Source organism: Geobacillus sp. Manikaran-105 (genome assembly GCF_002809955.1).
Taxonomy (GTDB): Bacteria; Bacillota; Bacilli; order Bacillales; family Anoxybacillaceae; genus Geobacillus; species Geobacillus thermophilus.
On sequence record NZ_PIJG01000013.1, the window covers coordinates 1 to 56,217 of the forward strand.

At 52.2% G+C, this 56,217-nt stretch carries 48 protein-coding genes and 1 pseudogene; 9 read left to right on the forward strand and 40 right to left on the reverse strand.

Annotated elements, in window-relative coordinates:
- Positions 1 to 492 precede the first annotated feature (492 nt).
- Positions 493 to 1,338, forward strand: coding sequence for a DNA endonuclease (locus tag CV945_RS05785; RefSeq protein WP_100659337.1), 846 nt, complete (start codon positions 493 to 495; stop codon positions 1,336 to 1,338).
- Between the two features lie 446 nt (positions 1,339 to 1,784).
- Here CV945_RS05785 and CV945_RS05790 read toward each other — a convergent pair.
- The 18 genes and pseudogenes from CV945_RS05790 to CV945_RS05875 form a co-directional block, all read right to left on the reverse strand.
- Positions 1,785 to 1,898: pseudogene (locus CV945_RS05790) on the reverse strand (flagellin); the annotation flags it as partial.
- 348 nt (positions 1,899 to 2,246) lie between these two features.
- Positions 2,247 to 3,533: a flagellin N-terminal helical domain-containing protein gene (locus CV945_RS05795; protein WP_100659338.1), complete on the reverse strand. Its 1,287-nt coding sequence runs from the start codon at positions 3,531 to 3,533 to the stop codon at positions 2,247 to 2,249.
- A 153-nt stretch (positions 3,534 to 3,686) separates the two neighbouring features.
- Positions 3,687 to 3,872, reverse strand: a complete 186-nt coding sequence (locus tag CV945_RS05800; RefSeq protein ID WP_100659339.1) for a hypothetical protein — start codon at positions 3,870 to 3,872, stop codon at positions 3,687 to 3,689.
- Between the two features lie 2 nt (positions 3,873 to 3,874).
- Entirely contained in the window at positions 3,875 to 4,117 is a 243-nt protein-coding gene (csrA, locus tag CV945_RS05805; protein ID WP_100659340.1) for a carbon storage regulator CsrA, read from the reverse strand.
- A gap of 12 nt (positions 4,118 to 4,129) precedes the next feature.
- On the reverse strand, positions 4,130 to 4,564 hold the full coding sequence (gene fliW, locus CV945_RS05810; RefSeq protein ID WP_100659341.1) for a flagellar assembly protein FliW: 435 nt from the start codon (positions 4,562 to 4,564) through the stop codon (positions 4,130 to 4,132).
- 22 nt (positions 4,565 to 4,586) lie between these two features.
- Positions 4,587 to 5,141: a DUF6470 family protein gene (locus tag CV945_RS05815; RefSeq protein WP_100659342.1), complete on the reverse strand. Its 555-nt coding sequence runs from the start codon at positions 5,139 to 5,141 to the stop codon at positions 4,587 to 4,589.
- Between the two features lie 34 nt (positions 5,142 to 5,175).
- Positions 5,176 to 6,069 (reverse strand): flagellar hook-associated protein FlgL, encoded by an 894-nt coding sequence (flgL, locus tag CV945_RS05820; RefSeq protein WP_100659343.1) that lies wholly within the window; start codon positions 6,067 to 6,069, stop codon positions 5,176 to 5,178.
- A gap of 10 nt (positions 6,070 to 6,079) precedes the next feature.
- A complete protein-coding gene (gene flgK, locus CV945_RS05825; protein WP_100659344.1) occupies positions 6,080 to 7,675 on the reverse strand; it encodes a flagellar hook-associated protein FlgK in 1,596 nt (531 codons plus the stop codon).
- 12 nt (positions 7,676 to 7,687) lie between these two features.
- On the reverse strand, positions 7,688 to 8,155 hold the full coding sequence (locus tag CV945_RS05830) for a flagellar protein FlgN (RefSeq protein ID WP_100659345.1): 468 nt from the start codon (positions 8,153 to 8,155) through the stop codon (positions 7,688 to 7,690).
- 15 nt (positions 8,156 to 8,170) lie between these two features.
- Complete coding sequence (gene flgM, locus CV945_RS05835) at positions 8,171 to 8,437, reverse strand: flagellar biosynthesis anti-sigma factor FlgM (protein ID WP_063210690.1); 267 nt, start codon at positions 8,435 to 8,437, stop codon at positions 8,171 to 8,173.
- Between the two features lie 71 nt (positions 8,438 to 8,508).
- Complete coding sequence (locus CV945_RS05840) at positions 8,509 to 8,919, reverse strand: TIGR03826 family flagellar region protein (protein ID WP_100659346.1); 411 nt, start codon at positions 8,917 to 8,919, stop codon at positions 8,509 to 8,511.
- A 206-nt stretch (positions 8,920 to 9,125) separates the two neighbouring features.
- On the reverse strand, positions 9,126 to 9,563 hold the full coding sequence (locus CV945_RS05845) for a YaaR family protein (protein WP_100659347.1): 438 nt from the start codon (positions 9,561 to 9,563) through the stop codon (positions 9,126 to 9,128).
- Positions 9,564 to 9,646: 83 nt separating this feature from the next.
- A complete protein-coding gene (locus CV945_RS05850; RefSeq protein ID WP_100659348.1) occupies positions 9,647 to 12,040 on the reverse strand; it encodes a flagellin N-terminal helical domain-containing protein in 2,394 nt (797 codons plus the stop codon).
- A gap of 21 nt (positions 12,041 to 12,061) precedes the next feature.
- On the reverse strand, positions 12,062 to 12,484 hold the full coding sequence (gene fliS, locus CV945_RS05855) for a flagellar export chaperone FliS (protein WP_100659349.1): 423 nt from the start codon (positions 12,482 to 12,484) through the stop codon (positions 12,062 to 12,064).
- Between the two features lie 56 nt (positions 12,485 to 12,540).
- Positions 12,541 to 12,837 carry an EscU/YscU/HrcU family type III secretion system export apparatus switch protein gene (locus CV945_RS05860; RefSeq protein ID WP_100659350.1) on the reverse strand — a complete coding sequence of 99 codons (297 nt, stop codon included), beginning with the start codon at positions 12,835 to 12,837 and terminating at the stop codon, positions 12,541 to 12,543.
- Positions 12,834 to 16,148: a hypothetical protein gene (locus CV945_RS17470; protein ID WP_232722030.1), complete on the reverse strand. Its 3,315-nt coding sequence runs from the start codon at positions 16,146 to 16,148 to the stop codon at positions 12,834 to 12,836. Before CV945_RS17470 ends, CV945_RS05860 begins: the two co-directional genes overlap by 4 nt.
- 72 nt (positions 16,149 to 16,220) lie before the next feature.
- Positions 16,221 to 16,913 carry a ComFC family protein gene (locus CV945_RS05870; protein ID WP_100659351.1) on the reverse strand — a complete coding sequence of 231 codons (693 nt, stop codon included), beginning with the start codon at positions 16,911 to 16,913 and terminating at the stop codon, positions 16,221 to 16,223.
- Positions 16,910 to 18,301, reverse strand: coding sequence for an ATP-dependent helicase ComFA (locus CV945_RS05875; RefSeq protein ID WP_100659352.1), 1,392 nt, complete (start codon positions 18,299 to 18,301; stop codon positions 16,910 to 16,912). The genes CV945_RS05870 and CV945_RS05875 overlap by 4 nt, the downstream gene beginning before the upstream one ends.
- Here CV945_RS05875 and CV945_RS17030 point away from each other — a divergent pair.
- A complete protein-coding gene (locus tag CV945_RS17030; RefSeq protein WP_155266788.1) occupies positions 18,301 to 18,474 on the forward strand; it encodes a hypothetical protein in 174 nt (57 codons plus the stop codon). The genes CV945_RS05875 and CV945_RS17030 overlap by 1 nt on opposite strands.
- A gap of 548 nt (positions 18,475 to 19,022) precedes the next feature.
- Here the strand turns inward: CV945_RS17030 and CV945_RS05885 are convergent.
- The 3 genes from CV945_RS05885 to CV945_RS05895 all read right to left on the reverse strand — a co-directional run bounded on the left by CV945_RS05885 (position 19,023) and on the right by CV945_RS05895 (position 21,964).
- Positions 19,023 to 19,868, reverse strand: coding sequence for a DegV family protein (locus CV945_RS05885; protein ID WP_100659353.1), 846 nt, complete (start codon positions 19,866 to 19,868; stop codon positions 19,023 to 19,025).
- Between the two features lie 243 nt (positions 19,869 to 20,111).
- Positions 20,112 to 20,786: a response regulator gene (locus CV945_RS05890; RefSeq protein ID WP_100659354.1), complete on the reverse strand. Its 675-nt coding sequence runs from the start codon at positions 20,784 to 20,786 to the stop codon at positions 20,112 to 20,114.
- On the reverse strand, positions 20,783 to 21,964 hold the full coding sequence (locus tag CV945_RS05895) for a sensor histidine kinase (protein WP_100659355.1): 1,182 nt from the start codon (positions 21,962 to 21,964) through the stop codon (positions 20,783 to 20,785). The genes CV945_RS05890 and CV945_RS05895 overlap by 4 nt, the downstream gene beginning before the upstream one ends.
- Positions 21,965 to 22,180: 216 nt before the next feature.
- Between CV945_RS05895 and CV945_RS05900 the strand changes: the two genes are divergently transcribed.
- The 5 genes from CV945_RS05900 (at position 22,181) to CV945_RS05925 (ending at position 28,785) form a co-directional block, all read left to right on the forward strand.
- Entirely contained in the window at positions 22,181 to 22,822 is a 642-nt protein-coding gene (locus tag CV945_RS05900) for a YigZ family protein (protein WP_100659356.1), read from the forward strand.
- Positions 22,823 to 22,854: 32 nt separating this feature from the next.
- Positions 22,855 to 23,862: an LCP family protein gene (locus tag CV945_RS05905; RefSeq protein ID WP_011232623.1), complete on the forward strand. Its 1,008-nt coding sequence runs from the start codon at positions 22,855 to 22,857 to the stop codon at positions 23,860 to 23,862.
- A 242-nt stretch (positions 23,863 to 24,104) separates the two neighbouring features.
- On the forward strand, positions 24,105 to 26,552 hold the full coding sequence (locus CV945_RS05910) for an SH3 domain-containing protein (protein ID WP_100659357.1): 2,448 nt from the start codon (positions 24,105 to 24,107) through the stop codon (positions 26,550 to 26,552).
- A gap of 217 nt (positions 26,553 to 26,769) precedes the next feature.
- Positions 26,770 to 27,447 carry an SH3 domain-containing protein gene (locus tag CV945_RS05920; RefSeq protein ID WP_014196792.1) on the forward strand — a complete coding sequence of 226 codons (678 nt, stop codon included), beginning with the start codon at positions 26,770 to 26,772 and terminating at the stop codon, positions 27,445 to 27,447.
- Between the two features lie 3 nt (positions 27,448 to 27,450).
- Positions 27,451 to 28,785 carry a SpoIID/LytB domain-containing protein gene (locus tag CV945_RS05925; protein ID WP_011232626.1) on the forward strand — a complete coding sequence of 445 codons (1,335 nt, stop codon included), beginning with the start codon at positions 27,451 to 27,453 and terminating at the stop codon, positions 28,783 to 28,785.
- 144 nt (positions 28,786 to 28,929) lie between these two features.
- On the opposite strand, the gene CV945_RS05930 is transcribed toward CV945_RS05925, so the two are convergent.
- The 13 genes from CV945_RS05930 to CV945_RS05990 all read right to left on the reverse strand — a co-directional run bounded on the left by CV945_RS05930 (position 28,930) and on the right by CV945_RS05990 (position 42,963).
- The gene (locus CV945_RS05930; protein WP_011232627.1) at positions 28,930 to 30,186 is read right to left on the reverse strand and encodes a glycosyltransferase family 4 protein; all 1,257 of its coding nucleotides are present in this window, start codon (positions 30,184 to 30,186) and stop codon (positions 28,930 to 28,932) included.
- Positions 30,183 to 30,449, reverse strand: coding sequence for a hypothetical protein (locus CV945_RS05935; RefSeq protein ID WP_020278882.1), 267 nt, complete (start codon positions 30,447 to 30,449; stop codon positions 30,183 to 30,185). Before CV945_RS05935 ends, CV945_RS05930 begins: the two co-directional genes overlap by 4 nt.
- Positions 30,446 to 31,528, reverse strand: a complete 1,083-nt coding sequence (locus CV945_RS05940; RefSeq protein ID WP_096226139.1) for a glycosyltransferase — start codon at positions 31,526 to 31,528, stop codon at positions 30,446 to 30,448. The genes CV945_RS05935 and CV945_RS05940 overlap by 4 nt, the downstream gene beginning before the upstream one ends.
- Positions 31,525 to 32,640 carry a glycosyltransferase gene (locus tag CV945_RS05945; protein ID WP_100659359.1) on the reverse strand — a complete coding sequence of 372 codons (1,116 nt, stop codon included), beginning with the start codon at positions 32,638 to 32,640 and terminating at the stop codon, positions 31,525 to 31,527. Before CV945_RS05945 ends, CV945_RS05940 begins: the two co-directional genes overlap by 4 nt.
- Entirely contained in the window at positions 32,641 to 34,029 is a 1,389-nt protein-coding gene (locus tag CV945_RS05950) for an O-antigen polymerase (protein WP_100659360.1), read from the reverse strand. It lies immediately after the preceding gene.
- A gap of 12 nt (positions 34,030 to 34,041) precedes the next feature.
- Entirely contained in the window at positions 34,042 to 35,100 is a 1,059-nt protein-coding gene (gene wecB, locus CV945_RS05955; protein WP_011232632.1) for a non-hydrolyzing UDP-N-acetylglucosamine 2-epimerase, read from the reverse strand.
- Between the two features lie 32 nt (positions 35,101 to 35,132).
- Positions 35,133 to 36,581, reverse strand: a complete 1,449-nt coding sequence (locus tag CV945_RS05960) for a lipopolysaccharide biosynthesis protein (protein ID WP_100659361.1) — start codon at positions 36,579 to 36,581, stop codon at positions 35,133 to 35,135.
- A gap of 1 nt (position 36,582) precedes the next feature.
- Positions 36,583 to 37,314 (reverse strand): N-acetyltransferase, encoded by a 732-nt coding sequence (locus tag CV945_RS05965; protein ID WP_011232634.1) that lies wholly within the window; start codon positions 37,312 to 37,314, stop codon positions 36,583 to 36,585.
- 17 nt (positions 37,315 to 37,331) lie between these two features.
- The gene (locus CV945_RS05970; RefSeq protein WP_011232635.1) at positions 37,332 to 38,645 is read right to left on the reverse strand and encodes a nucleotide sugar dehydrogenase; all 1,314 of its coding nucleotides are present in this window, start codon (positions 38,643 to 38,645) and stop codon (positions 37,332 to 37,334) included.
- A gap of 15 nt (positions 38,646 to 38,660) precedes the next feature.
- Positions 38,661 to 39,674, reverse strand: a complete 1,014-nt coding sequence (locus CV945_RS05975; RefSeq protein ID WP_011232636.1) for a Gfo/Idh/MocA family protein — start codon at positions 39,672 to 39,674, stop codon at positions 38,661 to 38,663.
- Positions 39,671 to 40,408, reverse strand: coding sequence for a GumC domain-containing protein (locus tag CV945_RS05980; RefSeq protein WP_011232637.1), 738 nt, complete (start codon positions 40,406 to 40,408; stop codon positions 39,671 to 39,673). Before CV945_RS05980 ends, CV945_RS05975 begins: the two co-directional genes overlap by 4 nt.
- Before the next feature lie 118 nt (positions 40,409 to 40,526).
- Positions 40,527 to 41,645: a DegT/DnrJ/EryC1/StrS family aminotransferase gene (locus tag CV945_RS05985; RefSeq protein ID WP_021321960.1), complete on the reverse strand. Its 1,119-nt coding sequence runs from the start codon at positions 41,643 to 41,645 to the stop codon at positions 40,527 to 40,529.
- A 235-nt stretch (positions 41,646 to 41,880) separates the two neighbouring features.
- Entirely contained in the window at positions 41,881 to 42,963 is a 1,083-nt protein-coding gene (locus tag CV945_RS05990; protein WP_011232639.1) for a glycosyltransferase family 4 protein, read from the reverse strand.
- Between the two features lie 266 nt (positions 42,964 to 43,229).
- Between CV945_RS05990 and secA2 the strand changes: the two genes are divergently transcribed.
- The gene (gene secA2 / locus CV945_RS05995) at positions 43,230 to 45,623 is read left to right on the forward strand and encodes an accessory Sec system translocase SecA2 (RefSeq protein WP_100659362.1); all 2,394 of its coding nucleotides are present in this window, start codon (positions 43,230 to 43,232) and stop codon (positions 45,621 to 45,623) included.
- 38 nt (positions 45,624 to 45,661) lie between these two features.
- The gene (locus tag CV945_RS06000; RefSeq protein WP_100659363.1) at positions 45,662 to 46,555 is read left to right on the forward strand and encodes an accessory Sec system S-layer assembly protein; all 894 of its coding nucleotides are present in this window, start codon (positions 45,662 to 45,664) and stop codon (positions 46,553 to 46,555) included.
- Positions 46,556 to 46,728: 173 nt separating this feature from the next.
- Here CV945_RS06000 and CV945_RS06005 read toward each other — a convergent pair whose 3' ends face one another.
- The 6 genes from CV945_RS06005 to CV945_RS06030 all read right to left on the reverse strand — a co-directional run bounded on the left by CV945_RS06005 (position 46,729) and on the right by CV945_RS06030 (position 55,978).
- Complete coding sequence (locus tag CV945_RS06005) at positions 46,729 to 48,141, reverse strand: S41 family peptidase (RefSeq protein WP_100659364.1); 1,413 nt, start codon at positions 48,139 to 48,141, stop codon at positions 46,729 to 46,731.
- 31 nt (positions 48,142 to 48,172) lie between these two features.
- Entirely contained in the window at positions 48,173 to 48,913 is a 741-nt protein-coding gene (locus CV945_RS06010) for a hypothetical protein (RefSeq protein WP_100659365.1), read from the reverse strand.
- Between the two features lie 163 nt (positions 48,914 to 49,076).
- Entirely contained in the window at positions 49,077 to 49,478 is a 402-nt protein-coding gene (locus CV945_RS06015; protein ID WP_100659366.1) for a hypothetical protein, read from the reverse strand.
- Between the two features lie 156 nt (positions 49,479 to 49,634).
- Positions 49,635 to 51,593, reverse strand: a complete 1,959-nt coding sequence (locus CV945_RS06020; RefSeq protein ID WP_100659367.1) for a phosphodiester glycosidase family protein — start codon at positions 51,591 to 51,593, stop codon at positions 49,635 to 49,637.
- A 162-nt stretch (positions 51,594 to 51,755) separates the two neighbouring features.
- Positions 51,756 to 52,988, reverse strand: a complete 1,233-nt coding sequence (locus CV945_RS06025; protein ID WP_100659368.1) for a CAP domain-containing protein — start codon at positions 52,986 to 52,988, stop codon at positions 51,756 to 51,758.
- Positions 52,989 to 53,599: 611 nt separating this feature from the next.
- On the reverse strand, positions 53,600 to 55,978 hold the full coding sequence (locus tag CV945_RS06030) for a chitobiase/beta-hexosaminidase C-terminal domain-containing protein (protein ID WP_232722036.1): 2,379 nt from the start codon (positions 55,976 to 55,978) through the stop codon (positions 53,600 to 53,602).
- Positions 55,979 to 56,217: the final 239 nt, after the last annotated feature.

The window sequence follows — 56,217 nt, forward strand, 5'->3', positions numbered from 1 at the left end:
TCCTTGGCATGATGGTAGGTATTGTTTGACACCCCTGCATCATACCAAGAGGGCTTTTTTTGATCAAGTCCCCGGAAAAGCTCCTAACGGGAATGCTCCATTGACGAAAATTATAACTTATGTTTCTATAGTGCTAACAATTCCAATACGATGAATGTTAATTACTTCCTAAGGTAACCATCTATTACGTACCTCCCCCATAATTGATTTATTTTACTCATATTGTAATAATCATCATCTGTAAAATATCGCTATTTTTTGTTATTAGTAAGCAATACCTCTCCTCATTAATATTCTAAAACTGTCTCATCCCTTTTGAAAAATTCCTAGAAATTCCTCCATTTTTCTTAAAAAATCTATCATTCCGTTGGCACATAGCTTATAACGACAAAACACTACTCCATAAAATTAGTCAAAAGCCTTTCCAAAACATGAGGGATACATTTATAATAAATTTATATAGAACATATGTTCTGTTAAGAGGTGAAATAAATGCACGATTTCTTACAGTTAACTCCTATACAACAAAACATTTTAATCGCCAGCATTATTGGTGATGGAGAAATTACAAAGCTTTATAATAGCCGAAGGAAAAACCATAGTTATCGGGAACATTTCGGTATCGATCAAGAAGAATATCGAAGATGGAAAGTTTCATTTTTTAACGACCTTTTATATATTACACGTAAAAGTCAATGCGTCCGTTCACCATCACTGCCATTGTTTACAAAGTTATATCCTCATTTTTATCACGATGACGGTTCGAAGCACATACCGCTTTCCTTGTTACCATATTGTACATTGCCGCATTTTCTTTCTGTTTTGTATATGGACGATGGCTCGCTCTGCGTTTCTTCCCAAGTAAATCGGCGAAAGAAACGTATTTATTTAACGCCACATATTTATCTCTACTTGCAATGTTACCCGTCCCATGAACTGCAACAATTACAGCACCACATTTTTACGCATTTTGGCATCACGTTGCGCTTAAGCAAACGCCCCGATGGTCAAGGTAATATTTTAAAAACGACATCAGTCAAAGATACATTTCTTTTCTTAGACGCTATCGCCCCTGTCACTTATACCTGTCCGTCAATGTATTATAAAACTAACTGGAACGAGCGATTCAACATAGAAAAGCAGAAATGGAAAAATAGATTTCCTGATTTTGAATTGTTGACAAGCAGCTCCGAGCGCGTGAAACCGTATTCCACTGAAGAAATACAGCTACTGAAAGAAATGAAGCAAGAAGGAGCTACGATTCAAGAAATCGCCGATGCGCTGCAAAGAAGCTATTGGTCCGTTGTATATAAATGGAGAGAGATAAAAGATAAATAAGATGTTCATGAAAAAAGAGACCCTAGATAACCTAAGGTCTCTTTGCGTTTCGTTATGATTAACGAAGCAATTGCAATATTGCTTGTGGTTGTTGGTTGGCTTGCCATGCCTCAACGTCTTTCGAACGTTGTGTAGACTACATCTTCACCTTTCCAGCTTGCCGCTGGCGAAGGGCTGGGCGCTTCGGTTCGGCTATCTTGCCTCCCCTACGGACTTCATCACCATAGCATTTTGCCTTAGGTGGTATGTCCTAGTCGTTGAACCTTCTCCACCCTTTCGGGACAGGAGCTTGGCTGCTGATTGCCCATTGTTACATCTTTCCTTTTTTCAAGCCGTCACGCCTGCCGTTTCCAGCTACGTTGTGGCAAGGAAAGCTTTAGGGCTTCCCAGCAATTCACCCAGTGATCCTCTTAGCCGTTTCCAGCTAAGACGCCCTTCCAATCAAATTACCGAAGCAGTTGCAACACCGCTTGCGGAATTTGACTAGATTGAGCCAACATTGCTTGTGCTGCTTGAGTAAGGATATTGTTCTTTGTGAACTCCATCATTTCTTTGGCCATCGTGCCACCCTCACTTTCGTGACGGGACCAGACTACATCTTCACCCTCAGCTTTACCTGTTAGGGGCCGGGCGCTTCGGATGATGCAGGACGATGGAGGAATCCTGTTCACCCTACGGACTTCATCGCCATAGCAATTGCCTTAGGCGGTATGTCCTAGTCGTTGAACCTTCTCCACCCTTTCGGGACAGGAGCTTGGCTGCTGGTTGCCCAATCCTTTGACTTTTCCAACCATCACGCTTGCCGTTTCCAGCTACGTTGTGGCGTCAAAGGCTCTAAGGGGTTCCCAGCAATTCACCCGGTGATACTCCTAGCCGTTTCCAGCTAGGACGACTGTGCCTGTCACTGCCTAAGCAGCTAAGGCATAATCTACGTCACGGATACGAGATTCAGCAGCTGTTAAGTTTTCAGATGCAGTTCCTAAGTTGTTAATAGTATGCTCTAGGCGGTTTTGGTTAGCACCTAATTTTGCACGTTCATCAGATACCTTTTTAATTGCAGCATCAATTGTTGTGATTGCAGATTGCGCACTAGCTTGATCATCTACATCTAAGTTGTCAATACCAAGTGCCGCTGCTCTCATATCACTAATAGACAAAGAGGTTGTTTGATTTTCATTTGCACCAATTTGGAACTTCAATGCTGTACCGTTAACAGTAACAGAGTTTGTGGCGTTAGCCGTAAGAGTTTTGTCTACAGTTGCTCTAAAATCACCTAATCTAAGATTTCCATCTGTGGTTTGGACATTTGCTTGGTTATATAATGTTGCAGCACCTTTGGTGATTGTGTAATCTGCTTCAATTGCGAAATCAGCTTGTACAGTACCATTTCCACTACCTACAGCAGCATTAAATGAGTTCGCCGCAATTGTTAATGCGTAACCACCACCACTGTCAAAAGTTGCAGCAGTAGTAACGTCATGATCAGAAATTGTGTCAATTGCAACACCATTCACTTTCAGTGTTAGATCCTTATAACCTGCACCTGATGCCCCATCACTAACTACAATTTCAATTTTCGCTCCTACATCCCAGTTGCCGCCAGTGAAAGTAAAATCAGAAGTTTGAAGACCAGTATTTCCGGCTGCATTCAGGTTTGTGGCTACTTTCTCAACGTTATTAACTGCAATATTATAATCAGTTCCCTCAGCCACAGCATTGAATGCAGTAAATGATTTAATATTTGAGTTATTTGTTGTAATTGTAACATTTTGAGTTTGGGAACCATTTATTAGCTTCATTGTGTTAAACTCAGTAGTTTCCCCTATTCTATCGATTTCAGAAACTAATTGATTAATTTCATCTTGGATAGCATTACGGTCATCATCTGTAGCTGTACCATTAGATGCTTGTACCGCTAATTCGCGCATACGCTGTAAAATAGCGTGTGTTTCATTTAAAGCCCCTTCAGCCGTTTGGATTAGCGAGATTGCATCTTGTGAGTTACGAGACGCTTGCTCTAACCCACGGATCTGCCCTCTCATTTTTTCCGAAATCGCAAGACCTGCCGCATCGTCACCAGCACGGTTAATGCGAAGACCTGAAGATAATTTTTCCATGTTTTTTTGGGCATTTGTACCATTAATTGATAACTGACGATACGTATTCAACGCCGCAATATTGTGGTTGATTCTCATCTTCTTTTCCTCCTTGAAATTTTTTCTTCCACGTCCTTGTGGAATGATCAATTCGCGGATAGGAAGAAAGTCGGCCGCCTTTCTTCGCTATGCCGCGTTCACTTTTTATATCGGTTTGTTTTTTAGAAGTTTAATAGGTTAGCACAAATTTTTTTAGATTTTGATGTCGAGAAATTGGGAAAATGGCGAAGGCTGCTGGATTTCTTTGATGATGCGCGCTGGGTCGTCTTTATGTTTGTTGATCATTTCGTTTAGAGCTTGTTCAGCAATTTGCTTATTGTCTTGGACAATGCGGGCGACGACGCCTTGGACTGGCACTCCGCCGATGCTGACGCTCATCACTATTTCCCCCCTTTCAAATGTTTCAATTGCTCGTTCAGCTGCTCGAGCGATGTTTTGGAGGCGAAGGAGGCGGCGTTGTTTTCCGCCTGAATGGCGAGGTACACTTCTTTGCGGTGAATGTCGATGTGTTTGGGCGCGTTGATGCCAAGCTTCACTTGGTCGCCTTGGATGGCGAGGACAGTGATTTCGATGTCGTCGCCGATTTGGATCGCTTCTTTGATTTTGCGCGTTAGAACAAGCATGGTCCGCCTCCTTTACGTCGCCGCTTTTTCGGGGAAAAGGCGATGTTTCGTTTTGTACGGGGTGTTCGATAAGATCACTTGCTTGCCGATTCGGTTTCGGGCGTTGATGACCACGGGCGCCTGCAAGTTCGCCGTCGTGTTGTCGAACGGGTCAGCGACCGTCAAGATGACGTACACGGCGACGTCGCGTTCGCTTTCGATGTCAAGCTGTTCGACCATCGCTTCATCCAGTTCAAATTCGTACGCCGGAAAGTACGAAAACGGCTCAATCAAGATAAAACCGAGCGCGGGGGTCTTGACCGACTGCAAGATGACAAACGGCGTGTCGGCGAGCGGCAAAAGGACGAACCGCTTCTCGTCCGCAAATCCAGGGAGGCCGTGGGGGAAGCGGATGATGTCTTCTTCCTTCACCGCCACTGTTCCGTGGTATTTCGTGTCGATGTTCAATGCTTGCTCCTCCTCATTTTCCTCAAATGATGACGTCAATGTGAAGCGACGGGCGCTGGGCGAGATCGATCTTGACCGCCCCTTGCTGGCAGCGGATGATCGGCGCATGCGGTTTCACATCGATGCGGGGCGCGTAGGTGTTCCAGTCGATCGCCAGCCGTCCCGGTTCATAGTCGACCTTGACGCTAAACGGCGGCGGGACGAGGGCGATGCCCAACTCAAGCGGCGGGCCTTCGCTGTTGGCCTCCGCCTGTTCCACGAGGGGATCACCGCCGTGTTCAATGCGCATCAATTCATCGCCTTGAATGGCGGCGCGCTCGATGAAGTCGAGCACCGCTTGCCGTCCGTCAGCGGCCGCGTCTTCGATCAGCCGAAACACGTGCTTGTTGTTGACCGCCGCCCACGCCTCGGTCTGGTCGATCGTCAGGCGGGCGGGAATGGCGGCGATGCGCATGTCAGCGGGCGGTTGCTCGATCGTCATCTCCGCGGGCGGCTGGGTGATGTCAAGCCGCGCCCGTTCGCTTGAGATCGCCAGCTTGGCGTACGTCGCTTCCATTCTAAGCTGCGGAATGCGCATGGCCATCGCTCCTTTCGGCGGGCGTTACGCTAGTTTAACGCAAAAAGTCAACGAGCGTCGGCTGAATGACGCGCGCGCCGACGGCCAACGCCGCACGGTGGACGCTTTCTTGCGTTTTCAAATCGGTGATGACTTTTTCCAGATCAACGTCTTCGTTGTCCGACAACATTTTTTCCGCAATCACCTGCTGGCTGTCGATGCGGTCTTCCATCAGCTCGATCCGGTTCATGCGCGCGCCGAGTTCGGCGCGGACGCCGAGCAAATTCGTCAAGTGGCTGTCGAGTTTGTCTAAATAGCCCGCTACATCATCGCCGGTCGTGCTTGGATTTTCGAGGGAAGCGGCCAAGTTTTGCAAGTCGGAAAACAATCCGCCGCCCGCGCCAAACGCTGTGCTCGGCGGAATGTTGACCGGAATGTAAATGCCTTTGGCGAGCTCAATGTTCAGCTGTTGGCTGTTTGCCGACACGGAAATCGTGCCGTCCGGGTTCACCGTCACAGGCGGCTCCGTCGTTTTCGCGCCGTTGAAAATGTATTTGTCGCCGACTTTCGTATTGGCGATCGTGACCAAATGTTCCGTCAACTGGCGCACTTCTTTGGCGATCGCCTGGCGCTGCGTTTCTTCATATGTGTCATTGCTCGCCTGCACGGTGAGCTCGCGGATGCGCTGGAGCGCCTGCGTCGCCTTGTCAAGCGCCGAGTCGGAGTTTTCCACCCAGTTGTACGCTTCCGAGAAATTGCGTTTGAACTGCTCGACTTCGGCCAAATTCGAGCGATAGGCGATTCCTTTCATCGCCACGACAGGATCGTCCGACGGGCGGGTGATTTTCTTCCCTGTCGAGAGCTGGGTCTGGTATTTGTCCAAATTGGCGTAGCTTCGGGCAATCTGCTTAAGCGTATTGTTCGCCAACATGCTTTGCGTAATGCGCATCACCGTTCACCTACCTTCCGACGACGCCCATGCCGTTGATGAGTTTATCGAGCATTTCGTCAATCACCGTAATTTGCCTTGCCGCGGCGTTGTAGGCGTGCTGGAATTTGATCATGTTCATCATCTCTTCATCGAGCGAAACGGAGCTCACTGACTGCCGCTTTTCCTCCACCGACTGGCGCAGCGTTTCGCTGTTCGTTTTCATCCGGTTCGCCTGCTCGCCGTCGACGCCAAGCTGGCCGATCCAGCCTTGGTAATTCGTTTCGACCGTTCCTGAGGAAAGCGGCAAATTCAGGGACGCCAAGTTGACGGCGATGCCGTCTTGCAGCGAAACGACCGCATTGGACAAAAGCAGGCTGCGGACGTTGGCGAGGTTGATGGCGTTGTTGCCGTTCCCTGTTTCCCCGCTTTTGGTGGACGCCGCGATGTTCGCCAAGTCGTCGGTGTCGGCAGCGAGCTTGATCGTGTTCGCCGCGCCGCTCACCGCGCCGATCCCGTCAAAAAACGGGTGATTCGTGCTTCCATTTAGCCCGTAGCCTTGTTGATGAACGTCGTTGAACACCTTGCCGAACGTATAGGCGAGCTTGTCCAAGTTGGCGAGCATGTCGGGGTACAGTCCTTTGACGATCGGCTGGCCGCTGGCGTCGGTTCCTGTTTGATAGCCGTATCCTTCGATCAGCCCGCGCAGCTTGCCGTTGGAAAGAGCCGTGAAGGAAATGGTCGTCCCGCTGATATCAAGCGCATTGACGCCTGAAGCAGGGGGCATTTCCTTCACCCCGTCGCCGTCGACATCGCTGCCGTCGGGAAACGATACGGCAGACGCCGTGCGCCCTTGAACGAGATACACTTTCGCACTCCCGTTCATCACGTAAACATCGTACGTTCCCTCCGCCATGGGCAAGGCGTTGCCGCCAGTTGGATGCTTTTCCACACCGATCTCCATATATTGCGACAGTTGGTCGACCAACCGATCGCGCTCGTCGTACAAGTCGTTCGGCAAATAGCCGTTCGGTTCGATTTCGGCGATCCGTTCGTTTAAGGCTCGGATTTGGTTGAGAAGGGAATTGATTTCCGTCACCGTCGTGCCAATTTGCGTGCCGATGTCCGTGCGGATTTGCGTCAGTGAATTCGATAAATAGTGGAACGTCTCGACAACCGCCAACCCGCGCTGGCGGACGACGGAGCGCGCCCCTTCGTTCTCCGGCTGGGTGCTCAAATCTTGCAGCGCCTGCCAAAACTGGTCCATCGTTTTCGCCAGCCCGCTGTCGGACGGCTCGTTCATAATATCTTCCATCTTCGCCACCGCATCCGCGCGTGCTTCCCAATAGCCGAGCTTGCTGTTTTCGCCGCGGTATTGGATGTCGAGGAAATATTCGCGCACCCGTTCAACCGACGACGCTTCCACTCCTGTCCCCATCTGCCCCGGGATGTTCGGGCGGTTGAGTCCGGGCGTCGGGAACGGCGGCGTCGGCTGCAGTTGAACGCGCTGCCTTGTATACCCTTCTGTATTGGCGTTGGCGATGTTATGGCTTGTCGTGTACAAGGCGGCTTGTTGGGCCATCATGCCGCGTCGGGCGGCTTCAAGGCCATGGAATGTCGAGAGCATCGTTCTTCCTCCTTACGCTTTCGATTCAAACAGCGGGCGCTCGGGCGAAGGGGCATATTGTTGCGTGCGGCTGTAAGTGGACAGCGTCGGGGCGAACGTCTCGATCATCGCGGTGACAAACTGGAGCGACTGTTCAATGAGCTGGCGGTTCAACTCATTCGCTTCCGCCACCGCGTTCACCGCCTGTTTCAGCCGCTCACGGCATTCACGCAATTCCTCGCGCTCCTTGCCTTTCGCCATCGCCTCGCATTGGGCGATTGTCACCGTTTCATCGCCGAGCGTCTCCTTCAGCCAGCGCCGCCGCCGTTCCTCGAGCTGGCGGATGGCCAAAATATGCTTCTGTTCATCGGCAAGCAAAGCCGACAGCGCCTCGATGTCGTTTTTCTTCAGCGCTTCCGTCTTTCTCCTCGACAGCGCCAACAAGCTTTCATAAAGCTCACTGTGCGCCCGCAATAGATGAATGAGTGGGGCAAATGTCATCACGATCCGCTTCCTTTATCGGTGATTTCGGTAATAGTCGATCATCCGTTTGGCGACCGCCCGCGGGTCGACTTGGTAGGCGCCGGTTTCAATTTGTTGGCGCAGCTCCTCCAGCTTCGCCTGCCGCGCCCGTTCCCAGCTTGCCGCTTCTTGCAGCTCTTTCGCCTCTTTGGAAATCTCCACTTGATCGCCCTTCGTCTTCCCTGCCGCTAGACGCTCCGTTTTGGCGAACTGACGTTGATATGGGTTGACGTTCATCGAACCGATATGGTGGATTTTCATCGCGTTCACCTCGCTTGAGAGACACAGTTCACATCGCGCTACTGTTTATATCGGAATGTTAGGGAAAATGTTTAGCGTTCTTGATCGTCCTGAATGTAATAAGTGGCGCGGCGGGAACGAGCTTCTTTTTCCTTTCCCCCCTCCGCCCGCCGCAAATCGGCTTGCAGTTGGCCGAGGCACTTGGCGCACAACCGCCCTTCACGGATCAGCGCGCCGCACGAGTCGCACGGATAGCCGAGATTCGGGAAATGGACAAGCTGCAGCCGCCCCGCGCGAATCCATTTGATGATCAGCTTCTCCTCCACGCCTGTCGCCTCAACGACTTGCGCCATCGTCGCCATGCGGTTTTCCCGTCTGCGCAAAAACGCGTAAACGCGTTCAAATTGCCGCTCTTCTTCTTGATAGCACGATTCGCACACGTCACGTGTCGATAATCTCACAAACAACCGCCCGCACTTTGAACAATTGACTAGTTCCGCCATCGTGCATCCCTCCCGGTCATGGCCTATGAAGCCGCCTTATAAAAGCGATTAGGTTGAATAACGGCGTCTTCTCGTGATCACCCGCTCGGGGCCGACATCATCCCCCTGTCAGCGCCGCATCTCTGCATGCGGCGCCGTTAGCCATCTTCTACAGCCGCAAGCAGGTCGACCACAGGTCTATGTTGATGCCCACATAAACGGAGCGGTTATGTGTAAATATTGATGATCAGCCCTTGAATCTCGCCGACAAGCCGCAAAATCTCGAGTCCACGCTGTTCTTTTTGCAACACTTCATTCGTCAGTTCAACGAGCTTTTGATCGACTTCCTTCACGAGCTTATAAATGCGCGCGCGCCCGCCGCGGCTGAAGCCGCGTTGTTCCTCGAGCTGGAGGCCGTTTTTCACCGCGTCGTCCAAAAACGACTTGACGAGCTGCTTGTATTTGCGCAAATCTTCCACCGTCCGCGACTCGGCAAGCTTCTTCCCTTGCTCCTCGATTTGCCGGACTTGTTCGTTGATTCGCTCCCATACAACATCGCGGCGCGTTTTCGCCATGACTTCGGTGAACGACACCGATTCCATCGGGACGTCATCCTTGCGGCCCACGTTCGCCAGCCCTGTACGCGTCACTTTTTGCACTTCCATCGCCATCACCTCTCGCTACCCCCATTATCGCACAACCATAGCAAAAGGGCGAGGCGTTTATGCCCCGCCCGATGCGGATTCAATCAGCTTTTCAGCAACTGCAAAATCCCTTGCGGCAGCTGGTTCGATTGCGCGAGCATCGCCTGCGCCGCCTGCGTCAAGATGTTGTTTTTCGTAAACTCCGCCATCTCCATCGCCATATCCGTATCGCGGATGCGGGATTCGGAGGAGGTTAAGTTTTCCTCTGCTGTCTTTAGGTTGTTGATCGTATGTTCAAGACGGTTTTGAATAGCCCCTAAACTCGACCGTTGTTCCGATACCCGGGCGATGGCATAGTCATAGACTTTTACCGCCGCTGTCGCCTTTTCATGCGTTGTCACGTCAAGAGCGTATTCTGTCGCGTCGCCATTATTGACACCAGCAGCATTCGTATAGTAGGCAGTGACCGTTTCTCCTAAATGATTGGTGAATGAAACAGCGCTGCTGGCACTGTTGCCGGAAAGTTTTAACGCGAGCGCACGCATATCGTCAATACCAACACTGAGCATTTGTCCTTCATTCGCGCCGATTTGAATTTTCAGCGACTGGTCATTCGTTCCGCCTGTGATCGTAAAGGAAGCTTCGCCATTTGTCAGCGCGCCAATGTTCATCGTGAGATCGCCGTTATGGAAGCGCAATGTCGTATTCGGGGCAATGTTGTTTAATGTTTCCACATCGACACCGTTCGTGCTCAACGTTGCTTTCGTTGTGACCGTCGCCCCTACCGTAAACATCCGTGTTCCTGCTGACAATGTGTCAGTCGTAAACGAAACGCCTGTGCCGCTGCCAAACGAATACACGCCGTTATTGTCAACGACGAGCATCGGTACGCCGGACAGTGCGTTTCCCACGTCATCAACCAGCGTGGCTGTATACGATGACGTCGTGCCAACGTCAATCTGCACGGTCGTATCCCCTGTCGTATAATCAGTGATATTGTCGGCTGTATCAACGAAAATGCCGCCATTTAAGGTCAGATTGTCACCTGCATTAAACGTCGTGAACGTCGCTCCATCGGTCGAGTATGAAAGCATACTCTGTATGCCGAACGTTGCTGTTCGATTGATGTTCGTGCTGGCATATCCGTTATGATTGATTGTGTAGCTAATCCCATCCGAACCGTTAATGGTCACATTGCCAGCCGTCCCATCTGTCGGAGTGATGACAGCCGTTCCGATTTGCGTGCCATTTTTCTTTAAAGACAGCGCAATATCAATATCAAATTCATTGTATTTTCCGTTTTCACTTGCTGCCGCTAGTGTTCTGTTAATACCGGAAATCGTCGTAAAGGAAACACCAAGTTTGTTGCCAGATAAATCATAAAACTCGTAGTTTTGTTGGTTATTATCTAAGATGACCGCTTGGGATAAATCATTCCCGTTTTTATCTTGTAACGTTACGGTAAACTGGCCAGACGATGGTGACGTTTCTGCATAGACGAGACGGAAATCTTCACCATTTAGTGAAAATTTGCTAGAGTCAATATTGACATTCGTAATATATAGACCATTGGCCATCCCGTTTTGCACACCAGAAGCTTGGGACTTTGTTTCTATCACAAACGTATTATTTGGATCTAGATCTGCAGAGGCCGAAACTTGCACTCCTGTCAGACCCGTGCCACCTGATTGGAAGTTGTTCACAGCATTCGTGCGACGGATCACGAGATTCACTGTTCCATCGCTTAACGGGGAGTTCGGCGCGATCGATACCGTATCAATGGCCGGCGACGACCCCGGATTGTTTGTAATAACTTTCACATCTTGCTGTTCGATTTTCACCCCGTATGTATTACCGATCGTCAAGTTTGATGTTGCATCCAGTGTGATTTGTTGCACGCCCCCGGCAATCGGTCCTGTGCTTTGAAGGGATTTCGTCGCAACGTCCTCAATTTTCACTTTATAGTTCCCGGCTACGATCGTGCTTTCTGGGTCTAGCTGCAGACTTGTGCCATCGATGGCTGTGCTGCCTGCTGAGAAGCTGCCCGCGGCAATTTGCACACTTCTCGCTTGGCTGGAAACGGACTCATTGAGCAATTTTTTCGTATTGTATTCGGTGGAGTTGGCAATCCGGTTAATTTCAGATGTCAACTGATTGATTTCCTTTTGAATCGCTTCTCGGTCTTCGGCCGTGTTCGTATCATTCGCCGCCTGCACAGCCAGCTCGCGCATCCGCTGCAAGATGCTGTGAACTTCGTTTAACGCCCCTTCCGCCGTTTGGATCATCGAAATCGCATCGAGCGCGTTCCGTTCTGCCATTTGCAGGCCACGAATTTGCGAGCGCATTTTTTCCGAAATGGCAAGCCCCGCCGCGTCATCAGCGGCGCGGTTGATGCGCAAGCCGGAGGAGAGGCGCTCCAAGTTTTTCGAAATGCTCGATTGGTTGGCCGCCAAATTGCGGTAGGCGTTGAGCGCTTGAATGTTATGGTTGATTCGCATGGACATTCGCTCCTTTGTTTTTTATTTCTCATAGGTAATGAATTGTTCGTAGGCCGCTGCTTTTTGTTTGTGCGCTGGCTGCACTGGCGAAACGCCGCTTTTTAGCGCTTCGTTCCACGCCGTGGCGATCGTGGTTGTCAGCTGCAGCACTTCTTGGACGGCTGCAGCGTCTTTTTTCATATTGGCCTCAATAAGACGCTCCGCCATATAGTTATAGAGTGCATCCAATTGATGGGCGATAATGCCGACATCATAGCGCAATCCAACGCCGAGGCGGCGAAGGATGTCGTTTCCTTTTTGCAGCTGTTTGTTCGCTTTCCAATGGTCTTTTTGTTTCATGGCCGCGATGGCCTCTTCCAAACATTCCATCAATCCCTCATATAACAACCCCGTCAACTGTTGCGAGTTTTTTTGGTAAATCCATTCCTCGGTTAAAAAGTCCAACGCCGTGCACCCCCATTTGCCCTCTGTTTTTTATATCGGCGATGAGTCGACAATGTTTAAGCATTTTTTTCAATTTCTTCAATCAAAATCAAAATTTCGGCAATCACCGCGTACAACTGCGGCGGGATGCGGTCGCCCAGATCCAGTTGCAGCAAGTTTTGCACGAGCAATGGGTCTTCTTGAATCGGGATGTGATGCTGTTTCGCCAGTTCAATGATTTTCTGCGCCACATGCCCGCTCCCTTGGGCAACGACGGTCGGCGACCGACCCGATGATTCATCATAGCGGATGACGGCCGCCGTCGGGCCGTTCATGTGTCTCTGCTTTTTTTGGTTGAAATAGTTCGCTATCATATCGTGAAATTGTACCCTCTTTCCGTAAACGATCCATACGGGCGAATGGATGGCGCCCGTTTTTCTTCTTCCTCCCGCTTCGTTTCATTCGTCAGCTTGTCGACGTTGATCGCTTTGACGTGATAGCCGATCTCCTCCAATCGCTTTTTCGCCATCTCGATGAACGGCGCGGCTTTTTGGGCAAAATCATCGCGGTCGTTGCGAAGGGTAATCGATAAGTTTCGCTCATTCGCCTGAAGCAAAATGCCGAGGTCTCCCAATTTTTTTGTCTCCAGCAAGAAATAGAGCTGACAGTTTTCCCAATCGATTCGCTCGCCATCTTGGCGGGCGTTGACATAGACGTTGACGTTGCGCACCTCATGTTGCCATAACAGCGGCAGTGTGAAGAAAAAGCTTTGCCACCCCATCATGCCATCCCACTTGTTTAACAGCTGCTGGCCGGTCAAGTTCGTCAACGCTTGTTCCGCTTGCCGCGCAACCGATTCATTTCCGCTTTGCGCCAGCCGCAAAAGCACTTCCTTTATATTTGGCAGTGCCGACTCCTCTTCATTTCCTTTCAATACAAGCCGCTCGGCGGCCTCATACTCGTGCATCAAGCCGAGACGGCGAATCGTGTCAAACACGTGCCTTGCTGATGGACCATCCACTGGCGGTTGCATCACCTGGTTCACTTGCTCAAGAAACGCTTTGGATGAATCGGCTGTTGTTTCACCTTGCATCCTCACAAAATGTTTCACCTTCGCCTCGGACGGTTTGAACACGATATTCGCTAACATGTTCTTCACTTCGTTCACGATGTTCCGTGCCCCAGCCGCGTCACCTTGGCGAAGCCGTTTTTTTGCCTCAGCGAGCGCGGAGCTGGCTTTCATCAACTGTTTTTCCATCACCATATCGGTAAACAGCATGATGTCGCTTTTTAAAATGGCGTTGTCCAATTGTTTGATCGCCATTTCCAACATCGATGTAGCTTGCAAGCGGGCGGCGGGGCTTTTGTTTTCCGCCACCTGCGCCACCGTCTCTAACTGGCGCATCACATCGCGCTTCACCGTTTTAAAATCAAGTGCAGCCTGCGCCATTTTTTTCGTGACCGTTTGCACGAAAAATTGTTTGGATTCAAGCGACAAAGCCGCTTGCCATGCCCCATCAAATAGGCTGTCAACATCCAGCGAGCGATCAGTTGGCACAGACGGGAGTGACGCTTCGATCTCATTTAACGTTTTCAACACCGTCTGCCTTGCAGCGAGCTCCCGCCCTTTTTCCATCAGCGTTCGCGCACTGGCAGACGAGTCGGCCCATGCCTGTTCCCAGTGAGGGTGGGTGCGGAGCGCTTCCGCGATATCCGCTCCAACGGCGTCCAACGCTTTTTCCAAGTGGGGCTCTTGCTGCAACGATTTGATTGCTCGGCGCATGGCCTCACGCAGCTGTTCGATCGGTTGAGTGTCGTTCGCCGCATCAGCTGTCACTTCGTTTTGGCTGCCCGCCGAAGAGATAGCCTGCCGCGCCCCGTTTCCAATCGCGTCATCACCTGACTGCTCGACCACTGGAGCGGTGGAACGCTGTGAAATTCCTCCCTGTCCTGCTCCCTCTGCCATCTCCGATAAAACCGATATATGGTCCACCGCTGGCATCTTGAATGGAGCTGTCGTCTTATTAACAGGAGACGGCGGTTGGACAACTGACGATCGTGTATTAGCCGTTATCGACTCGATTTGATCGAGTTGACGGACAAGATGAGTTCTCGCTGCCGCATGTTGGCCAGCTTGTTGCAGCCACATTGTTTCTTTTAACACCGCTTCTATTTTTTGTCGGACATCCCCTGGCAACTCGCTGTGTTCAGCGAGCAGCTTTTGAACTCGGGACAGCGTATTCGACAAATTTAGCGCACGAACGGCTTCCGTTCGAATGGCTCGAATTTGCTTCGGTAGCTCTGGAGACGGTTGAGAGGCGTCACTCACGGATTGAACGGTCGCTTCCAAAGCACGGGCCGCTTGTTCCGCCTTCACCAACACCTCACTCAACCGCGCTCGGGCTTCCCCTTCCCGCCCTTGCCGCTGCAGCTGAACAACCTCACGCAACGCACGATCCACTTGTTCTGCCACATCCCGGTCTACATTGGGCGCATCAACGACTTGTTGACGGACGTATTCCACTGCTTTCGACAAGTTCGGCTCTCGGACAACTTGTTCACGTACTTGTTGGAGACGGGTGGATGTTTCGATTGATGGCATCTTTTCTGTTTGAACTGTCTGTTCTAACCGCGTCGATACCTCATTCAACCGCGCCCGGGCTTCGCTTTCCCGCCCTTGACGCTGCAGTTGAGCAACCTCGCGCAACGCACGATCCACTTGTTCCACCACATCCCGGTCTACATTGGGCGCATCAACGACCTGTTGACGGACGTATTCCACTGCCTTCGACAAGCTCGGCTCTCGGACAACTTGTTCACGTACTTGTTGGAGGAGGGTGGATGTTTCGGTAGTTGATGCCGTTTCCATCTGAACCGTGCGTTCTAGATGATCCCATGTCGGTACGAGGGGACGGTGCCCCAATGCTTTACGTCCGCTGATTTCTGAGGACTTCGTTCCTTCTGTTGATCCCGCTTTGGCGGACTGGTCGGCTGCCAATGAAGGAGGCGCGCTGGACAATTCTCCCGTTTTTCCCGTCCGCCACGCTTGGCGCTCGAACTGATCGGCCGCAACGGCCAAATGGTGCGGCGTTTCTTTCATCGCGCTTTGTTCTTCTCGCTGAGCCAGTGTAAAGGCTGGATCGAGTTTGTTGGCAATCTCCGCGAATTGCTCCCCTAACGGCTTCCCATGCAGCGCCTCATGGACAGCTGCAAGATGAACGTCTGTCAGTTCTAAATGCTTATTGATGACCGCGCGAACGGTATCAAGTTTTTGCTCTACGGTGCCTGGGGCTTCGGTGAAAAACGTTCGCAAGGTGGAAACAATCTCTTTTGTGAGCGATTGACCATGTTTTTGCAGCCAGTCCCCAACCTGTCTCAGCTCAGACGATAACGGTTCCGAAGCAGAAAAATAAACCGGTTGTTTGTCCGTCTCTTGAGGAGGGCGGGGAACGATTCGCGCCACCGGGACGCCGTCTTGTTCCCCAACGATCTTGATGGCCACACGCCCTTCCTGCGGCCATTCCCCTTCCGTTCGCACCTGCACTTCGATCCCTTTGATCACGACAACGGCAGCGCCGCCTTGGCTTTCCTTGATGACCGCATCGTATGTTTCTCCTTTTTGCACTATCAGCGTTTGATTTGGCGACGTTATCGATTGTCTAGTCAAAACGTTGCGAATTTCCATCCCCGTTCACCTTCCGCTCCATTCGGTTGCTACTGTTTATATCGGCATCCTGCAGACAAATGTTTAGCCTGCTCACGCCCGCACCAACGTCAACGCCCCCACCTCTGCCGCCCCCGCTTCAAGCAAAACAAGGGCCGCGTGGCGGACGGTGATGCCCGTCGTGTAAATGTCATCGATGAGAACGATTCGTTTTCCGTCAATCGGCGGATGTCCGGAGAGAAAAAACGGGTTGTCGGTCTTCAGCCGCTCGCGGCGCGATTTTTTCGATTGTTTTTCGGAATGCTTGCGAGAAAGCCAAGGGAAACATGGAAACGGAAGCAGGCGGGCGAGCGCTTCCGCTTGGTTGAAGCCGCGCTCATCGAGGCGCTCGCGGCTCAGCGGGATCGGAACGATGCACCAATCGCGGCCGAAATGGCGGAAAAACGCGTGGACAAACGGACGGCGGAACGCCTCGACAACGATATAGTCGCCGCGGAATTTCCATAAGGCGACGACGTCTTTCATCCAGTCGTTGTATAGATAGACGGATCGGTTTTTCACGAGCACCCTCCCCCATTGTTCATCATCCTGCCACCGAAGGCAGTCGGCGCACAGCGATGGCTTGGCTTCCTCGAGCGGGCGGCCGCACATCTCGCAAAGGCGGCCGTCAATGAGTTTGAACGACCCGCGGCAGCGTGGGCAAAGGACGTCTGGGTCTTCAAGAAGAATCAGTTGGCGCCAGCTCGCGATCGGGTTGTACGGAGAATGGCAAAGGAGGCAGTTCATCGATGCAGCAACCCCCTTTTCTTTGCTGTCTCATTCATGCGGACAATGTGGCGGCGCGCCCGCACCATCTCGTTCGTTTTCCCGTGATGGAAAAAGCGGACGTCGCCATCCGGAAACGCCGCGTGGCGGCCGACGCGGCCGGCGATTTGCACGAGAGCGCTTTCCGTAAAGATGCGGTCTTCGGCGCCAAGGACGGCGACATCGATGTTCGGTACCGTCACGCCGCGCTCAAGAATCGTCGTCGTCACAAGCAGCGGAACGCGCCCGTCGCGAAACGCCTGCACATGTTCGGCGCGATCCGGGGCTTCGGCGTGAACGCCGACGATGCGGGCATCGACTCGTTGCAACAGGCGGACGACCGCCTCAAGCTCATCGATATGAGGAACGAACAAAAACGCCTGCTTTCTCTGTTCCAAACGATGGCGAACCCACGCAAGGACGTTTTCGGGCAAGCGGCCGCGCTCGAGCCGCTTGCGCCAATTGCCGCACCATTCGAACACGGGGACGGGGAGCGGATGGCCGTGATAGCGGGCGGGGATGACGACGGCGTTCCGTTTGCCACGCGCAATGTCACGCTGCCAAGCGCGGGAGGGAGTGGCGGTGAGATAGATGAGGCTTGATCGTTCTTTCCGCGCTTGACTGACGGCGTATTCAAGCATCGGTTCAACCGAATACGGGAAGGCGTCGACTTCATCGATGATCATGACATCAAACGCGCGGTACGCGCGCAACAGTTGGTGGGTAGTGGAAAGAACGAGCGGGGCGATTCGCCCGCGCTCCTCGCTTCCTCCGTACCAAACCGCGAGCGAAACGCGCGGGAACGCTTGGCGGAAGCGCGGAGCCAGTTCGCGGACAACGTCCACTCTAGGCGTGGCGAGGCCAACGCGCCAACCTTCCTCCAAGGCGGCAGCGATGGCGGGAAACAACATCTCGGTTTTCCCTGCCCCGCATACGGCCCAAACGATCAGCTCGCTTCGGTCCAGCACCGCCTGTCGGACAGCCTGCGCGGCCTCCGCTTGGGCGGCGGACAGTTCCCCGTCCCAAGCGAGCGGCGCTTCGTGCGGCTCGGACGGAAGCGGCATCGTCACGTGCACAAGGTGAGTGCAGGAGCTGATGCGCCCCATCACGAGACACTTGCGGCAATACGCACAATCTGCCCCGCAGCGGGCGCACGGAAACGCGGCAAAAAGATGAGGATCGTTATTTCCGCAACGGACGCAGCGCCAGGCGCGCGCTGTTTTGATGAGCCCGGGCTGTTCGTGAAGCAAACCGGTCTGGATGGCGGCAGCGACTTCTCCATCGGGAAACGGCAGCTGCTCCCGCGGGAGACGCTGACCGTTCAGCCAGGAAACGAGCGGCGAAGCAACAGAAGATGGGAGAATGTACAATGAGCATCACTCCTTTTGAAATTCAAGAAAAGCATGTTCCCGAGCTGGGAGCCAAAAAGAGCGGGTGGCGCAGTGATGCGGTAAAAACGCGCTCCCCCAGGTTGAAAGGCTTTGAGCGCATCAATGAGCCAGTGTTATGGAGAAAGAGCAGAGCTGACGATGTTTTTCCCTAAAAGGCGGGTGGAAAACCGCTGTTCCCCTTGATCGATGAGTTGAATGTGTGAAAAGAAGGAACGACGCTACAAGGTTTTTCTAGTTGAGAAACGAAGCGAGAAAGCGGTTGTGCTAGCAAATCACCGCCCTTCTAACAAAATGATGAAAAGATGGGGAGGAAGCAAAAAACGGCAGCCTTCGATCGGCAAAGAAAGTGGAGGCAAAAAGGGCTTCCCAATGGAGTCAAGATGTGGTTTGACCCTCTTTTTCACGACATATCGACCTTCGAAAGAAAAGGATAAAGCGAAATCCGACAACATCAAAGATCCACAGAGAGTCATCGAGTCGATCGACAACGTGTTTCGACAACATTCCCGGGGAAATAGCGACAAATTTTTCAGGAAAGGAAAACGGTTCGACAAGTTCGGCCAGCCCCACATCTCCGGTCCGTTTCATAAGGAGGTGAGAAAACGAATGTAAAACAAATTCGCCGCCGCACAAGGCGGAGCACACCGTTCCGCCTTGTGCTCGGCTGCAGCGCCTCGAGGCGGCGCTTTGCGGCCTCGACTTATGGCTGATACCACGTCAGCCCGAGCGCCCCTTCGCCGACGTGCGTGGCGATGACGGGGCCGAAATAGCTGATAAGAAACTCAACGTGCGGATAGCGGGCGGCCAGCTCATCGCGCCAACGGCTCGCTTCATCGGGCTGGTTGGCATGGATGATAGCGGCTTTGAGCGGAACGCCTTTGTCCGCATCTTCGTCAAACAGCTCCTCGATGCGTTGCACCGCCTTTTTGCGCGTGCGGATTTTTTCAAACGGCACGATCACTTTGTTTTCAAAGCGAAGGAGCGGCTTGATTTGCAACAGGCCGCCGATGAACGCCTGCGCGCCAGTGAGCCGTCCGCCGCGCTGCAGGTGGGACAAGTCGTCGACCATAAAATAGGCGCGCAACGTCCGCTTCATCTCATCAAGACGGGCGAGAATCTCCTCCGGCGTTTTCCCCGCCTTCGCCATCTCGGCGGCTTCGATGGCGTAAAACCCTTGCGCCATGCAGCTGATTTCCGAATCATAGGCGTAAACGCGCAGACCATCGACCATCGTTCCCGCCGTCACCGCGCCTTGATACGTGCCGCTGATGCCGCTTGAAAGGTGGATGCTGATGACAGCGTCGTACCCTTCCTCACGAATGGCAGTGAACAAGTCGACAAATTCGCCGACTGAGGGCTGCGATGTCGTCGGCAGCTTAGGATTCTGCTTGATTTTGACAAAAAATTCATCCGCCGTCATATCGATCTCTTCGCGATATGTTTCGTCCCCAAAAATGACGCTGAGCGGAATCATCCGGATGCCGAGCCGCTCGCGCACGTCTTTCGGCAAATAAGCCGTGCTATCGGTGACAATCGCAATTTTCACAGGCGCCATTCCTTCCTGATTCATCCTTTTCTGCCATTATACCAAAAAGACTCGTTGTCGACCACCGCTCGATGCATGAGGAGGCAAAGAACGCGGGCAGGCCGTGAAGCGGAACATCGTTGATCCTCATGCAACGCTTTGCCCAAGCCGCTCCTTCGCCGCCAAACGGCGCATCGATGCCACAGGAAGCCGCTTCGATCGTCAACGCACCGCTGCAAAGACTGGCGAGAGCCCCCGTTCCGTTCAGCGTACCTCCACCCAGCCGTTTTTGATCGCGACCACAACGGCTTGCGTCCGGTCGTTGACGTTTAATTTTTGCAAGATGCTGCTAACGTGGTTTTTCACCGTTTTTTCGCTAATGTACAGCGCTTCGCCGATGGCGCGGTTGCTTTTGCCGTCAGCCAACAGCTGCAGCACTTCGCACTCGCGCCGCGTCAATAAATGCAGCGGACGGCGCACTTCTTGTTTGACCGCCACGCCGCCTTTTTCCGACGTCAAGCGGCGGTATTCGCGAATTAAGTTGTGCGTCACTTTCGGATGCAAATACGATCCGCCTTCCGCGACGATTCTCACCGCCTCAATGAGTGTATCGGCGTCCATCTCCTTCAACAAATACCCGGTCGCTCCCGTCTGCAAGGCGCGCATCACATAGTGTTCATCGTCATGGATCGACAGGACGACGACTTTCGTATCAGGGTAAGCTTCAATCAGCTGTTTCGTCGCCTCAACGCCGTTGATGTCCGGCATATTGATGTCCATCAGCACCAAATCCGGGCGGTATGTTTCGACGATCGACAGCGCTTCGCTTCCGTCGCTTCCTTCCGCCACGACTTCAAAATCGCCCTCAAATTCCAAAATGCGCTTGATGCCCTCGCGAAACAGCTGGTGATCGTCGATAATCGCGATGCGTGTTTTCATCGTTTCCTCTCCTCCTTGGTCATGTCTGCGGCTGAACGGTCAATCGGAACGCGAATGAACACGGTCGTGCCGCTGCCAGGTTTCGAACGAATCGTCAACGTGCCGCCGAGCAGCTCCACCCGCTCCCGCATTCCAATCAAGCCGAACGCATTTTCTTTTTTGACCGATGGATCAAATCCTTTGCCATCGTCTTTGACACTGACAAGCAGATGGTGGCACGTCACTTCCATTTTGACGTCGATATGGCGCGCTTCGGCATGCTTCAAGGCGTTTTGCACCGACTCTTGGACAAGGCGAAACACGGCCGCCTCCATCCGCGACGGCAGCCGAATTTCTTCGCCGATATGTACAAAGGAAATGTGGACTCCGTTATTATATTCTTCGGTCGTTTGCAAGTATTTTTTTAGCGTCGGAACTAATCCTAAATCGTCGAGCGCCATCGGCCGCAAATCGTAAATGATGCGGCGCACTTCGGACAAAGCCGAACGCACCATTTTGCGAAAATCACGAATCTCGGCGATCGCCGCTTCCGTCCCCCGCTCTTTGATCACCTTTTCGACCAAATCAGACCGAAGAAGGACGTGAGCGAGCAGCTGCGCCGGTCCGTCATGGATTTCCCGCGACAGCCGCCGCCGCTCTTCTTCCTGGGCTTCGATGATTTTCAGCCCGAATTCTTGCTTTTGCTTCGCCCCTTCAACGAGCTCGCTGACATGGCGGAAATCGCTGTTTAAGTAGTGGAGCACGACCGTAATTTGTCCAACTAAATAATCGGCGCGTTCGATAATTTGCGCAAGGCTCGCCAATCTCCGCTCGAGCTCGTCGCGGCGCAGCCGCAGCTGTTTCTCCCGCTCGCGCACCATCGTCAGCTTCATATGCAACTCATGCGCCGCTTCATACGCCTCGCGAATATCTTGCTCCGAGTGGGTGGAAAAGTTTTGACTCACTTCCGACAGGCGGCGGCGCGCCTGACGCGCCTTCATTTCCAGCTGATCCGCTTCTTCGATCGCCTGCACGGTCAGCCGCTTCACCTCCTCAAGTTCGCGAAGCAAATGGTCGTGCTCTTGACGCGACTGCTCCCCGATGCGGAAAATTTCGTCTTTGCTGTGTTGAACGGTGTCGATCATTTTTTCGACAATCCGATCTAACTGCTTTACGTCCCACTGTTTTGCCTTAGCCATTTGCCAACCTCCAACAGCGCTGCCAAGCGGTGCGCATGGGCGCCAGCAAAATTTGTTTGAAGGAAAAAAGTTGTCGATTTATAATAATAAAAGCATGCTCTATCTATTGCTCTTTTATTTTTAGTTTACCATAATGAGAGTAGAGCGCTAGCCGTTCTTGCAAAAAAATAAACAAATAAACCGTTTGCACGATGTTGATCGTTGAGGTGTTTCGTTTTGTTGCAAAAATATTACACGGTTAAAGGATACGGTGAACACGAAATCGTAATTGAAAAATCACGGTTTATCTGCTATGTCAACCGCGCGGAAACGGAAGAAGAGGCTATCGCCTTTATTCAACAAATCAAGAAGAAGCATTGGGATGCCACCCACAACTGCTCCGCCTATTTGATCGGCGAGCATGACCAAATCCAAAAAGCGAACGATGACGGCGAGCCGAGCGGCACCGCAGGGGTGCCGATGCTTGAAGTGCTGAAGAAAAAAGGATTGAAAGACACCGTCGCCGTCGTCACCCGCTACTTCGGCGGCATCAAGCTCGGTGCGGGCGGGTTGGTGCGTGCATACAGCCGCGCCGTCTCAGAAGGCCTGAACGCCGCAGGCATCGTCGAGCGTCGGCTCATGCGCGTCATACACGTGACGGTCGACTACACATGGCTTGGAAAAGTGGAAAATGAACTACGGTCCTCAGTATATACTATTAAAAATATCCATTATGCCGATCGTGTCACCTTTGACATCCTCGTTCCCGAGGACGGCCAGCTACCGTTTGGCGATTGGATGACCGAACTGACAAACGGAAGGGCGGACATTCAGGCGGGAGCGATGGAGTATGCCGAACGGTTGCTTCCGTCTTCCTAAAACGACACCGTAAAGGAAAGAAGGGTTAAACGATGAATCATACAAGAAAAACGGTGAAAAAGCGAAAGAAAAAAAAGCGGCTCCGCCGATTATTTTTGCTCGTGTTTCTTCTTTTGCTCGGGGGTGTCGGCGCCTTTGGCTACAATATTTACTCCGAGACGAAACAGGCGTCAAGCAAAATTTATCAAGCGCTTGATCCATCAAGCAAGCCTGCAAAAAATATTGAAATGCGCAAAGATCCGTTTACCGTGCTGTTAGTCGGAGTGGAAAACCAGTACCACGACGAGGAGGGGCGGTCTGATGTCGTCATGCTTTTGACCGTCAATCCGAAGACGAACAAAGTGTATTTGTTGAGCATTCCGCGCGACACGCGCGTTTACATCCCGAGCGAAGGGCGGAAAGACAAAATCACCCATTCCTACAGCTACGGCGGCATTCAATCGACGATTGCAGCCGTCAATGAGCTGATCGATGTACCGATTGACTATTACGTGACGACTGATTTTGAAGGGTTCGAAAAAATTGTCGATTCCCTCGGCGGCGTCACGGTAGATGTTCCGTTTACATTCAAAGCTCAGCTGACAGGTTCGCTCAAATGGCATACGTTCCATAAAGGCAAACAAGAGTTGAACGGCAATGAAGCGCTCGCCTATGTGCGCATGAGAAAATCGGACCCCCGCGGCGACTTTGGCCGAAACGAGCGGCAAAAACAAGTCATTCGCGCCATTATTGACAAAAGCACGTCCATCACCTCGCTGCCGAAGCTGGATGACATCATCGCCGATTTAGGGGATCACGTGCGGACGAACATCCCTCCGGCCGATTTGTTGTCGTTCATCTATGTCTATCAAAAAATGAAAAACGTGGACGTACAAAATCTGCATCTAGAAGGATACGATGAAACGATCAACGGCGTGTACTACTACATCCCCGACGAGCAATCGGTCAGCTCCATCAATGAAACGCTGCGGCAAGCGCTCGAGACGTCCAACGCCTCCCTCACGCGCAGCGATTCACCATCCACACAAAGCCAAAATTAACGATCACAAAGAAGGTGCTCCCAAAAGCAATGGGGCGCCTTTTTCCATTTACAGCGTATATCATGCCGCAATGATGATGAAAGAACACAACTTTTCATGTCCTCTGCTTTTTTTCTCTCTTTTTCAACAAAACTTTTCATTTTTTCTCATAATAGGACTGAATTCGGGTTGGATAAAACGGCAAAATTCGCTATGATAGTATAGAAAACGCAAACTTGAGAAAAAAGGGGGGGATCGAATCCTTGAAAAAAACGCTTCTTTCCGTCTTGTTGGCGACTTGCCCGCTGTGGCCGTCGGCCGCCTTGGCCGCCGATGGAAGTCCGTCCTCATCCTCACCGACACTCATGGTCGCTGAGCATAACGCTTTGCTGAGGAGAGGAGCGACGGATTCCTATCAAATCGTCGAATCCATTTCCGCTGGCCAACAAGTAAAGGTCATCGACAAGTTCCAAAACGCTGCTGGCGAAACGTGGTATCGCATCGAATATAAGGGCATCACGGGCTGGGCGCGGGCAGACGACTTTTCTGAAGCGCATGTCTCTTCCGCCTTCCCTAACGTGATGTTCGCCAAGCAAGACTCGTTGCTGAGAAGAGGGGCAACCGATTCATATCGGTCCGTTGGTTCGATTCCCGCTGGCCAACAAGTGAAAGTCATAGACGAGTTTCAAAATGCCTATGGTGAAACGTGGTACCGCATCGAGTACGGAGGCGTCACCGGCTGGACGCGTGCGGACAGCTTTTCCAACCAACCGCCTTCCATGCTCGTCGGAAAGCGTGCGGTGATCGCCGCCAACGACATCACGATGCGCAAGGGGGCATCCCCTTACTATCCGGTCGTCAAAACACTGTCTAACGGCGATGTCGTCTCCATCATTGCCGAGTTCACCAATTCGCTCGGGGAACAGTATGTGCGTGTGGAGTGGGCGGGAGTCAAAGGATGGGTGAAAACGGAACAGATCTACATACCCAAACAGCTTCCGACACTTTTGCCGACATTCATGAACGTTGTGCAGTCCTCCCCGGTTCGCCACGGGGCGAGCGTCCATTACCGCGCCGTCGCCACAGTGTCACGCGGTCAATCTGTCAAAGTGATCGATTTGTTCGTCACAAATGGTCAGGAACTTTGGTGCCGCGTTGATCTCGGACATGTCCGGGGATGGGTGTCGGAAAAAGTGTTGACGATGTCATCAACCATGTCGGTTCCAAGCGGTGTCTCGGATACGTCCAGCGTCTCAGGCCAGCCGCTGACGGTCAGCGTTTCGGTCGCCAATGTGCGGCAAGCTCCATCTTTAAAAGCAAAAGTCGTCACCCAACTGAAAAAAGGAACCAAACTGAACAGCCTGTCAAGCGCCAAAGATGCGTCGGGAGCGCTTTGGTACAAAGTGTCCCTCAATGGAAAAACGCTCGGCTGGGTGCACGGGACGGTCGTAACCAAATCCTACCTTTCCCCACCAGCCAGCCAGGGGATGCAAAAGCAGGTGACAACCGCTAATGCGGCGCTGTTTGCCGAACCTTCGTTGAGCGCCGCCGTCATCGAGCGGATTGCGAAAAACCGAACGGTCACGGTTTTGAAGACGACAGAAGCATCTCCGTTCGACTGGGTGCAAGTCACCTCTGCATCGGGGAAAACGGGATGGATGCCGGTGTTTGAAGTAAAAGCCCCATCCTACGTATACGTCAAACAGGCGGGCACTCCGCTGCGCCGAGGTGCCTCTTCGAACTATCAATCGTTGAAGGCGTTGGCAGCGAATGAGCGGCTTGCTGTCCTTTACGAATATCATGGATGGCTGAATGTCGAAACATCCAATGGCGTCCGCGGATGGGTGGAGGAATCAAGCACCTCTACCGTCGCCTTAAATAGTCTCGTTGAACCGACGTTTTCGACCATCAACGAAGATGCCTATTTGACGTGGAAAAAAACTTCTAATTTCCGCGTCTCCTATTCGTTGTTGCCGGGCAATCGTCTGAAAATCACCGGCTCGTTTTCCTACGCTGAAGTCCCGTCGACCGACATTCCAGGCATACAAACGGTGGAGTGGAACGGCAGCAGCCTGCTCATCACCTTTGAACCGGGGTACACGTTCACCCTGCGCCATTACAGCGACCGATTGGCGCTGAAAATTCTCGAGACCGGACTCAAGGGCAAAAAAATCATCATTGACGCAGGGCATGGGGCGCACGACACCGGGGCGATCGGCCCTGGCGGCACGCGGGAAAAAGATATTACTCTCGACACCGCCTTATTGCTAAAAGAAGAATTGGAGCGGGCCGGAGCGATCGTGAAATTGACGCGAAGCACCGACATCTTTTTGGAGCTGTCTGAACGGACATGGATCGCCAACAGTTCCGACTACGACGCCTTTATCAGCATTCACGCCGACTCGTACTCGCGGACATCTCGCGGAACGACAACGTACTACAACGTATCGAGCAACTTCAATGGGCCAAAAAGCGAGCAGTTGGCCGCCATCGTGCAAAAACATCTTGTCCAACAGCTCGGAACATATGACCGCGGCCATAAAACGCAAGACTTTTACGTCAACCGGAAAAACGAGCTGCCGAGCATTCTCGTTGAGCTCGCCTTCCTCTCCAATCCAAATGAAGAGGCGCTGCTCAAAACGAAAGCGTTCCGCCAAAAAGCGGCCGTCGGCATTCGCGAAGGACTGGAAGAGTATTTCAGCCAATTCTAGTTTGTTCGCGTTCGGAGAATAATAGCATGAGAAGGCTGGTAATGCAACGGATTGCAAAGCTTTACGACGGAGTTCGTCAAACTGAGAAACATGGCAGCATCGCGTTTTCATTCCTTGCGATTCCTCATGAACCGAGCGAATCCGTTGTTTTTCACCGGCCTTTTAGGAAAGCTATTATTCTCCTTTCTTTCCATATCCAAAAACGGGGGAGATGAACATGATGAAACGAAAAGCCAAATGGGCCGTTGCTGCCAGCCTGGCGGTCGGAATGACGGCAGGCGCCCTCTTGTTTACGCCATCGGCGATGAAAGCATCGGAAGAAGTCGTGTTAGCGAGCGTCGACTGGGTGACTTCCCAGCTCAACCCGATGAAAAACGACATTGCCAACCTGAAAGCACAACTGGCCGCCCAGCAACAACAAATTCAACAACTTCAACAACAACTTGCCAGCAAACCCGCTTCGCCTTCTTTGCCTTCTGTCGTCTATGTAGTGAAAAACAATGCGGCCGTCCGCAGCGGAGCGTCAACGAGCTACCGCGTCATCACTTATAAACAGGCAGGGGCTTCACTGCAAGTGGTCGGGGCGCACCTTACTTCCCAAGGATTGTGGTACAACATCATCCTCTCCTCATCGTTGAAAGGTTGGATTTATTCCGGCGATGTCTCGACATCCGCCGTCAGCAGCGACAGCACCAAGCACGTCATCGCCACGGCCGCGGTCAATATTCGAAAAGGAGCGACGACTTCTTATCCGATTATTGCGACCGTTCCAAAAGGGACAGAGATGGTCTATATTCAGCCGTTTACCAACAGCAAAGGGGAGAAATGGTACAACGTGCAACTGTCTGATGGGCGTCGGGGTTGGATGGCCGCTGAATTTGGTGAGGTGAAGTAGACGGTGAAAAAATTGGCGTGGTTGGCCGTCGGCCTGTTTTTGCTCATCGTCTCTCCTTCCGCGTCGAACGCCGCTGGGGTGAAAACGTACAACAATCCCGTGCAAGTCCTTTTATATAAAGGGACATCGGTGACAGTCGCCGTCGAAGGAAACTATCAAATCGTCAATAAAGAGACGTTGACGATCACCCCGCTGCCAAGCGGGACAAATCTGACATTTCAGTCTTCCTCTTCGACCGTGTTTGTCACGTACAATGGAAAGACGGATTTTTCAAGCACCGGATTTACCATTCAAGAAACGATCGGCGCTGCGCCGTTGTCGCTTGTGAAAGTGAATCAAACCCGTTATCGCGGCAGCGTCGACATTCGCCGGCAAAGCAACGTCTTGTATGCTGTCAATATTTTAGATATGGAAGATTATTTAAAAGGAGTCGTGCCGAGCGAGATGCCCGCCTCTTGGCCGCTCGAAGCGCTGAAGGCGCAAGCCATTGCGGCCCGAAACTATGCCTATAAACATAAAACAAGTTTGACGACCAATCCAAACACACAGACGTATAAAGGATATGATGGAGAATCTCCACGATCGAACGCGGCAGTGGATGCAACAAGAGGATTGTATCTGAAATATAATGGCAATATCATTGAAACGTATTACCACTCGACAAGCGGCGGCAGAACCGCCAATGTAAGCGACGTCTGGAACTCGTCGCAAACCGCCTACCCATATTTGGCGAGCGTCGATGACCCGTATGAATCATCGCCGTACAGCCGATGGTCATTCACCTTCTCCCCAGCTGTGCTGCTGCGTTCGTTCGGGTTCACCGATCCATCGGTTGTTTTATACGACGTCTCGATCGCCAAAACCGGCGCGAACGGAGAAGTGGGTGCCGTCACGATTGAAACCTCGGCAGGCGAAAAAACGGTGAAAGGCAATGAGACGACCATCCGCAAACTGTTCCCGCTAGACGGCAATCAATTTTACGGCATCTTGCCGTCCAACTGGTTTGACATTCAAGTGCAAAAAAGCGGTCCATCCGTGTCGATTCAAACGGCCAGCGGCAACATCGCCGCCTCTTCCTTGTCATCTTACTCCGTCCAAACAGGGAGCGGAACCGTTTCGCTCGCCGGCGTCGAAGGAATCAAGGTGCAAACAACGGATGGCATCGTGCCGCTTTCCGCCTCGCCGTCAGGGGTTAGCTCGATCACTGTCACTGGAAAAGGATGGGGGCACCGGATCGGCATGAGCCAATACGGAGCAAAAGCATTTGCCGAGCGTGGATGGACGGCGGAGCAAATTTTAGAGCATTACTTCCGCGGGGCGGAAGTCTCGTTCGAGTGAAAGCATGACGATTGTGAAGGAAAACATCACTCGCATTCCAACACTCCCGACGCGGTCGGAAAATATCTTTCCAAATGGAAACATAGCCGCTTTTCACATAAAGGAAAGGGCATCCTGCTTATGAGCGGGACACCCTTTTCTTTTTTATTGTTCCGTCGGCCAAACGGATTCGCGTTTTGTTTCATCGCCAAGGGCGTGAAGCAAATCGTCGACAATGCGAATCCATGAGTATTGCTCCACCGCCAACTTGCGCCCATTTTCCGCCATCTTTTCGTATTCCTCGCTCGGAAGGCAAAGCAACTCGAGAACCGCTGCAGCGATCTGTTCAGGATTTTCTGGAGGAGCGATTTTTCCGCAATGGTATGTTTCTAAAATCTCGGCGCTCTCCCCTTCGCCGCAATACAGCACCGGGGTTCCGGTGGCGATCGCCGGGAAAATTTTCGACGGCCTTGCCCCTTTAAACAAATCGATGTTGCGCAGCGAAACGATGCTGTAATCGGTGATGGAGAAAATCTCCGGCATCTTCTCAACCGGAACGGATCCGTAAAACGTCACATTGTCAAGGCCGAGCTCTTCTTTTAACGCCATCAGCTTTTCTCGCTCTTGGCCGTCGCCGACAAACAGGAAATGCGCCCGTTCATCTTTTGCTTTGACGATGGCCGCCGCCCGCAGCACCGAATCGAGCCCTTGGGCGTATCCCATCGTTCCGGCGTACGTAAACACCACTTTTCCTTCGAGCCCTAATTCCGCAAGCAGCTTCTTGTTTTTCGGCAGCGGGCGAAACACATCCGTGTTGACGCCGTTCGGCAATAAAAAGACATCCTCGGGCGCCTTCCCTTGCTCAATCATATAATCGCGAATGCCTTCCGTCGCGGCGGCGATTTTCCACGCCTTCCGGTATAAAAACAGCTCGAGCCATCTCGCCATTCGGATGAACAGCCGATTTTTCAAAATGCCGAGCTCAACGGCCGATTCCGGCCAAATGTCGGCGACGTTGAAAACAAACTTCGCCCGTTTCAACTTCGCGCCCACGTACCCGGTGATCCCTAAAAACAACGGCGGGGAATTGCAAATGATCACATCCGTCGGCTTCGCTTTCACAAGCAGCGAATAAAACGAGCTGAACGTAAACGAAAAATACGAAGCGAGCCGTTTCCAAAAGCTCCCCTTTGGCGACGGATAAATCCATGTCCGATGAACGGGAATGCCGTCCCATTGTTCGAACAAATAAAACAGGCCGCGGTATGGCTTGGGGATGACGCCGTGCGGGTGATGCGGGAACGCCGTGAGCACTTCCACTTGATGCCCCCGTTTGATCAGCTCCTTGCTCACCTCATACACACGAATTTGCGGTGCGCCTGTTTCCGGCGGGAAGTGTTGGCATAGGTAAATGATCCTCATGGCCCGCTCCACACCACTTTCCCAAAAAATCGCAAACGAACGTTCCATTTCGAGCGCCAAGAGGCGAGCGCAAACGAGGCGTGGAAAAGGGGAAACGCCCCCCTGGCATCGTCCCGCTGTCCTTGGATGTATAATCGTTGCCGCGAACCGACGGTCATCATGAGCTTGCCAACGGAAAGCCGCCGGCTTCGCGACTTAGCCTCCGCTTTCGGCAACAAACGAGCACCAACCGCGGCGGCTGATATGACGGCTTTGTTCCTCATCGACTCCCTCCACCGCCTTTCAACGTTTGCTCATACAATCGGATCATGCGCATCGCATTTTCCGTCCAATCGTAATGTTCATGGACATGGTTGACGCCGTTTTCCCCCATTCGTTGCCGCAGCCTCTCATCAAGCAGCAGCCGTTCGAACGCCTCCGCCAGCTTTTCCGGACTGTTTTTCGGCACGATCAACCCCGTTGTTCCCTCACGGACGACTTCCGGCAGCCCGCCGACGTTGGAGACGACAACGGGAACGCCGCACGCCATCGCCTCGACGGCGGCAACGCCAAAACTTTCGCTGTCTTCCGTCGAAGGCACGGCGAAAATATCCATTTGATTGATATACAGCGGCACTTGTTCGTTCGGAACTTTGCCGGCAAACGTCGTCACGGATTGGATGCCGAGGCGGGCGCACAGCTCCTCGTATTCACTCCGCTGCGGCCCGTCGCCGACGATCAACAGCTCCGTTCGCGGATGCCGCTCGTGCACAATGGCAAACGCCCGAATCAAATCGGCGATCCCGTACTTGTCGGAAAGAGCTTTCACCGTGCCGATCGTCACGGTCCGTTTCGGCTGTTTCGGCAACGGTTTGAAGCGGGCGACATCAACACCAAACGGCGTCACTTCGATCGGTTTGTCCGTATACTTTCCGGTTTCTTTCGCCATCACACGGCTTGTCGAACAAATGACATCCGCACGCTGGAATGTATATTCAAGCATCCGTCGGTTCCAACGATTGGCATTCGGAAACTGATACACGTCGCGCCCCCAGACGGAGACGTAAAACGGATGATACCCCGCAAGCGCCCCGATCAACCCGTAGCTGGAGGCATAATGGGCGTGCAAAATATCTGGTCGAAACGAAGCGAGCAGCCGCTTTAATGAAAAGACAGTGGAAAAATACGACAACTTCCCCGGCAGCCATTTCGGCAGCACGACTGTCTCGACTTCTTTCGCTTGCTCCGGCCCGTAATGGTCTTTAAACGTCACGACTTTCACATCAATGCCTTGCGTTTGGTAAAAGCGGGCCCACTTATGCGTATGGATCGATTTGCTTGGAGCCAATAAGGCGACTTTCATCGGAGGCCCCCCACCAACGTTTCTTTCACCTTTTCCACTCTCGCTTCCCACGAATGTTTCGCCATAAACGTCTGCTCAATGCGCAAGCGGCACTCCTCGAGCATGTCCGCCATCTTGGCGATCGCTTCTGCCATCGACGACGGGTTGTCGTCGCAAATGACGCCGTACCCATCCGCTTCAATCAGCCGCTTTTGCGCTGAGCAAGCGGTGGCGACAATCGGCAGGCCGCTCGACAGATAGTCAACCAGCTTGACGGGAACGGAAAAATCATTGTACTCGCTCCGCCGCCGCGGGATGAAGGCGAAATCCATCTCCGCATACAAACGGTCGAGCGCTTCGCCGCTGACGTGCTCGACGCGCACTTGCAAGGCGGCAAGCTCTTCTTTCACCGCAAGCGGCTGCCGCTCGTACTCGTCTTTTCGGCAGACGACGGTGAGCGAAACAAGCGGCTTGCGGCGGTTTGCCAAGCGAATCGCCTCGAGCAGGAGCAAAAGCCCATAGTCGGCATTGTTGATGCCGCCAACATAAATGGCATTCAGCGGCTGTTTCGCCGTCCCGAACCGCTGAAACGGCTTTTGCTTCCCACCCGGCGGCAAATCAACCATCGGGCGGCGGATCGCGACATATGTTCCCATTTCGAGGCTCGGCAAAAAGATGACATCGCAGTACCGCTCGTAAAACCGTTCTTCCCAACGGTACATCATTTGCATGGCCGCTTTTTTCCAACCACGGAGCGGATACAAATCAGGAAACTTCCAATAGACGTCGCGGTAAAAGACGCCGATCGGAACGTTGCGGGCTTTCAAGTAGCGGAGAACGTCCCGGTCGACGAACGGACGTTGCGGCCGGTGTCCTGGGTCCGTGAGCCAAAGCGGAATCGTCTGGTTTTCCATATAGCAAAACCAGACATCATCGAGCTTGCCTTGGCTGCGGAGCTCTTGAAATTGCTTCTCCCGCTCGGCTGACGTGCCGGCGATCAGAAGAACGTCCACTCCCTCTTTCGCTCCCCAGCGCAAAAACGCCTGATGCATTTCATACGGCCGCAGCTTTGACCCGCTGTTTCGTTCCGCGACGAGTGAAAACGGGTAATAAATCAATACGGTTTTCATCATTCATCCCTCATCCGTGATTCGCCTTTTCGCTGCAAACCATGCCCGTAAATCCCCCTGCACCCGCAGCCACAACGCCATTCCGCCAAACAATGCCACGAGCAGCACCCAGGTCGGATTGAACAAAAAATCGGTGAACCCACCGACAAGCGTGCGGGGGATGTTAATGGAAAAATAAACGAACAAACTTAAAAACAAAGGATTTTTTGGCAGCCGTAGAAACCCAATATACAACAGCTGCGTCACGACACCGACATACAGCGTGCCGATGACGATCCCCACATAACCGAAATTGGCATACGCCTCAGCGACAAAAAGGGTGTTCAACACTCCCCCTGTCCCGTCTTCAATGCGCTCTGGGAACACGTGCGCCATCACGAGGCGGGCGGAGCGGACATTCTCGACGTCAAACAACCCTGTTAAAATCGAGGGCAAGCTTTTTCCATAAAGAAATGGCAGCGCTTCGCCGAACAAATTCAAATGAAGAAACGTCGGCGCGATTTGCGCCAAAATCATGCGGCCGATCGGGCCTTTGTTGTAAGACAAAAAGGTCGCAACATCTTGCACCCCTTGAATGACGATGTACATGCCGACGAGCACCGCCGCCCCCACTCCCCCATACAACGCCAATTTCGCCGCCGACAGCCTTGTTTTTCCAATGTAGATGCGAATCAGCAAAAACATCATCACGTAAAAGAAAATCGGCGATTTGGCCAAATCATACACATTGACGAACACCGCCCCGACAAACAGACAGATAAACAGCAGCTTCCACCGCCACTCGTGCGTCAGCTCGGCAAACAAATAAGCGATAAACGACAAAAGCGGCGTGAGCGTAATGGCAAAAATATTGCGAACGAGCACGTTTCCGGCAAAATGGCGCGACGCCTCAATGCGCAACGCAGCCAAGCTCTCATCCGTCCCTGTCAAGAGCGCAAACACCGGAATCGTCGGCGTTTTCCAAATCATATACGCAATGGCGGCAAAACTGAGCAGCGACAGCGCCAAAAACGCATAAAACACTTGGCTGCCCGTCGCTCCGGCCAACGGGGAAAGCGGCTTTTGCAAATAGGCGCGAAACTCCTGCCTGGCTTCAAATCCGCACAGCCTTGAAACGACCACCATCGACAGCGGGAACACGATCATAACGAAGCTGACGACGAAAAACCCGATCTGCCGGTATTCCTCGGGCCGAAACAACTTGCGAATCATGTAGTAATCATCCATTCCCAATGCGATCAGCAGCGCGCCGATGAAGCTCGACAGAAGGAACGAGTAATAGTACACAATCGACACGAGATTCGGTGCCTTCCATGAAAGCGTCCCCGCTGCATAGCGAAACATCAAGGTGGAGGCGACAAGAACAATCAACCAGATCAACACGTCCAACATGCCGACGCACCCTTATCGCTGTCCGATCGCCGCCACGATTTTCTCCGCCGCATGCCCATCGCCAAAGACGTCCGCATAAACAGGGGCGACTTCCTTGTGGACCGCCGCGACGATCTTCTCGCGGTCCGTGCCGGTTAAGATGTTCGCCCCGCCTTTGAGCGTTTCCACCCATTCGGTTTGTTCGCGCACCGTCACGCAAGGCACGCGCAAGAAATACGCCTCCTTTTGCACGCCGCCTGAATCGGTGATGATTTTTTTCGCGCCGCTCTCTAGCCGAAGCATGTCCAAATAACCGACCGGATCGATCAGCCGAAGCCCTGGAATCGCCGAAGCGTCCAAGCCGTACTCTTCAAGCTTATGCCGCGTCCGCGGATGAATCGGCCACACTTTCGTCCCGTCGATGTCCGCAAAAGCAGCCAAAATGGCTTTCAATTTGTCGGGGTCATCGGTATTTTCTGCTCGGTGAATGGTAATCAAGTAGTAGGATTGTTCCGCCAGCGACAAATCAGCCAAAATCGTCGATTGGCGCTGTGCGAGCTCCTTGTTGTACAAAATGGCGTCATACATGACGTCGCCGACATTCCAGACGTTTCGCGTAATATTTTCTTTTCGTAAATTTTCCACGGCCGTCTCCGTTGGACAAAATAAGAGCTCGGAGACATGATCGGTCATGATGCGGTTGATTTCTTCCGGCATCTGCTTGTTGAAGCTGCGCAGCCCGGCTTCGACGTGGATGACCGGAATGTGCAACTTCGAAGCGACCAACGCGCCGGCGAGCGTCGAGTTCGTATCGCCATAGACGAGCACATAATCCGGTTTTTCTTGCATGACAATTTCTTCAATTTTCATCAGCATTTCGCCCGTTTGCTTTCCATGGCTGCCTGAACCCACCCCAAGATAGTAGTCAGGCGTCGGAATATTCAACTCCTCAAAAAAAATGGCCGACATATTCGGGTCATAGTGCTGCCCGGTATGGATCAGCACTTCGGTATATTGTTTTCGCAAGACGCGCGAGACGGGGGCAGCCTTGATAAACTGCGGTCTGGCGCCTAACACGGTGGCGATTTTCATCCGAAACACCTCCTAGATCAGATGAGCGGTTATCAAGTATTTTGCGCATTTTCATCCTCGATCGTGCGCACCGGACGGCGCAAATCACGATCAACCCGGCTGGCAAAGAGCGTGGCGGCAAACAAGCCCCAACCAGCGAGCACCCAGCCGTCAGCAAGCGACGCCTGCTGAACGTAGACGATGACGATGAGGGCGAGCAATGTGCCGACCAAAACCAAAGCCATCTTTTTCCATGACACTGGCACAGGATACACTTGCTGGCTTTTGCGAAAAATGAAAGCCACAGCGACAATATACGTCATGAGGCTGGCCGCGACCGCCCCCCAGCTGAGCCAAAGCGGCACCAACACGGCGTTCAACGCAAGATGAAGAAGCGCCGCTAGCGTGAACACCCGTGAAATATAGCCGGTTTCCTTTGTCAAAAACAAGCCGGTGGAAACAATCAGATAATAAAAGTTCAAAAACGTGACGGCCGATAAAAACGGGATATAGGACGCTGCATCGCGATATTCCGGTTTGAAAAAGGTTTCCACAAGCCACGGGCTCGCCGTGGCGATCAAAAGCAGCCCAAACGCTCCAATGAGCAAAAGCGCCATATACACTTTCGCAAACAGCGCACGGCTTTCCGGCCGGTCTTTCATCGACATCGAATACGGACGCCACGCCATCTGCACGCCGCTCGTGATGAGCGTGATCACGGTCGCGAGACGCAAGGCAACCCCAAACACCCCGACTTCCTCCAACGACGCAAACCGTTGGATGAAAAACGTGCTGACGTTGGCGATCACCCAAAAGGCGAGCGAAGTCGGCACGAGCGGGGCGGCGTAGGCAAGCAGCTCCTTTAACACGTCAAAGCGCACGCGCCACACCATATACTTTACGGTCAAATGCAGCATCAACAAAAACACGAGCGCGCTGCTCACGAGCCGGCCGATGAGCAGCCCTTCCGGCGTCGCCGCGAACCACCGGAGCGCCGCATACGACAGCACAGCGACAAGCAGCATTTTCACGAGCGTCCAAATCACGACTTTTTTCGTCTGAAATTCAAACCGCAGCACCGTCGTCGCCATGACGAAAATCGTATCGAGCAGCAACGTCGCGATACTGATGTACAGCAAATCGACATAGCGAGGTTCTTGAAACAGCGCGCCTGCGATCCACGGACCGGCCAAAACGACAGCCAAAAATAAGATGGCGACGACAAACAGCCGGAAGTACATGACGTTGCGCACATACAAAAGGCGCTTCTCTTTGTCGTCCGTGTCGTAATAGTAAAAAGAGAGCGCCGAATCCGTACCGAAAATGACGAGAAATGTCAGCATCGACGTCCATTGGTCGATCAAGTAGACCGCCCCGTACTGCGCCTTTGACAAATAGCTTGTATAAATCGGCAGCATCAAAAAGGCAATCAGCTTCGTGCCGACGTTCATAAACGCGTAAAGGAGCGAATCCGCTCCTAAACGCTTGAATGCCGAGAACAATTTATAACAACTCCCGCTCGTCGACCATTTTGCTGAAGCGCGCCGGGAATCCTTTCACGACCGTCCTCGGTTCCGTATCTTTTGTGACGAGCGCCCCAGCGGCGACAAACGTCTCTTCCGCCACCGTCACGCCCGGCAGCAAAATCGCTCCGCCTCCGACGCGCGCCCCGCGCTTGACGGTCGCCCCTTTGATTTTGGCGAACCGTTCTTCCGTCCGCCCCATGTAGTTGTCATTGGTCGTCGTGACGCACGGCGCGATGAACACATGGTCTTCGAGCGTCGTGTAGGCCGTGATGTAGGAGTTCGACTGGATTTTCGTCCGATCGCCGATTTGGACGTGGTTTTCGACGCACACCCCGCGCCCGACGATCACATATTGGCCGATGTGCACGTTTTCGCGCACGCTCGCCAAATCAGCGATCAATGTGTAGGCGCCGATCGTCGCGCCTCGATAGATGACGGCGTTGGCGCCGATCGTGCAATGGTCGCCGATGACAAGCGGCGGCAGCTCGCCCGACAGCTTGACGGTGCTCGTTTTCGCCGGCTTCGGCGGTTTGCCGAGCACCGCTCCGTCGGCGATCGTCACGCCGTCGCCGATGACGGTTCCTTCGTGAATCGTGACGCGATGTCCGATTTTAACGTCGTTTCCGATTTTTACATTCGCCTCGATGACAGTGAAATGGCCCATTTCGACACGTTCACCGCAAACAACAGAGGGATCGACAACGTTCATGGTTTCGTCTCCTTCGCTTACAATTTGACGTATTTTGCCGGTTTCGACACATCTTTCATAGCATTGCGTGTGTCAAACACGACCCGGCTGTGACGAGCGACCATTTCATAGTCGATGTTGGAATGATCCGTCGTAATCAAGACAAGATCTGACTGTGCAAGCAGTTCCGGCGTCAGCTCGACCGTCTCAATCACCCGGTTGCACGCCCGGAACGACGGAACATACGGGTCGACGACCGCAAATTCCGCTCCGTATTGCTCGAGCAGCTCGACGATTTTCAACACTGGCGATTCGCGCACATCATCAATGTCTTTTTTGTAGGCGACGCCGAGCACCGTCACTTTCGAACCGCGCAGCGCCTTCCCTTCTTCGTTCAAAATGAGCATCGCGCGGTTGACGACATATTCCGGCATTGCGTTGTTGATTTCGCCGGCCAGCTCGATCAGGCGCGTATGGTAGTTGTATTCACGCGCTTTCCATGTCAAATAAAACGGGTCGATTGGAATGCAATGGCCGCCAAGCCCCGGGCCCGGGTAAAACGCCATAAATCCGTACGGCTTCGTTTTCGCCGCCTCGATCACTTCCCAAACGTCAATGCCCATCCGCTCGCACAAAATGGCCATCTCGTTCGCTAACGCAATGTTGATATGGCGAAACGTGTTTTCAAAAATTTTCTCCATTTCCGCCACCGCCGGGCTCGACACCTCGTGTACATCGCCTTCAAGCACCGCACGATACATCGCCGCCGCCACTTTCGTGCACGTTTTCGTCACGCCGCCGACGACTTTCGGCGTATTTTTCGTCTTAAACTGCTTGTTGCCTGGGTCAACCCGCTCCGGCGAATAGGCGACGAACACCGTCTCCCCGACGACGAGCCCCTTTTTCTCCAGCGCCGGTTTCACGATTTCTTCCGTCGTGCCCGGATAGGTGGTCGACTCCAACACGACAAGCATTCCTTCATGGGCGTATTTGGCGACTTCGTTTGCCGAATTTTCGACGTAGGATGTATCCGGCTGGTGATGCTCATCGAGCGGAGTCGGCACTGCGATCGCCACGGCATCGACTTCCGCGATCCGGGCGTAATCGGTCGTCGCCATGAGCCGCCCTTGCTTGACCATCTCATGCAAATCTTCATCGACAACATCGCCGATGTAGTTGATCCCATTGTTCACTTGATCGACGCGGCTTTGTTGGATGTCAAAGCCAATGACATGAAACCCTGCTTTTGCTTTTTCGACTGCCAGCGGCAACCCGACGTAGCCAAGCCCGACCACGCCGATGACCGCGTCGCGTTTCTCAAACTTTTGCAACAGCCGTTCCGCGTAGTTCATTCCTCTCATTCCTTTCTACTCAGATAGTTGCACTCTTGTCCCCGTTTCCGCCGAACGCAAAATCGCTTCGATCAGCCGAACAGGAGCCAATCCGTCCCAACCAGTGACGATCGGCTCGCGGTTTTCGCGAATCGCTTGCACCATATCTTCAATGATCCATTGGTGCCCCGGCTTGCCAAACGGGTCGGCGTTGATCTCATCGATGAGCTTTGCCCGTTCTTCCTCGCTGACGCCTTCCGCTTCCCACGTTTCGATAAAGTTGGCCGTCCGGCCGCCGATTTTCACTGATGCCGTTTCGCCGAAAATGGCGATCGATTCCTCCAAGTTTTGCGGATAAATCGTCGTCGCTGCCTCAATGACGCCAAGTGCCCCGCTTTCAAACTCGACGACCGCCGCCGCGACATCTTCCGTCTCAATCTTGCGCAGACGGGTCGCCGCCATCGCTTGCACCGCCTTGACCGGCCCCATCAGCCAAAGCAGCAAATCCAAATTGTGAATGGCTTGATTCATCAGGACGCCACCGTCAAACTCTTTCGTCCCCCGCCACGCCGCCTGGTCATAATAGGCTTGATTTCGATTCCAGCGCACCGTGGCGTTCGCATGGCTCAGTTTTCCGAACATCCCGCGCTCCATCGCCTCTTTCAGCTTCCGAATAGCCGGACGAAAGCGGTTCGGATGAACGACCGCGAGCTTCACGTCGTATTCTTTCGCCGCGCGGATCATCTCTTCGGCGTCGCTCACACGGAGCGCCATCGGCTTTTCCACAATGATATGACGGCGATAGCGGGCCGCCAGCTTGGCCAGCCGCGCGTGCAATCCAGACGGAACACAAATGTTGACGACATCGATCTGTTCGTTCTCCTTCAACATCGTCTCCATATCAGTGTAAACAGGAACGTCCGACACGTCGCGCAAACGTTCCGGATTCGTGTCGCACACGGCCGCCAGCTCGGCGCCGTCCGCCTTTTCAATGGCATCGATATGTTTTTTGGCGATATGCCCCATGCCGACAATGGCAAAACGGATCATGAAGAATAGTACCTCCTCGCGTCCAATATATACTTCCAAAGCACGAGCCAAACGACCGTCAAAAACAGGCCGAGGACAAGGCCGACGGCCATCAGCTGCCCCGTATACGTTTTCGATTTCGCCACCGTTTCCGACAACACGGCCGGTTTTTCGTAAAAGACAAGATTGCCGCGGATGCGATTGACGCGCTCCATCACTTCGGTCAAGTTGTTTTCCGACTCGACCAACAAGTCGCTGATGTCATTGAGCTGTTCTGGATTCAAGCGGCCCGACTGTATTTGTTCGCTATAATAATCGACTTTTTGCTGCAATGCGCGCTCCCGTTCTTCCAGCGCATGCAAGTATTTCGTGGTGACATCAATCCGCTCTTGCGAATGGCGCTTGAGCTCCTGACTGTATTCCGACACAACAAGCTTCAATTCTCGACTCACGTCTTGTTCATCGTCGCCTTTGACAGTGATTTGCACGTACTGTTCCTCAGGAACGACGACATCCAAGTTTTTCACCTCAGGAAACTTCGCTTCTATATTTTTCGGATCCGTCAACTCTTTTACGTCAATCGATCCGGTAAACACGACAGCTTTCCCCGTATACTTCTCCCCCTGCAGCAAAAACCACCCTGCGATGACGGTCAAAACGATCGTTGCAAGCGGAACGAGAAGAAACCACCATTTTCGCTGCCAAAAAAAGCGCAAATATTCGTATAGCACAAACGGTCGTTTTTCCGCCGTCAATCCGGCCACCATCCCTTATCATAAAATAACAAAGTGTTGTGAACAAAACAAATGATCCAACGCCAAAGAAAACGCCATTGCTGTGCGCAAGTGACGTCTCCTTTGGCCGGTTGGACGATCAAGCGGAATGACGGTAAAATTCCGCAATTTTCTCCACGACGTACTGTTGCTGCTCCTCTTTCAGCTCTGGGAACATCGGCAGCGACAGCGCTTCTTTCGCCGCTTTTTCCGCCTCCGGCAACTGCCCTTCCTTATACCCGAGCGAAGCAAACACCGGTTGTAAATGCAGCGGCAGCGGATAGTACACCATCGTCGCGATCCCTTGTTCTTTCAAAAACGCTTGCAGCTCGTCGCGCTTCGGCGCTCGAATCGTGTATTGATGGAACACATGATAGCGCCCATCGACTTCTTTCGGCGTCACAACAAGGTCGCCGACCGCCTCCTCGAGCAGGCGCGTATACGTCGCCGCATGCTTGCGCCGCTGTTCCGTCCACCGATCCAGATGCGGGAATTTGACGCTTAAAATCGCCGCTTGCATCTCATCGAGGCGGCTGTTGTAGCCAAGTACATGATGGTAATATTTCGGCTTGCTGCCATGAACGCGGATGACCCGGCATTTTTCCGCCAGTTCGTCATCGTTCGTAATGATCATGCCGCCATCCCCGTAGGCGCCCAAGTTTTTCGTCGGGAAGAAACTGTACGTCGCCGCCGTCCCAAGCTCGCCGACGCATTTCCCGTTGTATTTCGCGCCGATCGCCTGGGCGGCGTCCTCGATGACAACCAATCCATGCCGCTTGGCAATCGCGGCGATCGCCTCCATATCCGCCATTTGCCCGTACAAATGCACCGGGATGATGGCTTTCGTTTTCTCCGTCACCGCCGCTTCAATTTGCGCCGGATCGATGTTGAACGTCACCGGATCGATATCGACAAACACCGGTTTGGCGCCGGCCCGCGCAATCGATCCTGCCGTCGCGAAAAAGGTGAACGCCGTTGTGATGACTTCATCGCCCGGCCCGACGCCGGCCGCTTGCAAAGCAATATGTATCGCATCGCTTCCGTTGCCGCAGCCGATTCCGTGTTTCGCCCGGCTGTAGGCAGCAATATCTGCTTCTAGCTTTTTGACATAATCTCCTAAAATAAAGCGAGAGGAGCGCATCACTTCATCCAATACGCGCATGATCTCCGGCTTCAATTGTTCATACTGTTCGCTTAAATCCAACATTGGCACGTTCATCGCAAGTTCCTCCAAATCCAAAAAATATATAGAATAAACATGTTTAGTTTATCACATTTGCGTCAATATATAATGACAGTTTTGTGGCAATCTTGGCCTTGCCGCAAAAAAAATCAGCGAAGGAACGGCAGAAGCTGCATAAACAACGAAAAAGAAGGGTATAATTTTCCAAAGAAGGGCAATTCCTGAAAAAAGCCGTTTGTCCCTTTCATGACACAAACGGCCCATTTGCTATTTATCGGTCATTTCCGTATACTTTTCGGCTTCCCCGAAGCAGCTTGCGAATAAAGGTCATAAACGGCTTGTACTGATCATTGACCAAGCCGATCAGTTCAGCAAGCAGTTCCCCGAAGACGATCAAGGCAAAGACGATGAGAATGGACTGCCATAACGTCGAGGCGGAGAACAAAATCGCGCTGATGGCAAACATCAGGCCAAACGCATAAATGAGCAAGACCGTGTTGCGATGCGAAAAGCCGAGAGCCAGCAGTCGATGATGAAGATGCGACTTATCCGGCGCCGAGATCGGCCTTTTATTCACAATGCGGCGAATAATGGCAAATGTCGTATCGAAAATCGGCACGCCCAAAATGATCACCGGAACGACGAAGCTGAAGAGCGTCACGCTTTTGTAAAGCCCTAGCACCGACAGGACGGAAATGGCATAACCTAAAAACAACGCGCCGGTATCCCCCATGAAAATTTTCGCCGGGTGGAAGTTGTAAAACAAGAAAGCGATGACGCTGCCCAAGATGATCAAGCAGAGCGTGAAAATGAGCATTTTGCCCGCCATGCCCGCCATGACGGCAATGGCCGCAATTCCAATGGCGGAAATGCCTGCGGACAATCCGTCCAACCCGTCGATCAAGTTGATGGCGTTCGTAATCGCGATAATCCAAAATATGGTGATCGGGTAGCTCCACAGCCCCAACTCAAACGTGCCGACAAACGGGACAGTCAAAAGATCGACCTTCAGCCCGGAAGCGACAACGACGAACGCCGCCAGCAGCTGGCCGGCCAGCTTCACTTTTGGCGACAGCTCGTACAAATCGTCGAGCATCCCGACGAGCACGATGATGATGGCGCCGACCGTCATCCCCGTCACTTGCTCTTTATACACCCCGCCGACAAAATAGCCGACGGCGACACCGATAAAAATGGCCAATCCGCCAAGCCTTGGCATGACTTTTGTATGCACTTTTCTCCCGTTCGGCCGATCGACCGCGCCAATTTTGACCGCGAGTTTGATCACAAACGGGGTGATGACCAGTACAGTTATAAAAGAAGCTAGACATGCCACAAACGCGTCTATATTCATGAGCAATCACCTTGGCCATGTAGAATCGAGAAAACACACATCATCTTTATGTTACCATATACGATGAGTAAATCAATCCTTTTTTACACCCCTTTTTTGTCCCCAAGGATGAAAAATTTCTTTTTCCCTTGCCGCGAGAAGCTCGAGCGCCAATCCGGCGAACGATTCCACATTTTACATCCTCCCTCCACAGGAAACATCTTGTGCTATAATTAGGTTTAGAGCACTTGGTGTAAATCATGCCTGTCTAGGAGAGGAATGGACATATGTTTGCAAAAGTAAAGCAACTATTTGACGAAAGCGCGCGAGAAGTGCAGCGTCTTGCCAAGCTGGCGGCGCAAATCAATGAATGGGAACCAACCATTTCTTCGCTGAGCGATGAACAACTGCGCCAAAAAACGGTTGTCTTCAAAGAACGGCTCGAACGCGGCGAGACGCTCGATGACATCAAAACCGAGGCGTTTGCCGTCGTCCGGGAGGCGGCGCGGCGCGTGCTCGGTCTGCGCCATTACGACGTGCAACTGATGGGCGGATTGGCGATGCATGAAGGAAACATCGCCGAAATGCAGACCGGGGAAGGAAAGACGTTGGCGGCCACTTTGCCAAGCTACTTGCACGCCCTCCTTGGAAAAGGCGTCCACATTATTACGGCCAACGAATATTTGGCGCGCCGGGACTGCGAACAAATGGGCCGTGTGTTCCGCTTTCTCGGCTTAACCGTCGGCCTGAATGTGTCGCAAATGACGGCCAGCGAGAAAAAAGAAGCGTACGCGGCCGACATCACGTACGGCACCGGCACCGAGTTCGGCTTTGATTATTTGCGCGACAACATGGTGTACCGCCTCGAAGATAAAGTGCAGCGCCCGCTGTATTACGCCATCATCGATGAAATCGACAGCATTTTAATCGACGAAGCGCGCACCCCGCTCATCATCGCCAATAAATCGGGAATCGGAGCCGAATTGTTCCCGATTATGGCACGCATCGTCCGCACCTTCGAAGAAGGAAAAGAGTATGAACGGTCTTTGGAGACGAAACAAATTTTCCTCACCGAAGAAGGGGCGCAAAAAATCGAGCGGGCGTTTGGCATCGATAACCTATACGACTGGGAGCATCACGTGCTGCTCCATCATGCGATGCAGTCGCTGCGCGCTTGGTTTATCATGCGGCGGGATGTCGATTACATCGTCAAAAACGGCAAAGTGATGATCGTTGACCCGTTCACCGGCCGGGTGATGGAAGGACGCTCGTTCAGCGACGGCCTGCATCAAGCCATTGAAGCGAAAGAAGGTGTGGAAATCACCGAAGAAAACGACATCCAAGCAACGATTACGATCCAAAACTATTTTCGCATGTATGAGAAGCTAGCCGGGATGACCGGCAGCGCTACGCCGTCGAAAGAAGAATTTTGGCAAACGTACCGGCTGCGCGTTATTACGATTCCGACAAACCGGCCATCCCGCCGCACCGACTGGGACGACCTCGTCTACCAGACGTACGAGGCGAAAGTACGGAAAATTATTGACGAAGTGAAAAAAATGAATGCCATCGGCCGCCCTGTTCTCATCGGCACGACATCGGTCGCACAGTCGGAACGGTTGTCAGCGGCGTTTTCGAAAGCAGGCATCCCTCACCACCTGCTCAATGCCAAAACGGAGGAAGAAGAAGCGCGCATCATCGCCACCGCCGGGCAAAAAGGGCAAGTGATGATCGCCACCAATATGGCCGGGCGCGGGACCGATATTTTGCTTGGGGAAGGCGTCAAGGAACTTGGCGGGCTGCACATCATTGGCACAGAGCGCCATGAAAGCCATCGCATTGATATGCAGCTGCGCGGCCGGGCAGGACGCCAAGGGGATCCGGGGTCTTCCCAGTTTATCATTTCGCTCGACGACGATTTATTCCGCTTGTATGATCAAGATGAATTGAAAAAATGGAAAAGCAAAGTCGAGACGGATGAAACCGGGCGCATCGTGTCGCCCGACCCGATCAAGTTCGTCCAAAAAGTGCAAACAACGATCGAAAACGCCCATTATTCGGCGCGATTGCATTTATTGAAATTGGACACCGTGATCGACCAACAAAGCAAAGTCATCTACCATATGCGCGATCGCGTCTTGGCGCTGAAGCAAGCAGAGGTGCTGTCCGAGCTCCTTCGGCACATCCATCGCCATATCACGCAAACGATCGACCGTTATTGTCCGGAAAACGTCTTTTTTGAAGAGTGGAACATCGAAGGACTGCACAACGAGCTGCGCCGTGCCTTTTTCCGGTTTGCCTATCCGATTGATGATCTTCGCCATAAGCAAAAAGAAGAAATCGCCCAGCTTGTTTGGGACGAATACAAATCGCTTGAAGCGGCGCTCGCCGATCTTCCGTGCGACGAAGAACAAACCATGCGGCTTAAGCATTTGATGGTTGAAACAATCGACGCCCACTGGATTCGCCACTTAAATCAACTGAATTTATTAAAAGAGGGGATTCATTTGCGCAGCTACGGCCAAGAGGATCCGTACCGCGCCTTTGAAATGGACGCCTACCGCGAATTCGTCGCGCTGCAGCAAGCGATCGACGCCGGCATTTGCACGACAGCCATGAACTATTTGAAAAGCCAGTTTGTCATCGATGACGAAGCGGCCGCCGCCGCGAACAAACCATAACCGCGGCGCAGCACGCCGCCTCGTAAAGGAGGTTCCCTATGATTTTCCGACGAAAACAACGCACGCAACCGGAAGCCGAGCTGCCGGCGCAACATGTCAAACAGCCGGAGGTCGGAACGAAAACGACGCTGTCGTTTCATCCGGACTGGCAGCTGTCTCCGGAAGAAACGTACGTCTATCGCTTTTACCACGAACAGCTGCCGCCGCTTCAGCCAAACCAAATTTCCATTTCCGGCGTCAAGCTGGTCGAATACAACGATGGGTTTGTCGCTGTCGCCATTTTGCGCAACACGCTGCCGAAGCCGGTTCGCTTTGAACGAATCCGCCTGTTGCTGCTTGACGAGGATGGCACGGCGATCGCCCGCAAAGAGTTTGATATGAGCCCTTTCGGCGAACTGCCGCCGATGACGGCCCGCCCGTGGCGGTTTTTGTTCGCCGCCGAGGACAAGCTCGTCGATCAGTTGCCTGCAGATGGATGGAAGATCGCCTTTGAACTGACACCGCGGCATCGGCTCGACCTAGAGGAAAGCTGGGAGCAGACGCTGTCGGCCAAGCAGCGCCAACAGCTGCAAGCCCTCGTTGACTCGGTTCCGCCTCCCGCTCCCGGAGAGGTGAACTTCATGGGCATTGAAGCGAAACAGCTGCCTTCCGGTGAACTAGGCGTCACGTTGCTCATTCGCAACGGCAGCGACAAACATATCCATTTTGAACAAATCCCGCTTGAAGTGCGGGATTATGCTGGCGATATCGTCGCCCGCGGATTATTTCCCTGCCATCTGGAAGTGAAAGCTCACACCAGCAAACCATGGACGTTCCTCTTCCCACCGGAATTGCTGCACAAAGCAGAACCGGATTGGACGTCCTGGAAGGTGACAATCCCATCCTCCCCGGCACAGAGCGAAAAGCAAGAAACGCAATCAAGCGAGGAGTAACCGGCAAAAAGCTGGCCCCCATGGTCGCCAAACGACCGATGGAGGCCAGCTTTCTTTGCATCGTTCCGTTCAAAACGACCGCGCTCCCGCTGTCGGCCGCGCCTTAGTCGAAGCAGCCGAACTTTGCACCATCAAGAGCAGACGGCTATCCAACGCATCTCGATGGGAGAGCCTTATTTCGTAGAAGCAGCGGTTTGAATCTCCATGTAAGCGCCTTTTTTCATCGCCACGCCGTCTTTGCTTTTTAACACCGGCGGAATGACCAACAAATAGCTCTGCCCTTTGGCCAGCTTCGCTGCCGGTTTGATCAAAAGCTCCGTCCCCCGGCGGATTTGCGCCGTCACCGCCGCTTCCCGTCCGCCTAATTGATACAATTTTACTCCGCTTACCGCGGTATTGGCGAGCGGACGAGAGAAGCGGACGACAAACGTCTTATCGACCGGCGCATTGCGCAGCTTGCCGAGCGACTGATACCCTTTCAGCTGCCCAATCAGCAAATCGCGGTGAGCGGCATACAGCTCTTTCCCAACGACCGTCGGCACATCCGGCTTCACCCCAACGTGATGAATCGGCGTCCCTTTTGGCGAGAAAAAGTGGGCGACGGTCAACTTCAACATGCTGCCGTCCGACAGCTCAAACATTTCCTGCATCGATCCTTTGCCAAACGTCCGTTGCCCATACAAAACGGCCGCCTTTTGCTCCTTCACCGCCGCCGCCAACATTTCCGACGCACTCGCGCTCGACGCGTTGACAAGCAGCCGGATCGGTCCCGTCATTTGCACCGGCTGTTTGACAGCGGCATACACTTCTGGGTGATTCGAACGGTCGCGCAACTGAAACGCCTGTTTCACATTCGGGAAAAAGCCGGCGATTTTCTGCGCCGTTTCCACATATCCCCCCTGATTGTCGCGGAGGTCAAAAATCCACCCTTTCACCCCGCTTAACGAGCGGATGGCGCGTTCGATCTCACCGGGTGCTGTCTCATCAAAACTATATAGCTGAATATAGCCGATATTCCCTGCCAGCCGTTTGAACTCAACGTTCGGCCAGTCGATTTTTTCCCGCTTGATGGTGACGCTGACGGTTTCCTCGGTCGACGGCCGCCAAACGGTTACGGCCACCGTCGTTCCTTCTTCCCCTGCAATCAAGCTCAATACTTTTTCCATTGTCTCATTCGTTACCGGCTGCCCGTCAACAGCCTGAATCACATCGCCCGGCTGCAGTCCGGCGCGGGCGGCTGGCCCATTGTCCAAGACAGACAGGATGTGGACGCCGTCCTCATCTTCCTCAATCATCACGCCGATGCCGACAGACTCCATATCGATCCACTTCAAAAATTCCTCGTATTCTTCCTTTGTCATATAGGCAGAATACGGGTCAAGCTGTTTGACAATATCTTGCGGGGTGCTGGCTTTCAACACTCGATCGCTTACGGGTTCAACATAATACTGACGAACCAACTCCCGCACTTCTTCGAGCACCTTCGTTGACGCCGGAGCCGCCGCCGCCTCCGCCGGCGGACTCCAAACCGAAAATGAAGCCGCAAGCAACATAAGAGCCGCCGCCCATCGCTGAATCACATTCATATCCGTCTCTCCTCTCCCGACATGCGCCGGTTTATTCGATATCGACATCTAAGACAACCGGCGCTTTAAAATCATCGATATACACCGCCAGCTGCTTGCGCGTCGCCGCATCCACCACATTTGGCAGCCACCGGTCGCAAAGCGACAGCAACCGCTCCGCCCGCGCGATATCCCCTTCATCATACGCATCAAGCAGCTTGTCCATGGCTTTCATAATATTGATGGGATCATACGCGCGCTGCTTGACAGCCAAAGCCGGGCGTTGAAACCATCCTTCCATCTTTTCGCGCAGCGCCGCTCCCGGAACACGGCCGATGAGAATCGCTGTTTTGCGAATTTGGTATTGCAACGGGGCATAGGAATCATACACGACATCCACATCCCCCATCCGCAGCGCCCGGTCGACGTTGGCCGTCAAGGCGCGCAATCGCTCCCCGCTTTCGACAGCGCTGATGTAGGCGGAAGCCTTTTTCATCGTCTGTTCTCCGGCCGCGATCCGTTTTTCCAACTGCGCCCTTGCCGTTTGCGGACGCACGCGCGCCACTTCTTTTTTCGCCGCCTCATAATCGCGTTTGACTTGGTTCAAGAGACGGTACGGCTTGGACCATTGATTGGCTTTCATCGCCCGCTCAAGCTGGGCGGCATGCTGCTCAAGCCGCTCCACATTCGGGAACGAGGCCGCTTCCGCCTGAACAGTCAACAGCGAAAACGACAACCAAAACACCGCCAGCCATCCGATGATGGAAAATGCTTTTCTCCGTTTTCTCCTCACACTTTCACCTGCTATCTACAAAAATATAAAACATGTATTTCAATTTTACTGGAAAAGACACAAAATGAAAATATGTTCTGAAAAAAATCGAACTTAAGCCCTTCAAAGCATAAAATAAGGCCGACTCTTCAGCCACCTTTTTGACTGTCAGAGCCAGCCTTGATCAACTAAAGTCCGGCCAGTTCGTTTGCTGCTGATCCCCGTCGATTTTGCTCAGCGTCCGGTAGCGAAACGGAATGATGGCCTGTTCTGGCTTTCCAAGAAACTCTTTCGCCCATTCGAACGGAATCAAATCGAACTGTTCCTTGTTTTCAGCGATAAAATAGACGCCGACGACTCTTCCTTGTTGATGGAGGTCAATTGTCAAAAAAGCCGGGTAATACGTGCCGTCTTGCGCCCGCAGCACCGCTTTGGCCGTCACCCGACCGTCCCCTTCGTCTTCCACATCCGGATTGGCGATTCTCTCCAACACCTTGATCGCCCATCCTTGTTTTTTATATCCTCCGACCAGCTTCGGCGGTTTTTTCCGCAACTGCTCCAACAACGTTTGTTCGTCCATCGTCAAGCTTTTGCCTCCCTTGCGGTTTGCCTATCCACATATATACAATACTTTTCAGAGAAATGCAAGTGCCCAGAAGAACAGCATGCAAGGACTTTCTCGATTAGTGAGCAACATCCCTTGTTCATTCCCTCTTCTAGGCAAGCAGGGGAGGCGCGCCCATCAGCGGAAGATGGCGCGAAGGCCGTCGATGTAAATCGCTCCGGCGTTTTTCCGTCCGATATCCGTTTCCATATAACGCACCGGCATCTCCAGCATGAGCGGAAGCGCGACATCGCTAGGCACAGCGGCTTGCACATATTTCCAACCGGTCCAATTGACATGGCGGGCAAAATCGATCCAGATGCGGCGCCCGCTTCCATCCCGCAGCTGGGCGCGCAGCCAATGGCCGCTTCCGTCTCCATACACCCACATGCCAATCGCTTGCGGCCGTTTCGAAATCCAAATCGCTTCCTCCCGACTAGCATAGACGCCGGATGTCCCTGGCATCCCGCGAAAATCATATGAAATTTTCAGCGCCTGCTTTCCTTCTCTCACCTTTTCTGTCGTCCGCTCGACCGCAGCCCCCACATAGTTGACGCCCGATGCATTCCACTTCGACTCCGTTTCAAAGTCATCAAGCACTTCTTCGCTTTCCCCGTTCTCTTGCGTCTCTTTGTACACAACAAGAAGCGCATTCGCCACCGGACGCGCAAATCCATCAGACGGTTTGTTTTCGACTTTGAGCTGCCCGTTTGGCTGGCGGACGACAAATGTCGAAGAACCGCCGCCATCGAGCGTCATCGCATCGACGGCGCCAAGCTCATGCATCAGCTTGGCCAGCTCATTCAATGTCATTCCTTGGCTATGGGCAGGCTGGCGGCCATCGACAACGACGAGCATGACATTTCCGTTCTTGTCAATGCCGACGGCTGTACGCGGATGGACTCCTTTAATCGAAAACGGCTGCACTTTTCCATCCGCCACCAACCGGTATCGGCCGCCGAGCGCTTCTTTCACCCCACTCCATTCGGGCTGGTCATACTGAAGGGAAATTTCCACCGCATCCCCTTCTTTCGCCTGTCGCAAATAGTCACTCGCCCGGCCATGGCCCGACAACACGAGCTCTCCAGGCTGGAGCGGTTCATCGCCTTGACCGACTACAACTTTCTTCACCGTTCCGGTGACCGTTCCATTCCCGTTCAACACCCCTTGTACATTCGTCAGCACGACTTCCGTCCCAAGAGCGTTCGTTTTCGTGGAAGCAGCGAAATACGGGGTGTACAAAATCAACTGATGAGCGCGCCGCGGCTTGTTGATGCCATCGACGGGATATGAGCCTCCTTCTCCAATTCGAACGCCAATTTGAACATCTGGGTTTCCAATCATCGGCTTTCCATCAGCGCTGATGCCAAAAATCGTCCGTTCCGCCGCCGGCGTTGTATTCGTCATCACGATCTCTCCCCGGTGCACCATCAAATCGGTCGGCGAACCATCCTCTTTGAAATAATCGCCGTTCACCGCCGCCAGTACGATTCCGTCGCGGCCATCGTACCGTTTTGCCTGCTCAAGCACCGGTTCAATGCCAAGCACTTGATCATTGGACAGCGCCGTCTCAATGACCAGCCTCTCATTCGACGTATCGATGTCAAGCTTGTACACGTGCTGCTTGCCGCGCGTTCCGACGACTTCCATTTCCTCTTTTTCCACCCCAGAGGCGATGCGCGTCGACACCTCCTTTACCACCGTGCCGACCGCCAACTGCCTCGCTCCATACCGCCCCGGATTGACAAGCTTCAGCTTCTCCCTCGACGGCGTTTTATACACAACATGTCCTTTGATATTGGTGACGTAATATCCACCGCCAACCCCGTATTGGCCGCCAAACGCCTCGTCATACGAATACACCCGGTACTGTTCTCCAGGCTGCAACACGCGGACAAACGTCAGCGCCCCGTTTTCCCGTTTCCATAGGTTAATCGGTTTCACGATCTCCAATTTTCCAATTTGCCCCTGCACAAGGCGCATGCCTTCCCAGTAGACGACATTCGCTCCGGCATCCGCTTCTGGCGCTTGCAGCGCCGTCCATGCGGCCAACACCGCCCCGACCCCAATGCGTATGATGTTCTTCGCTTTTCCCACTGGTCCCCTTTTCCTCTCTTTCTATCATTTTGTTGCAATCGATTCTATTATACGACAAACTTCTACAAAAAGGGGGATCATTTTCCATTTATTTAGTCCAAAAAAAAAAGAACGTCCCAGCACTGCTGGGACGCCCTGTAGAAGCGAAAACATCATCCGCGGTCACGGAGTATAAAACTCTTGAGAGTAGTAGGGTTGATGAAATGAATTGAACGCCACCCCAACGCCGAGGCGGGTAAAGTCCGGATATAAAAGGTTTTGCCGATGACCGAGCGAGTGCATCCACGCTTCATGGACAAAAATCGCATCGTATTGTCCGTAGGCGATGTTCTCTCCCGCCACGCGATACGCGATGCCACGGCGCTTCAGGCGGTCAAACGGCGATAGGCCTTGCAAGTTCGTATGAGAGAAGTAGTGATGGACCGCCATATCTTCGCTATGTTCACGGGCGGCCGCCGCCGCCTTCGCATCCCACGCGAGTGCCGGAAGCCCGTGCAAGCGGCGCGCCGCGTTTGCTAAATCAAAAATTTGATATTCATAGGCCGTGCGCAGCTCCTCCGTCGGCGTTCCGTAAAACCCGGGCTTTTCATCCTCGAGCGCCCGATTGACGACAAGCACGCCATCCACCCGGTTGTTGTTGTACCGGTCATAAAAGAAGGTGACGTAGCGGCCGTTGACAAGATAGATCCCGTATTCGTCATTTTGAATGTTGTAGACGGCATCCTTTTTTTGGATGAAGGCGAGCGGCCGGCCGTAGCGCGCTTCCACCGCCGTTTTCGCCGTTCCGATGCCCGTTCCTTTTTTCGTTTGGACAATCGGCTGATTCGTGTACATCGCCGCCACCCGATCACGGTCATAGCTCACCATCAAAAAGTTTTTGTAACCGCCCTGATCATACGCCTCCCAATATAGGCCGTAGGCGTTTTTTGTCTTCCGCTTCGCCTTGCCGTACATCGCTTCGACCTTGGCGCGTGAGTCGCCGATCGCCACCCCGTTCATCGTGACATCCGCCATGTTTGCCTTCGCCTGCTGCACGCATAAAGCAGCGGCCAACTTCTCTTTTGACGGCGTTTCATAGCGGACGCGGGCATCGTTCTTGATCGCATATCCTCGGCCGACCTCGAAATACCCGCCGCCTAGCGCGTACACGCGATACACCGCGCCGCTTGGCAGCGTCTTCACTGCTTTGTTCGACAACCATAGCTCTGTCGGCGCTGTGACCGTCAACCGGCCGATTTGTCCGGGCTTCAGTTCAGCGCCGTCCCACCACACTTTTTCCGTTCCGACAAGCTCCCCGCAATCCTCCGCCTTGACCATTGATGAACTCGGCATCCAAAGCCATCCGGCCGCAGCCAACAGCATTCCGATTGCCACCGCCTGCACCCATTTCCTCACTTCCGCCCGCTCCTTCCTTTCTCTTTTTCTTTCATCATAGAGGTCTTTCCGTCAAAAGAAAAGAGAAAAAAGAATGATTTCAACGAAAAAGAGGCCGCTTTGGCTGTGCAAATGTCGAAATTTCGTCAAACAAGCTTCGCACCCACTTGGCTAAGGGGCGAAATATAGGTTAAAATGGATCATATTATTCTTCCATTTTCGTGAGAGAGGAGCATACTTTAGGCTCTTCACCAAAAGTTGTACTTGATTTTTTCTGAACATACCCTATTTACGCTTGTGAGGGAAAATCAACAAATCAGTGATTTTTGCACATCTTTGTGCAGGAAACCGTATTGCTTGTCAAATACATGTTGTGGTGAAGAGCCAAAAAACCAACAATAATGAAATAATTTTCCTCATATAGGTCCCTCCTGGATTTTTTACCAATAAATTGTACCATGGGAGTGCTTTATTGTAAATAATTATTTTCATTTTCTGACAATAAATAACTCAAACTTTGCAAACTGAAATCGTTGGCTCCTTAGTAGGAATTAGGGCTTAATACTATTTATCTAGCTTCTATTTTATATTAACTGTCTCAAAAGTTATTTGAAACGGATTTTATGTTTCTACTAAAGTACAAAAAGAAAAGACCTGCAGAGATTTATCTCCGCAGAGCCTTTCGACAAACTTGGGAGCGTGACAGGCGATATTACTTCTCCCTTTGAATCCTTAAATATGATATTAGAGGTATCAACTCCGTTCGTTACCGTCCATAATTGAACATTTTCTGCGCCTTTAATCTCTTTTACATTGGCATTGTCGATTAATACTTCTTTTACTTCTGCACCGCTTAAGTCAATGACAGCATCTTTTGAAGTTGGGCTGATCACAATTTTTGTATTTTTTAAACCTTCCCCTTTAACAGTAGCTGAGTTCTTTAGCCAGATTCCCTCTCTAATTACTGAAGTGCCGTCCATGTTGATCAGAGAGTTGGCAGCTTGAATCGTTAGTTTTTTGGTTGAGAATCCAACAAGATTATATACCTTGTCATATTTCGGCTGTGTAGCACCTAATTGTATCTGAATTAGTACCGGATCATGGTCGCTTGCACGTCCGTGCACTTCCATAAAAGATGAGTTGATATGGACAATATCGACTATTGTTGATTGTGCCAAGTTATTAGATACTAAAATGTGATCAAGTACTTGGGAGTTCCCTTGATGCGTATACGAATAGCGCTCTTCTGCCGGAACTTTCTCGATCATATTTGTTAATTCGTTTCCTTTTAGTGTTTTTAAAGGATTTGAAAATTCGAAATCATTAAAGTCCCCTAATACCACAATATTTGCATTCGGATCTTTTGATTGAACATCTTTTACAAAATTGTTAACGATTCTTGCCATTTCAAGGCGTTTAGCCTCGCTTTTGAATTCTGGAGGCTGAACTTTCCCGAATAAAGGAAAGTCTCCGCTTTTAGAGTTGAAATGGTTTGCTATTACGATCACACTTTTTCCATTAAATTTAAACTGTGCTGCCAGCGGCTTACGGCTGGAATCAAACGCCGGGTTTGTTGGGTCAATGCGGCCTGGGTTTAATGTCAGTTTTCCATTTTCAAAACCAACTGCTTGTGTGGCAGTACCTTTTGTTCCTTCTACAAGAGATACCCGGTCTTGGTTATAAAGAAAGCCAACGCGAATATTTCCACCAGGAGCACCGCCGTCCCTATTATTTTCCGGAGCGATATCCGTATAAGCGTATTCTGGCCCTCCAAGTTCTTTAATTTTGTTGATTAATCTCGCAAAACTTTGATCAGCATTGGTATTTCCGCTGTCTGTTTGCCCGTCATTATCCTGCATTTCTACTAAACCGATAATATCCGGCTGCTTCAAATTTTGGACAATTGCCTGTGCTAGCTTTGTTACCTTTGCGTCATCTGTTTTTGCTGAGAAATTCTCTACATTGTAAGAAGCAATTGTCAGTTTCTCTGGGTCTGGAGTAATCGTTGTTGTTTCACGAACGGTTGTTCCTTCAATAAGCTTTGGTAAATCACTTTTATTGCTTAACACTTTATAGTTGCTGAAACTATAACTTACAACCCCCTTGATTGAGCCATTAAAATAATCTCCCGTTTTTGCCACATAGTTTTCATCATTAATATCAATCATGATTCTTTCAGGGTTGTAGTCTGTTTCTGAAATTTTTAATCCACCAGCTATTGTATTCGTTGGAATTGATTCAGGGACAACGATGATCTCACCATATTTTTGCGGTGCAACAACCTTTGGATTATCTACCTGCACAAGCATTCCTTCTAAGCTTTCAAAGAAGTCGATTCCGTCTTCTTCCGGATCAAATTTAGTGAAACTGTCATTATCAATAACTTCAGTCGGAAGGGCTCGGTCTTTTCCAATCACAACTGGTGCAGGAAGCGGTTGTCCTCTTGAAATCACTTTTATTGATCCAGATGACGCATTTATTTCTGTAACAGTCAAATCTGTTTGTGCTTTTTCAGAGTATCCTTCCAGTAACCATTCTTTTACCTGTCCTGTTACTTGAACAACGTCACCAACATTTACGCCATGAAGTTTTTTATAAACTAATATTCCTTCTGATGTCTTATCATCATTATCTGGCTGTAAATCTTGCATATAAAAGTTATTATCATCAACTACATAAGTTACGATACCTTCAACATCTGTTACATTTGATCCATTTAATGGTGAAATATGCCCAGCGCCCTGAATATCACGGATACGAATTTCTCCAGCTTGAACGATGTAATTAAAGGTAGCTACTTCACTGTTCGTTAAACCATCTTTAACACCAAAAGCCTTGATCGTAGTATTTTTAGTTATAGTAATTGGTTCACGATAGACGAGGCTGTTTGTCGTAGGTTCGCTGTTGTCTGTTGTGTAGTAGATTGTCGCGCCTTCTGTGGCTGTTGATAATGTTATCTTATCTCCTCTCTTCACTAGTCCCGAACCAGGAGTCGCTGTAATAGGTTGCACTTTACTTAAATCAGTAATAATATCAGCTGCATCACGAGGAATTAACTGGTATGTCCCATCAAATGCACCTAAGACGCCGGTAATAGATTCATAGGTTTTATTAACAGAAAGTAAGTTTACATCTTCCGGACGAATTACAAGTAACTATTCACCCCAGTGCTAGTGTATAAAAAAGCCCAGTACAAATAGGGCATTTCGGTCATAGAAAATGCCCTAGGTAGCGGAAAGAACTCGATCGA

Bases quoted from the DNA above. Each gene is read 5' to 3' on its own strand.
- CV945_RS05785 (WP_100659337.1), top strand. From the start codon at position 493: ATGCACGATTTCTTACAGTTAACTCCTATACAACAAAACATTTTAATC.
- CV945_RS05795 (WP_100659338.1), bottom strand. From the start codon at position 3,533: ATGAGAATCAACCACAATATTGCGGCGTTGAATACGTATCGTCAGTTA.
- CV945_RS05800 (WP_100659339.1), bottom strand. From the start codon at position 3,872: ATGAGCGTCAGCATCGGCGGAGTGCCAGTCCAAGGCGTCGTCGCCCGC.
- csrA (WP_100659340.1), bottom strand. From the start codon at position 4,117: ATGCTTGTTCTAACGCGCAAAATCAAAGAAGCGATCCAAATCGGCGAC.
- CV945_RS05815 (WP_100659342.1), bottom strand. From the start codon at position 5,141: ATGCGCATTCCGCAGCTTAGAATGGAAGCGACGTACGCCAAGCTGGCG.
- flgL (WP_100659343.1), bottom strand. From the start codon at position 6,069: ATGCGCATTACGCAAAGCATGTTGGCGAACAATACGCTTAAGCAGATT.
- flgK (WP_100659344.1), bottom strand. From the start codon at position 7,675: ATGCTCTCGACATTCCATGGCCTTGAAGCCGCCCGACGCGGCATGATG.
- CV945_RS05830 (WP_100659345.1), bottom strand. From the start codon at position 8,155: ATGACATTTGCCCCACTCATTCATCTATTGCGGGCGCACAGTGAGCTT.
- flgM (WP_063210690.1), bottom strand. From the start codon at position 8,437: ATGAAAATCCACCATATCGGTTCGATGAACGTCAACCCATATCAACGT.
- CV945_RS05840 (WP_100659346.1), bottom strand. From the start codon at position 8,919: ATGGCGGAACTAGTCAATTGTTCAAAGTGCGGGCGGTTGTTTGTGAGA.
- CV945_RS05845 (WP_100659347.1), bottom strand. From the start codon at position 9,563: ATGGAAGTGCAAAAAGTGACGCGTACAGGGCTGGCGAACGTGGGCCGC.
- CV945_RS05850 (WP_100659348.1), bottom strand. From the start codon at position 12,040: ATGCGAATCAACCATAACATTCAAGCGCTCAACGCCTACCGCAATTTG.
- CV945_RS05860 (WP_100659350.1), bottom strand. From the start codon at position 12,837: ATGATAGCGAACTATTTCAACCAAAAAAAGCAGAGACACATGAACGGC.
- CV945_RS17470 (WP_232722030.1), bottom strand. From the start codon at position 16,148: ATGGAAATTCGCAACGTTTTGACTAGACAATCGATAACGTCGCCAAAT.
- CV945_RS05870 (WP_100659351.1), bottom strand. From the start codon at position 16,913: ATGAACTGCCTCCTTTGCCATTCTCCGTACAACCCGATCGCGAGCTGG.
- CV945_RS17030 (WP_155266788.1), top strand. From the start codon at position 18,301: ATGAGCATCACTCCTTTTGAAATTCAAGAAAAGCATGTTCCCGAGCTG.
- CV945_RS05890 (WP_100659354.1), bottom strand. From the start codon at position 20,786: ATGAAAACACGCATCGCGATTATCGACGATCACCAGCTGTTTCGCGAG.
- CV945_RS05895 (WP_100659355.1), bottom strand. From the start codon at position 21,964: ATGGCTAAGGCAAAACAGTGGGACGTAAAGCAGTTAGATCGGATTGTC.
- CV945_RS05905 (WP_011232623.1), top strand. From the start codon at position 22,855: ATGAATCATACAAGAAAAACGGTGAAAAAGCGAAAGAAAAAAAAGCGG.
- CV945_RS05920 (WP_014196792.1), top strand. From the start codon at position 26,770: ATGATGAAACGAAAAGCCAAATGGGCCGTTGCTGCCAGCCTGGCGGTC.
- CV945_RS05930 (WP_011232627.1), bottom strand. From the start codon at position 30,186: ATGAGGATCATTTACCTATGCCAACACTTCCCGCCGGAAACAGGCGCA.
- CV945_RS05935 (WP_020278882.1), bottom strand. From the start codon at position 30,449: ATGAGGAACAAAGCCGTCATATCAGCCGCCGCGGTTGGTGCTCGTTTG.
- CV945_RS05940 (WP_096226139.1), bottom strand. From the start codon at position 31,528: ATGAAAGTCGCCTTATTGGCTCCAAGCAAATCGATCCATACGCATAAG.
- CV945_RS05945 (WP_100659359.1), bottom strand. From the start codon at position 32,640: ATGATGAAAACCGTATTGATTTATTACCCGTTTTCACTCGTCGCGGAA.
- CV945_RS05950 (WP_100659360.1), bottom strand. From the start codon at position 34,029: ATGTTGGACGTGTTGATCTGGTTGATTGTTCTTGTCGCCTCCACCTTG.
- wecB (WP_011232632.1), bottom strand. From the start codon at position 35,100: ATGAAAATCGCCACCGTGTTAGGCGCCAGACCGCAGTTTATCAAGGCT.
- CV945_RS05965 (WP_011232634.1), bottom strand. From the start codon at position 37,314: ATGAACGTTGTCGATCCCTCTGTTGTTTGCGGTGAACGTGTCGAAATG.
- CV945_RS05970 (WP_011232635.1), bottom strand. From the start codon at position 38,645: ATGAACTACGCGGAACGGCTGTTGCAAAAGTTTGAGAAACGCGACGCG.
- CV945_RS05975 (WP_011232636.1), bottom strand. From the start codon at position 39,674: ATGATCCGTTTTGCCATTGTCGGCATGGGGCATATCGCCAAAAAACAT.
- CV945_RS05985 (WP_021321960.1), bottom strand. From the start codon at position 41,645: ATGAACGTGCCAATGTTGGATTTAAGCGAACAGTATGAACAATTGAAG.
- CV945_RS05990 (WP_011232639.1), bottom strand. From the start codon at position 42,963: ATGAATATAGACGCGTTTGTGGCATGTCTAGCTTCTTTTATAACTGTA.
- secA2 (WP_100659362.1), top strand. From the start codon at position 43,230: ATGTTTGCAAAAGTAAAGCAACTATTTGACGAAAGCGCGCGAGAAGTG.
- CV945_RS06000 (WP_100659363.1), top strand. From the start codon at position 45,662: ATGATTTTCCGACGAAAACAACGCACGCAACCGGAAGCCGAGCTGCCG.
- CV945_RS06005 (WP_100659364.1), bottom strand. From the start codon at position 48,141: ATGAATGTGATTCAGCGATGGGCGGCGGCTCTTATGTTGCTTGCGGCT.